Source organism: Streptomyces sp. NPDC003943, assembly GCF_053605265.1.
In genome coordinates, this window is the sequence record NZ_JBSGIW010000054.1 from 1 (window position 1) to 53,351 (window position 53,351).

A 53,351-nucleotide genomic window follows, 5' to 3' on the forward strand; every position below is an offset into this window, starting at 1 on the left:
ACAGCAAGGTCGTAGCTCATGCCCGGAGGTTCTCATACCGCACTGAAAGACCTCCGGGCTGGTGTCAGCACATACAGCCAAAAGAAACGACGTCTTAGACCAACCGTCCGCCCGGCGTGCCACGCGCCGCTCGGCCGGCCTCGCCGCCACTCTGGCGGCCCTCTGCCTCCTGCCCGCCCAGGCCGCCGCCGCCCTGCCGACCGCGCCCGCCGCGCCTCCGGCCCCGAAGGGCCCCGCCGGACCGCCCGCCACACCCGGCGAGGCCCTGGCCTCGGCCCGGCTCGCCGCGATCCGCGACGATCCGGCCGCGCTGCAGCGGTTCTTCGCCGCGCTGCCCAAGGGCGGTGAGCTGCACAACCACCTGTCCGGCGCGGTGTCCACCGAGTACCTCGTCGAGCTCGCCGCCGAGGACGGGCTCTGCATTGACACCACCACGATGACGGCCGTCGCACCGCCGTGCGGACCGGGCACCCGTCCGGCCGCCGACGCCCGCACCGACCGCGCCTTCCGCGACGCGATCGTGCGGGAGTGGTCCATGCAGGACTTCCCGGCCGGCGGCAACGGCCACGACCACTTCTTCGACACCTTCGGCAAGTTCGGCGAGGTGACCTGGCGCAACCGCGGCAAGCTGCTCGCCTCCGTCGCCGAGGACGTGGCCAGGCAGAACCAGTTCTATCTGGAGACCATGGTCAGCCCGGCCTCCGACGGCGCGAAGAAGCTGGCCGCCGAGGTCGGCTGGGACGCCGACCTCGCCAGGCTGCACGACAAGCTCGTCGCCGGCGGCAAGCTCGACAGGCTCGTGGCCGACGCGAGCAAGGAGGCCGACGACGGCGACGCCGAGTTCCGTACCGCCGCGCACTGCGGCTCCGACCGCCCGTCCCCGGCCTGTGGCCTGACCGTGCGCTGGATCTCCCAGGTCTCGCGCGGCAGTTCCAACGAGCGGGTCTTCACGCAGATGGCGCTCGGCATGCGGCTGGCCGAGCGCGACCCGCGCTTCGTCGCCGTCAACCTCGTCCAGCCCGAGGACTGGGACAGCTCCCTGAAGAACTACAGCCTCCAGATGCGGATGCTGCAGTACCTTCGCGGGGTCTACCCCAAGGCGCATGTCACCCTGCACGCGGGCGAGTTGTGGCCCGGCCTGGTCAAGCCCGAGGACCTCACCTTCCACATCGGCGAGGCCGTGAACGTGGCCGGAGCCGAGCGCATCGGACACGGCGTCGACCTCGTCCACGAGCACGGCTGGCAGCAGACCGCCGCCACCATGGCCGACCGCGAGACCGCCGTCGAGGTGCCGTTCACCAGCAACGCCCAGATCCTGGGCGTCAAGGGCGCCGACCACCCCTTCGAGACGTACCGCTCCTACGGCGTCCCGGTCGTCCTCGCCACCGACGACCCCGGCGTCTCGCGGATCGACATCACCCACGAGTACCGGTACGCCTCCGAGACGTACCGCCTCGGCTACCGCGACCTGAAGGACCTGGCCCGGGCCTCCCTGGAGTACTCCTTCCTGCCCGGTACGAGCCTGTGGCAGGGCAACCCGACCCGTGACGGCTACCGCGTCGCCGGCGTCTGCCGCGCCGACCGTCCCGGCACCGGGAACCCCCGGCCCGCCTGCCGCCGTCTGCTCGACGCCAGCCCCAAGGCGCGCGTCCAGTGGCGCCAGGAGGGCGCGTTCGACCGCTTCGAGCAGTCGCTCCGCCGTTGACCCGTTGACCCGTTGAGCCCCGCCGACCCCGCCCCCGGCCGCGCCGGGGGCGGGGTTCGTCGTCACGGCGCCGGGATCACGCGCTGGTGAGCACGACCAGCCGCTGCGTGGCCCGCGTCATCGCCACGTACCGGTCCACCGCACCCTCGATCCCCGTGCCGAACCGCTCCGGGTCGACGAGCACCACCAGGTCGAACTCCAGGCCCTTCGACAGCTCCGGCGTCAGCGACCGGACCCGCGCCCGCTCCCGGAAGTCCGGTGCGCCGATGACACAGGCGACGCCCTCGGCGTGCTCCGCGAGCCAGCCGTCGAGCACCGCGTCCAGGTCGGTGACCGGGCCGTGCGCCACCGGGATGCCGCTGCTGCGTACGGAAGTGGGCACGTTCGCGTCGGGGAGCGCGGCCCGGATGGCCGGCTCGGCCTCCGCCATGACCTCTTCCGGTGTGCGGTAGTTGATGCCGAGCGAGGCCACCTCGATCCGGTCGAAGCCGACCCGGTCGAGCCGCTCCCGCCACGACTCCGTGAAGCCGTGCCGGGCCTGAGCGCGGTCGCCCACGACGGTGAAGCTGCGGGACGGGCAGCGCAGGAGCAGCATCTGCCATTCGGCGTCGGTGAGTTCCTGCGCCTCGTCGACGACGATGTGCGCGAACGGGCCCGCGAGCAGGTCGCGCTCGGCGTCCGGCAGCTCGGAGTCGTCGACCAGGCTGACCTTCGCGTCCTCCCCGCGCAGCATGGTCACCAGGCCCTCGCCGTCGTCACCGTCGGCGCCGGAGGAGGCGACGGCCTGGATCAGGTTGTCGACGACCTTCGCCATCTGCTCGCGCTGCGCGGCGAGGGCCGCCGCGCGCCGGCGCTGCCGCTGCCCCGCCTGCGGGTCGCCGAGCCGCTGCCGCGCCGCGTCCAGGAGCGGCAGGTCCGACACCGTCCAGGCGTGCGGCTGCGCGCGCTGCAGCTTGCGAACGGCGTCGGGGCCGAGCCACGGCGCGCACAGCCGCAGATACGCGGGTACGGACCACAGGTCGCCCACCAGGTCGCGCGGATCGAGGATCGGCCACGCGGCGTGGAGGGTGCCGACCAGCTCGCGGTCGGCGCGCAGCGCCCTGCGGAACAGCGCCTCCGGCACCTCCACGTCGGGCCCGGCGAGGCCGATCTTGTCGAGCAGGATCGTGCCCAGCTCCTCCCAGATCCGCTCGCGCGCCTCGTTGTGCGGGGTGCCCGGCTCCGGCGCCCCGAACGCCTCCGCCCAGTCCTCGGCGGTCACCCGCACGTCGGACCACGGGGTGCTGACCGTGACCGCCTCGGTCGGCGGCTCCTCGTAGAACCGCACGCCCACCTCGATCGCGTGCACCATCCGCGCGTCCGCCTTCAGCCGGGCCAGGTCCGGATCGCTCTCCGGCGCCGCCTCCGCGCCCTCCGGTACGAGGTCGCGCACCGTGCAGGTCCGCACGCCCTCCTCGCCGAGGCTCGGCAGGACGTCGGAGACGTAGTCCAGATAGGGCTGGTGCGGGCCGACGAACAGCACGCCGCCGCGCCGGTGGCCGAGCCGCGGGTCGGAGTAGAGCAGGTACGCCGAGCGGTGCAGCGCGACCACCGTCTTGCCCGTGCCGGGGCCGCCGTCGACGACCAGGGCGCCGCGCGAGCCGGCCCGGATGATCGCGTCCTGGTCGGACTGGATGGTGGCGAGCACGTCCCGCATCTTCGCCGAGCGGTTCCCGCCGAGGCTCGCGATGAAGGCCGACTGGTCGTCGAGGGCGGCATGCCCTTCGAGGCCCTCGGCGGTGAACACCTCGTCCCAGTAGTCGGTGATCCGCCCCCGGGTCCAGCGGTACCGGCGGCGGCTGGCCAGGCCCGACGGCTGGGCGTGGGTCGCGGCGAAGAACGGCTCGGCGGCCGGCGCGCGCCAGTCGAGCAGCAGCCGGCGCCCGGCGCTGTCGGTGAGCCCGAGCCGACCGATGTAGACGGGCTCGCCGCCGTCCGCGCCGACCACGCGCCCGAGGCACAGGTCGAGGCCGAAGCGGCGCAGGGTGCGCAGCCGGGCGGAGACCCGGTGGATCTGCTGGTCCCGCTCCAGCGCCTCCCGGCCGCTGCCGCCCGGCGCCCGGCGCAGGACGTCGAGCTGCTCGGACAGCTCGGCGACGGCCTGCTCCAGGCTGTCCGCGACGGCGGCGAAGTGCTTCTCGTCGGCGGCGATCAGAGCCGGGTCGTTCTTGGCGGAGAGGTCGTCGGACAGGGCGAAAACGCTGGTGAGGGCGGTCATGGTCGTTGATTCTGAGCCACGAGGGGGGCCTTGCGGCAAGGCCCCCCATGCGCTATACGTTGAGAAGGGCGAGGAACGGTGGACCGTTCTCGCCCTTCGTGTTGTCGCGCTCGCACCCGGCTACGGCCGCCGGTCCCCGAACGCCCCCAGGATCCGCTCCGCCGCGAGCGTCGCCGTCAGCTCCCCGTCCCGCACTTGCCGCTCCACCTCCGGCGTGAGCGCCCGTACGGCCGGATCGGCGTGGAGCCGCGCGAGCAGCTCGTCGCGGACCATCTGCCAGGTCCAGTCGACCTGCTGCTCCCGGCGCCGGGCGGCGAGCCGGCCGGTCGCGTCGAGCAGCGTACGGTGCTGCTCCAACCGCGCCCACACCTCGTCGAGCCCGGTCGACTCGCGGGCGCTGCAACTGAGCACCGGCGGCGTCCAGATGGCGTCCCGTCCGTGCATCAGCCGCAGCGCGCCCGCCAGTTCGCGGGCGGCGGCGCGGGCGTCGGGCGCGTGCGCGCCGTCCGCCTTGTTCACGGCGACCACGTCCGCGAGCTCCAGGACGCCCTTCTTGATGCCCTGCAGCTGGTCGCCGGTCCGGGCGAGCGTGAGCAGCAGGAAGGTGTCGACCATGTCGGCCACGGCCGTCTCCGACTGCCCGACGCCGACCGTCTCGACGAGGATCACGTCGTACCCGGCGGCCTCCATCACCACGATGGACTCGCGGGTCGCCTTGGCGACGCCGCCGAGCGTGCCGGCGCTGGGGGAGGGCCGCACGAAGGCGGCCGGATCCACCGCGAGCCGTTCCATCCTGGTCTTGTCGCCGAGGATCGAGCCGCCGGTGCGGGTGGAGGACGGGTCGACGGCGAGGACCGCGACCCGGTGCCCGAGGCCGGTCAGCATGGTGCCGAAGGCGTCGATGAAGGTCGACTTGCCGACGCCGGGCACGCCGCTGATCCCGATCCGCCGGGCCCGGCCGCCGTACGGCAGCAGCCGGGTCAGCAACTCCTGGGCGAGCACCCGGTGCTGGGGCCGGGTGGACTCCACGAGGGTGATGGCGCGCGCCACGAGGGCGCGCTTGCCGTCCCGTACACCCTTCTCGTACGTGTCGATGTCGATGGCCATGGGATCAGGCGTCGTGCCCCAGGTCCGCCGCCAGCCGGCGCACCAGATCCGCGGCCGCGTCCGGGATGACCGTGCCGGGCGGGAAGACCGCGGCGGCGCCCATCTCCAGCAGGACCGGCACGTCCTGGGGCGGGATGACCCCGCCGACCACGATCATGATGTCCTCCCGGCCCTCCGCGGCCAGCTCGTCCCGCAGCGCGGGGACGAGCGTGAGGTGACCGGCCGCGAGGGAGTTGACGCCCACGATGTGGACGTCCGCCTCGACGGCCTGCCGGGCCACCTCGGCCGGCGTCTGGAAGAGCGGGCCGACGTCGACGTCGAAGCCCAGGTCGGCGAAGGCGGTCGAGACCACCTTCTGGCCGCGGTCGTGCCCGTCCTGGCCCATCTTGGCGACCAGGATGCGGGGCCGCCGGCCCTCGGCCTCCGCGAAGGCGTCCACCAGGGCCCGGGTGTCGTCCACGTTCGGGGACGCGCCTGTCTCGTTCCGGTACACGCCGGAGATCGTACGGATCTGCGCCGCGTGCCGCCCGTACACCTTCTCCAGGGCGTCCGAGATCTCGCCCACCGTGGCCTTCGCGCGGGCCGCGCGCACGGCCAGTTCGAGCAGGTTGCCCTCGCCGCCGGCGGCCCGGGTGAGGTCGTCGAGCGCGTCCTGGCAGGCGCGTTCGTCGCGCTCGGCGCGCAGCCGGCGCAGCTTGTCGACCTGCTGGGCGCGCACGGAGGAGTTGTCTACCTTCAGCACCTCGATCTGCTCGTCGCCGTCGACGCGGTACTTGTTCACGCCGATGACCGGCTGCCTCCCCGAGTCGATGCGGGCCTGGGTACGGGCCGCGGCCTCCTCGACGCGCAGCTTCGGGATGCCCGCGTCGATGGCCTGCGCCATCCCGCCGGCCGCCTCGACCTCCTGGATGTGCTGCCAGGCCCGGCGCGCCAGGTCGTACGTGAGCCGCTCCACGTACGCGCTGCCGCCCCACGGGTCGATGGTCCGGGTCGTGCCCGACTCCTGCTGGATGAGCAGCTGGGTGTTGCGGGCGATGCGCGCGGAGAAGTCCGTCGGCAGGGCGAGCGCCTCGTCGAGGGCGTTGGTGTGCAGCGACTGGGTGTGGCCCTGGGTGGCCGCCATCGCCTCCACGCAGGTGCGGGTGACGTTGTTGAAGACGTCCTGGGCGGTGAGCGACCAGCCGGAGGTCTGCGAATGGGTGCGAAGCGAAAGGGACTTGGGGTTCTTCGGGTCGAACTGCTTCACCAGCTTGGCCCAGAGCAGCCGGGCCGCCCGCAGCTTGGCGATCTCCATGAAGAAGTTCATGCCGATCGCCCAGAAGAACGACAGGCGCGGCGCGAACGCGTCGACGTCCAGGCCCGCTTCGCGCCCGGCCCGCAGGTACTCGACACCGTCGGCGAGGGTGTACGCCAGCTCCAGGTCGGCCGTCGCGCCCGCCTCCTGGATGTGGTAGCCGGAGATGGAGATCGAGTTGTAGCGGGGCATGTTCCGCGAGGTGAAGGCGAAGATGTCGGAGATGATCCGCATCGACGGCTTCGGCGGGTAGATGTAGGTGTTGCGGACCATGAACTCCTTGAGGATGTCGTTCTGGATGGTCCCGGCGAGCTTGTCGGCGGAGACGCCCTGCTCCTCCGCCGCCACGATGTAGAGCGCGAGCACGGGCAGCACCGCGCCGTTCATCGTCATCGACACCGACATCCTGTCCAGCGGGATGCCGTCGAAGAGCTGGCGCATGTCGTAGATCGAGTCGATCGCCACGCCCGCCATGCCGACGTCGCCCGTGACGCGCGGGTGGTCGCTGTCGTAACCGCGGTGCGTCGGCAGGTCGAAGGCGACCGACAGGCCCTTCTGGCCCGCCGCCAGGTTGCGCCGGTAGAAGGCGTTGGACTCCTCGGCGGTGGAGAAGCCCGCGTACTGCCGGATCGTCCACGGCTGGTTGACGTACATCGTCGGGTACGGGCCGCGCAGATACGGCGCGACGCCCGGGTACGTCCCGAGGAAGTCCACGTCCTCCAGGTCGCGGCTCGTGTAGAGCGGCTTGACCGCGATGCCCTCGGGCGTCTCCCACAGCAGGTCGTCCCCGCCGGACGCCCGCTTGAGCGCGGCCCGCCACTCCTCGGCGCTGCCCGCCGCGGAGGGAGACCCGAGGCCGATCCCGGTGAAGTCGGGGATTCCCATCACGACACTCCCATGCGGTCGAGGGCGGCGGAGAGGACGGCGACGGCGTCGCACCCCGCGAAGACGTACGAGTCGACACCGGTGTACGAGGCCGGGCGGCCGGCCAGCGACACGTGCCCGGCCCCGGCGGCCCGCAGCGCGGCGGCCTCGGTCTCGGCGCGGTCCTCGTACAGGGCGTCGCTGGAGCACAGGCACGCCTCGGTGGCGCCGCTGTCCGCGAAGGAGCCCTCGGTGACGGGCTCGATGCCGCCCGCCTGGAAGAGGTTGGCGGCGAAGGTGAGCCGGGCGGTGTGCGCGGCGGCGGAGCCGAGCGCGGCGAGGTAGACGCGCGGGCGGGCGCCGGTCGCGGCGAGATGGGCGTCGGAGCGGGCGCGCAGCGCCTCGTACGCCTCGTCGCGGCGGACGCGGGGGAGGCCGCCGGCCGGCGCGGCGGGCGCGGGCTCACGGACCACCGGCTTCTCGCCGAGGTGCGGGAACTCGCTGACACCGGTGACCGGTTCGCGGCGCTTGGCGAGCTGCTTGGTGCGCGCCTCCCAGGTCGCGGCGAGCCGCGCGCCGACCCGGCCCGAGCGCAGCGCGGCCGCCTGGCCGCCCGCCCGCTCGATCTCCTGGAAGAACTCCCAGGCGGACTGGGCGAGTTCGTCGGTCATCCGCTCCACGTACCAGGAGCCGCCGGCCGGGTCGATCACCCGGGCGAGGTGCGACTCGTCGACGAGGATCGTGGAGGTGTTGCGGGCGATCCGGCGCGCGAACGCGTCCGGCAGGCCGAGCGCGTGGTCGAAGGGGTGGACGGTGACCGACTCGGCGCCGCCGACCCCGGCGGCCAGCGTGGCGACCGTGGTCCGCAGCATGTTCACCCACGGGTCCCGGGCCGTCATCATGACGGGCGAGGTCACGGCGTGCTGGAGCTGCGCCCCGGCCGCCGGAGCGCCGCAGGCCTCCGCGACCCGCGCCCACAGCCGGCGCGCGGCGCGCAGCTTGGCGATCGTGAGGAACTGGTCGGCGGTCGCCGCGTACCGGAACTCCAGCTGCCCCAGGGCCCGTTCGACGCTCAGCCCGCCGTCCGTGAGCGCCCGGAGGTACGCCACGCCGGTGGCGAGCGAGCAGCCCAGCTCCTGCGCGGCCGAGCCGCCGGCCTCGTGGTACGGCAGGGCGTCCACGGTCAGGGCGCGCAGCCCCGGGTACGACTCGGCGCTCAGCCGGGCCAGCGCGACGGTGGCGGCGAAGGTGTCGCCGTCGTACGCCGAGCCGGTCCGCGCCTCGGTGCCGAGCGGATCGGCGCCGAGGTTGCCCCGGGCGGCCTCGGGGGCCACCCCGCGCCGCTCGCAGAGGCCGAACAGCTCCTCGGCCGCGGCGGCGGTCTCGGCTCCGGCCTCCAGGACGACCGGCGCCAGGTCCAGGTACACGCCCTGCAGCGCCCGGTCCAGCTCACCGACGGGGATCCCGCCGGAGCCGACGGCCAGCCACAGGGACGTGACGCCGTTCTCCAGGTCCGTGAGCACGGCCTCGCCGTCGGCGACGGCGTGCCGCTGCCGCACGTCCCAGCCGCCGGCGGTGTTGCCCTCGGGCCGCCCAGCCCGTACGAACGGGGCGAATCCGGGCAGCCCGGCGTCCGGCGCCGCGTCCCCGGCCGTGTACAGCGGCCGGGCACTCAGCCCGTCCTCCAGGGCGCTCGCCAGCGCCTCTTCGGCCTCGCTCTCGGGGACGTCCCTGCCCGACCTGCTCAGCACGCCCGCCACGAGGCGCTGCCACTGCGCATGGGTCGCTGCGGGGAAGTCGGCGGCCAGCGAAAGGCCGTCGTCAGGCAGCACAGTCATGTCCGGATGCTAGCCAGATGCACAAAGGAGCAGCACGCCGATCAACTGTGACCTTGACCTCCTTGATTGCGCGCCGCACTCCGTGCATACGGTCAGGCCACGGGGCCGAGGTCCCCGTCGAGGAGCGTCCGGGCGATCCCGGGACGGCCCCAGAGTGCCAGGATCTCGTCGGCGAGGTCCACGACCGGCAGGTGGTCTCGTCCCCGCTCCGCGATGGCGGCGGCCTTCAGACCGCGTGGGACGGCTCCGGCGTCCAGGAGAGCGCGCCACTCTCCCGCGCCGAGCTCCAGGAACTCAAGACCGGTGAGGCCGGCGACCTCAAGGGGGTCGGCCAGCGCGCCGGGCGAGGCGGTCAGCGTGCGCAGGCGGGGCAGCCCGGCGACGGGCGCGAGACGGAACGGCGCGCCGTCACCGTCCGGGGCTGCGACGGTCAGCACCTCCAGGGCGGGATGCGCGGCGGCCTCGACGCTCGCCAGACCTCCGGTGCCGACCCTGGCCACGGCCGGCTGCTGGTCCCGGCGGCTGCCAGGGCCTTCCTCCCGCAGCCGGCCCAGCACGAAGTCGGTGAGGGAGTCGGCGACGAGTTCGGCGCCGAGGCTCTGCTCGTGGTCGACCAGGATGACCTGCCCGAGGTGTCCGCCGGGACCGGGTGTCAGGTCGACCGCGAACGTGTCACCGCCGTTGCTCCCGAAGCCGATCCAGCCGGGTGAGCCGGCCAGCGCCTGTACCGGGGCGTCGGGTCCGGCGCTGACCGCCCGCCTCGCGCAGAAGCCCCAGCGGGAGTGACGGAGCGCTCCATCGATGCTGAACAAGTCGTCCAGGCCTGAGAGTTCGCAGCCGACCGCATCTTCGACGAGGTTCGCCGCGTCGAAGTCGTCGCCCCAGTCCACCCGCGCCACCCGGTAGAGCACCTTGAGCTCCTCGGACAGCGTCACACCCAGGCGTGCCTCGGCGGCGGCGATCTCCTCCTCCGTCACACCGACAGCGCCGGGCAGCCGCTCGCGGAGCGTCCGCTCCAGCAACTCCGGATCCGCCGACGGCGCGGGCACCGCCCCGGGCACCGGATCGGGACGACGGAGCCAGGGCTCGGGAACAGCGCCGTCGACCAGGACGAGTACCCCCAGGTCCGGGTAGCCGACCGCCGGTTCCACCACCGGGCTCGGCCAGACCAGCCCGAGCATCGTCCCGCCGTCCGGCCGGACCTCCGCCCGGAAGGCGACCTCCTCGGCTCCGCCGCGCGCGAGCGCCCGCTGTATCTCCCGCACCGCGGTCCGCGCCGTCGCCGACATGCTTCCCCGATGGGCAAGACTCCATCCGTACCGGCTCACGCGCCCCGCCACCCGGGCCGGCCGGCCGGCACGCCGCTCAGTGTCGTCACCCAGCATGAGCCGCAGCACGGGCTCCCAGGTCGCGAAGGCGTGTAGCGCTGACGAAGCGGGACTCTGATCAACCATGCGCAGACCGTACGCGGAGCCGGTGACAGTGGGACGACCGGCGGGAATGCGCGTGCTCTGGCAACCTCGCGGTCCCTCACCCACTCGGGCGGGTGATCGGCGGCCGCCAGGAGCCCACGGGAGCGCTCCACGCGGGTTCCGCGTACCTAGACTCCGGCCACATGTCCCTCTGGCTGCTCAACCACTTCAGCACCTTCACCCTGGCGGTCTGCACCGTCGGTGCGACCGTCGTCCTCGCCGTCGTCGGCAGCCTGTTGCTCCGGCGGCGGTACCCGTCGCTGGCGCAGGGGGAGCACAACGACATGGTCGGGGTGACGCTGGGGATGTTCGGGGCGATCTACGGGATCATCCTCGCGTTCGTCATCGTCACGCTCTGGACGCAGCTGGACAGCACGCAGACGATCGTCGCCACCGAGGCGACCGACGTCGCTCTCATCGCCCGGGACGGCGCTGCCTTCCCGGCTCCGGTGCGTGACCGGCTGGACGGCGCGCTGAGTGGTTACGTGCACGCGGTGGTGGACCAGCAGTGGCCCAGGATGCGGGACGGGCAGCCGAGTTACGGGGCCACGGAGAGCCATCTGGTGAACGCCTTCGAGGTGCTGCAGGGGTACGACCCGAAGGGGCCGCGGGAGGAGGTGTTCTACGAGCAGGCCGTCGGCCACCTCAACGACGTCGCGGGGCAGCGGCGGGCCCGGCTGAACATGGCCGAGCAGGAACTCCCGCCGCTGCTGCAGATCCTGGCGTTCGGCGGCGCGATCGTGCTGATCCCGCTCACCTTCCTCTACGGCATGCGCAAGCTGCGGATCCAGCTGCTCTTCGTCGCCTCGGTCGCCGGCCTCATCGGCTTCAGCCTGCTCCTGGTCGTGGTCCTCGACCGGCCGTTCGCCGGCGACCTCAGCGTGAGTCCGGCGCCGTACAAGGAGGGAGCGCTGGCCCGCTACTGGGATCCGGCGCAGACGGGCGCGGGGACGGGGACGGTGGCCGGGAAGCCCGCGCACCGGTGATCCGGGGCGCGGCGGCCGTGCTGTCGCCGGGGAGCAACTCGGGCAGGAGCAGACGCTGTTCGGGCCCCGTCGATGCTCCGGACGTGGTCGCCCGCAGGAGCGACTCCACCGCCTGGCGGGCCATCTGACGCTTCGGCAGCACCACGCTCGTCAGCGGTGACCGGGACAGCGGGCCCTCGGGCGTGTCGTCGTAGGCCACCACGGACAGGTCGTGCGGCACGCGCAGCCCCGCCGCGCGGGCGGCCTCCACGGCAGCGGCCGCGAGGACGTCGTGGGTGGCGAAGAGGGCCGTCGTGTCCGGGGCCGCGCGCAGGGCCGCGCGGGCCGCCGCGAGGCCGCCCTGGAAGGTGGGAGCCGCGGCGGTGTGGACGGCGCTGTCGGGCACGGCGACGCCGTCCTCGGCGAACGCCCGCCGGAAGCCCTCCACCCGCACGGTGTGCGCGGGGCTGGCGAGGACCGCCACGCGCTCGTGGCCGAGCCCGCGCAGATGGCGGCCGGCCAGGCGTCCGCCGTGCGTGTAGTCGAAGGTGACGACCGGGAACCCCGCGGGCAGCGCCGCCTCCCACGCGCACAGCACCACCGGGAAACGGGCGCCGGCCAGCAGCGGCAGATGGCCCGTCAGGCCCTGGTCGCCGGCGATCAGGAGGCCGTCGACGGAGCGGCTGGTGAGGCTCGCCAGATGCCGGCGGGCCCGCTCCCCGTCGAGCCGCGTGGTGCACAGGAGCAGGTGGTGGCCGCGCTCCTCCAGGGCGTCCTCGACCTCCTCGACCAACTCCGCGTAGAACGGCGTCGAGACGGTCGGCACGAACAGGCCGACCGTGCGGGTGCTGCCCGTCGCCAGTGAGCGGGCGACGAGGTTCGGTACGTAACCGAGTTCGGCGATCGCGGCGCGGACCCGCGCCTCGGTGGCCGGGCGGACGCCGACGCGCCCGGTCACGACGTTGGACACCGTCTGCTTGGTGACGCCGGCGCGCTCCGCCACGTCCTGCATGGTCACCATGGCGCGCCCCCCGTCCTCCCCCGTCGAACGTCGAACCGCTCGCGTAAGGCTCGCAACGTAGCCCGGCCCGATGCGGCGGTCAAGGTCGTCCCGCCCCTTGTTTTACCGGTCAAAGAACCCCTAGGGTCCGTGCCACCAACGGCGCCGCGTGACCCGCACGACTTCGAACACCCCTCCGACAGGGAGTACTCGTGACAACTCCGCGCAGCACATTCGCGGGCAGACTGACCGGCGCGCTCGCCGCCGCGGCGCTCGCCCTCACGGCCGGCGGCACACTCGCCACGCCGTCGTCCGCCACGGCCGCGTCCCCCGGCGCCGCGAACGCCGCGGCGAACACCGCCACGTACACCGTCACCGTGGGCGCCAAGGGCTCCTGGACCCACCCCGACGACACCCCCGCCGCCCCCTACGTCGACAAGGACGGCACCTTCTACTTCCAGCAGTCCCACGCCCTGTACGGCGCGAACGACTCACGCCAGTGGAACTTCTTCACCGGCGCCACCATCGACACCGCCGCCCGGTCCGGCGCGATCAGCGACGCGGTCGACCCGGCCAACTCGAACGACCGCAACAACGACACCACATGGCGCTGCAACAACAGCCCCACCGGCGTCGAGTCCACCCAGGCGCCCGCCGGCAGCGGCTACGCCCACCGCAACTACTGTGACCTCGCCGGAGTCTGGGTCGACCCGGACACCGGCGACTGGTACGGCCTCGTCCACAACGAGTTCACCCCGCAGCCCTTCGGCGACGGCGTCCACTACGACGGCATCGACTACGCCGTCTCCACCGACCAGGGCCGCACCTGGACCGTCAAGGACCACGTCATCACCTCGCCGTACAGCACCAGGCGCGGCGACACCACCGCCTTCCCGCAGCAGACGTACCACTACGGCACCGGCGACCCGCGGCTCTTCGTCGACACCGCCTCCGGCTACTTCTACGCCTTCTACGGCTCCCGGATCGTGAACAAGGGCGGCGGCTGGGCCGCGTTCTACGGCCATGTCGCCCGCTCCCCGATCTCCTCGAAGATGGCCCGCGGCTCCTGGCAGAAGTGGTACGGCGGCGCCTGGACCCAGCCCGGCGTCGGCGGCCGCGAGAGCACCATGGTGCCGGTCGGCGCGAACAGCACCACGGGGTACGTGCCGACGGCCAAGGAGTACGACCCCGCCAACGCCGGCACGGTCAGCCAGCAGGTCGCCGCCGGCCTGACGCCCCCGACGTCCCCGCTGTTCGTCATGGACATCACGTACAACGCGTACCTCGGGCTCTACATCGGCGAGCCGCAGGCCGTCGACCAGAGCGGCAACGCGCCGCAGGAGCTCTACGCCACCGACGACCTCACCACCCAGAAGTGGTTCAGGCTCGGCGACACCGGCAGCTACCGGACGGCCTCCTGGTACCGCTGGTTCCTCGACAGCGGCAACCGGACCGGGTCCGGGATCACCGGCCGGAACTTCCGCGCGTACTGCTCCTTCGGCTGCTCCGGCGGCTCCAGCAGCGAGTACGTCAACCTGAGCATCGACACCAGCGCGCCCGCCGCGCCCGTCGACACCACCAAGACCTACCGCATCGCCAACGCCGACGGCCGCGTCCTCGCCCAGGCCGCCACCGGCAGCCCGGCCACCACCTCGCTGCCCGCCGCCACCGGCTCGGCCCTCGAGTCCTGGACCTTCACCGCAAAGGGCGACGGCTCCTACCGCATCGCCAACGCCGTCAGCGGGCAGCTGCTCGGCGTCGACGCCTCCGGCACCGGCGGCCGCGCCTGGGGCGCGAAGCCGACGGTCGGCCCGGCGGGCGCGGGCGGCTCCACCGTGGGCCAGGAGTGGTTCGTCGTCCGGGGAGCGTCGCCGGTGGACAACGCCGCCACGGGCACGTACAAGCTCGTCAACCGCTACAGCGGCCTCGTCGTCGGCCTCTCCGCCGACACCGCACGCACCGCCGAGACCACGCCCGTGCGCAACTGGACCAACAGCACCGGCAACCCGGTGGGCGGCAGTCGTACGGCGGGGGAGCAGGCCCTCACGCTGACGGTGACCGGCACGGCCACCACCAACCTGAACGGCGTGCACACCCTCACCACCGGCGGCAAGGCGCTCGACGACCCGAACAGCAGCACGGCCGACGGCACCCAGCTCATCACCTGGAACGCGAACGCCGGCGCGAACCAGAAGTGGACCTTCACCCAGCAGCCCGACGGCACCTACGAGCTCAGGAACGGCGCCTCCGGACTGTGCGCCGACATCGACGGCGGCTCCACCACCGCCGGTGCCCGCGTCATCCAGTGGCCCTGCCACGGCGGCACCAACCAGCGCTGGACCGTCACCCGGCTGTCCTCCGGCGCCTACGCCCTCGCCTCGGTGAAGAGCGGCCTGCTCCTGACCACGGCGTCGACCGCGAACGGGGCCCTGGTCACCCAACAGCCGGACACGGGCAGCGCGTTGCAGCAGTGGACGCTCGGCTGACGGTCAGTTCTCCGGTTCGTCCGTCGTGCCGTCCGCGCAGTGCCCCATGATAGTTCAATAGTTGCGCAAGCTCTGAAATCGCAACGTGGGGTGGATGACATGACGGACCAGGAGAACGCGCTGCTCGTCGGCGGTCCCGCGAGCGGCCTGCGCGTGACGGTGAACGGCCGGCCGCGCATGCTGCTCGTGACCTATCCCTGCGCGGTCGACGAGACCGCCGTCGCCGCGGTACGGGTCGACGCCCTGCACGTCTACCGGCTCGACCCGGACCCGGCGGACGGACCGCCCCGCTACGGCTACGACCCCGCCAGCCCGTGAGGGGCCGCGCGGCGGCGCGCGACGAGCAGTGCCACGGTGTACGGCGCGAGGACGGCGGCGAGCAGCACGTAGGACGGCGACGGCAGCGGTGCCATGGCCAGCAGCGGCCCGAGCGGGGTCAGGGGCAGCACGAGTCCGACCGCCGCGAGGGCGGCCGCCGCGCGGCGGACCGGGCCGGGCGGGGCGCCGTCGCCGCGGGCGCCGCGCAGCAGCACCATGACCAGGGCCTGGGTGAGCAGGTTCTCCGTGAACCAGCCCGCGTGGAAGAGCTCCTGGGCCCGGTCCGACGCCCAGGTGCCGATGACGAGCACCGCGAAGGTGGCCACGTCCGCGACCGCGTTGAGCAGTCCGAAGCCCGTGATGAAACGCAGGAAGCCGCGGTGCCGCAGCCGGACCGGGCGCCGCAGCGCGGCCGGGGCGGGGCGGTCGTAGGCGAAGGCGAGCTGGGCGGCGTCGAAGCACAGGTTCTGCACCAGGACCTGGGCCGGCAGCATCGGCAGGAACGGCAGCAGCAGCGCCGCCGCGAGCATCGCGATGACGTTGCCGAGGTTCGACGACAGGGTGACGCGCAGGTACGTGGCGATGTTCGCGCCGCAGAACCGGCCCGCCGCGACCGCGTGGTCGACCGCCGCCAGGTCCTTCTCGGCGAGGACCACGTCCGCGGTCTCCCGTACGACGTCGACGGCGCCCCTCGGACAGATGCCGACGTCCGCCGCGTGCAGGGCGGGCACGTCGTTGGCGCCGTCGCCGAGGAACCCGGTCACCTGGCCCGCCGCGCGCAGGGCGCCGACGATCCGCGCCTTGTGCTCGGGGGCGCAGCGCGCGAAGACGGTCGTACGGCCGACGGCCTCGGCGAGCTCGGCGTCGTCGAGCCGGTCGATGTCCCCGGCGGTGAGCACCCGGCCCGGATCGAGGCCGAGTTCACGGCAGGTGTGGGCCGCGGTGCCCGGATGGTCGCCGGTCAGGATCCGCACCGCGACGCCCCGCTCGGCGAGACTGCCGAGCGCCGCGGCCGCGGTCGGGGCGAGGGCGTCGCGCAGCACGACGAACCCCAGGAAGGCGAGGCCCCGCTCGTCGGCCGGTGTGTACTCCCGGCGGCGGGCCGGACGGTCGGCGAGCGCCACCGCGAGCAGCCGGGCTCCCGTGTCCGCCTCGCGCGCGGCCACCGCGAGCAGGCGCTCGCGCTCGGCCCCGTCCAGGGCGCACCGGTCGAGCACCTGCTCCACGGCGCCCTTGACCACCAGGGTGTCCGTGCCGAGCCGGCCCGGCCGGCGGACGACGGCGGTCGCCAGGCGCCGTACCGGATCGAAGGGCAGCGCGGCCACGCCGTCGCAGTCGTCGAGCGGGTCGTCCGGCGGCACTTCACCGCCCGCGACGGCATCGGCGGCGTCGAGGACCGCCTCGTCGAGGGCGTCGGGAGCGGGCAGTTCGGCGAGCTGGAGCGTCCACCAGGCGTTGACGCCGGCCCAGCGCAGCACCTCGGGTGCGTCCCGGCCGTGCGCGTCCACCGCCCGCACGACGACCGGCCGGTCCTGGGTGAGGGTGCCGGTCTTGTCCAGGCAGAGCGTGTCGACGGCGCCGAGGTCGTGCAGCGCGGGCAGCCGCTTCACGATCACCTTGTGGCCGCGGGCGAGCCGGGCGGCGCCCCGGGCGAGCACGGTCGTCACCACGACCGGCAGCATCTCCGGCGTCAGCCCGACCGCCACCGCCACCGCGAAGGGCAGCGTCTCCAGGCCGCGTCCGTGCAGCGCGGCGCCGGCCATGAGCACGAGCGGCGGGGTGAGCAGCATGAAGCGGATCAGGGTCCAGGAGATGCCGTGCACCGCCTGCTCGAAGGCACTGTCCCGGCGCCGCCCGGCGGTTCGCTCCTGCCCGTGCCCGTGCCCGTGCGCGGAGGCGAAGCGGGTGCGGGCGCCGGTGGCGACGACCACGGCGGTCGCGCTGCCGTACGCCACGCTGCTGCCGAGGAAACACAGGTGCGGCCGGTCGAAGGGGCTCGGGCCGGCGCCGTCCGGCGCGTCGAGCGGATGCTTGGCGACGGGCGCCGACTCGCCGGTGAGCGCCGCCTCGTGGACGCGCAGGCCGCTCGCGCGCAGGAGCCGCACGTCGGCGGGCACCAGGTCGCCGGGGCCGAGCCGGACGACGTCGCCCGGCACCAGCTCCGTCGCCGGGACCTCCCGGGGCGGCGGCGCCGGCCCGTCGGGCGCCGGGCGGCGCAGCACGGTCGCGGTCGCGGCCACCGACTCGCGCAGCGCGGCCATGGCCCGGTCCGCCCGGTGCTCGCCGGTCGAGCGCAGCAGACAGCTGACCACGACCAGGGCGAGGATCACGCCGCCGGTGCCCCACGCGGCCACGGCCGTCGATATCAGGCCCAGGCAGAGCAGCACCGCGGTGAACGGGTCTCGCAGCGCGCGCAGGAAGCGCCGCGGCCGGGACAAGGGACGTAAGGCGGGCAGCACGTTCTCCCCGTGCCGGGCGAGCCGCCGCTCGGCCTCCTCGTCGGTCAGGCCGCGAGGTCCGCTGTCGAGCCGGCGCAGCAGCTGGAGCGCGGTGAGTGAGGTGAGCGCTTCGGGTGCCGGGGCCGGTGCGGTCGTCTCAGGCACCGGTGCCATGGCGCCGTACCGGTGTGCGGGCGCTGAGCTGGCCCACCATCACCCGTACCACCGCCACCACGTCGGGATCGTCCACGTAGTAGACCTGCCGCCGGCCCTCGCGCCGGGAGCCGACCAGGCCCGCCAGTTTCAGCTTGGTCAGGTGCTGGCTGACGGCCGGCAGCGCGCCGCCCACGCGTTCCGCCAGCCCCGTCACATCGCTCTCGCCCTGCGCCAGCGCCCACACGATGTGCAGCCGCGCGGGCGAGGAGAGCAGTCCGAAGGCGGCCGCGGCCGCCGCGAGCACCTCGGCCGGAGGATCGGCGGCTCCGTCCGCGGCTCCGTCCGCGAACCTGCCCGCGACTGCCGCCACCACTGCGCTCCTCTTCCGGCCCGGATCGAAGACCCAATTCTACGGGGGGACGTTCCGCCTACTGCTCGGCGAGGACGACCACCGCGTCCTGCGGGCCGAGGACCAGCGGGGCGGTCTTCGACGGGTTGAGGAAGATGCCGTACGTGGGCGGCTCCTCGCTGTGCCGGGCGAGGCGGTAGCCGATCGCCGTCTCGCCCTCGCGCCGCGCCGCCTCGACGACCGTGGCGAAGTTGGCCTCGGCCCCCGGCACGACGTAGTCGGACGCCGGCTTGAGGTAGATCTCGGAGCCCTCCGGGTTGAAGAGGTCGGCGAAGACGTCGTACAGGGCGCGGTTCTCGGTCAGTTGGGTGAGCAGCAGGCTGATCACCTTGGTGCTGACGATGAAGTCGTCGGCCTTGGTGACCTGGGCGACCTCGCGGTTGGCGTCGTCGTTCATCTCCGTGACGATCGAGTACGGGTCGCCCAGCGCGTCCTCGATGTCGCGCAGGTGGAGCAGGGTGACGAGCGTCCGGTCGTCGGCGGGGCCGGGCGCGACGGTGTCGTCGGAGAGGACGACGATGTGCCGGTAGCCGCCCAGATCGAGGGCTTCGAGCGAGGACCGGCGGGTCGGCTCGCAGTACTTGTAGCCCACCGTCAGGTTCGTCACCGGCTGGTCGAGCGCGGTCTCCGGCCGGCGCGGCGCCGCTATGTCGAGGGTGGAGCCGGGCTGCACGAAGCTGTCGAGCAGGGTGACGAGCTTGGCCGTGCGGGAGTTCTCGCCGATGAGCAGGGTGCGGTCGAGGGCGGGCGGCTGGGCGGGCGCCGAGGTGATCGCCTCCTCGACGACCCGGGGGCGGGTCCGGGCGGGCCGGATCAGCAGGTCGTCCTCCGCGATCACGAGGAGCTGGTCGCCGGCCTGGACGACGGTGTCCATGGCCGGGTTGACCAGCACCTCCCCGCCGCTCCGGCGCAGCCCGGCCGGCGCTCCGATCTCGAAGGCGTGCAGGGCCTCCCCGTACGTCCTGCCGACGAGGGCCGGTTCGGCGCGGAGGTAGAACTCGTTGCCGACGAAGCTCAGCAGCTCGTTGAAGACGCCGGACAGGCCGGTCTGCCGGTGGGCCTGGGCGATGAGGCGTACGGCGATGTCCTCGGCGTCGATGACGAGCGCGCCCTCGCCCGCGGCGAGCCGGGCCGCCGCGAGGTTCTCCGAGTCGTGCACGGCGGCCACGATGTGCGGGCGGGCGCCCCGCCACGCACGGCTGTGCAGGAGCAGCAGGATCTTGATGACCTCGACGTCCCGGTCGTGGCCCACGGACGGCAGCACCATGACCGACTTCGCGGTGTCCGGGCTGACCAGTTCGAGGTCGGTCCGCACGAGCGGATTGCCGGAGCGGCAGATGACCCGGGTGCTGCCGGTGTCCGGGATCCGCGCCCGGATCGCGTCCTCCATGGCAACCTTGTCGCGGTCGGCGAGGATCACCACGCACGAGCGCCGCTCGCTCTGGTTGGCCTCGACCAGCTCGGCGACCACGGTGAAGACCTGGTCCGACCAGCCGAGCACGATGGTGTGCCCGCGCTCGATCAACTGCGAGCGTCCCTTGCGCAATTGGTCGATCTTCTGGTTGAGGCCGGTGGTCAGCACACCGATGAGCGCGCTGACGATGAAGATGCCGCCGATCGTCACGGCCAGCATCAGTCCGAGGAAGACGGGGCCGCCGGTGTCGCCGCCCATGGTGCCGGCGTCGAGCGTGCGCAGCAGGCTCATCCACGCGACGCCGAGCCAGCCGCCGTTGTCCTCGGCGTCGGTGTCCGTGAACGCCACGACCAGCGTGGACACGAGCGTGATGAGCAGCAGCGAGGCCAGTGCCAGCCAGCTGATCAGCGCGGGTGTGCCGCGGTCCATCGTCCCGTCGAACCAGTACCGAAACCGGGTCCGCAGCCTGTCGCGCACCGCCGATCCTCCCCCGTGAGTGCCGTCATGGATCCCGGCGATCATTCTCCCACCGGGGTCGGACAGGGCATCGGGCCGGGCCGCGTGGCCCGGTTCCGGTCGCGCGGCCGGGGTGCCCGTTCCCACCAGCAGCGCCGCGCCGGAGTCACGAGTGCCATGCCGTACCGGCCACCGCTCTTGACAAATAGTCATGCCCCTGACAGCAGTTGGCTCTGCACGCACGGAGTCGAACTCATCCGCACCACACCCACAGGGGGGGGCGATCAGCGCATGACCAGGCCTGAGAGCACGGGACACGACTACGACGTCGTCATCAGCGGAGCGAGTCTCGCCGGCAGTGCCGCGGCGATCCTGCTCGCGCGCCGCGGTGTCCGCGTCGCACTGCTCGAACGCCGCTCGGACCCCGAGGCGTACAAGGTGCTGTGCACCCACTCCATCACGGCCAACGCCTACCCGGTTCTCGACGAACTCGGCCTCGTGCCGGCGCTCGAGAAGGCGGGCGCGGTCCGCAACGAGGCGCGCTGGTGGACGCGTTGGGGGTGGATCGAGCCGCACGCCGCGAAGGCGGGACCCGAGCTGCCCTACGCGTACAACGTCCGGCGCAGCACCCTCGATCCGCTGATCAGGTCCCTGGCGGCGCGGACACCCGGCGTCGAGCTGCTCCTCGGCCACCGGGTGACCGGTCTGGTCCGGGAGGGCGGACGCGCCGTGGGCCTGCGGGCGGCGGGCCCGGAGGGCGAGCGCGAGATCCGGGCCCGGCTGGTGGTCGGCGCCGACGGCAAGGACTCGGCCGTGGCGAAGTTCGCCGAGGTGCCGACGCGGACGCACGAGAACGCGCGGTTCGGCTATCTCGCGCACTTCCGGGATCTCCCGCTGCCCGGCGGTGTCGGCCAGACCTGGTTCCTCGAACCCGACATGGCGTACGCCTTCCCGAACGACGACGGGGTGACGGTCCTCGCCGTGCTCCCGGACAAGAAGCGGCTGCCGGCCTTCCGGGAGGACCTGGAGGGCAGCTTCCGCGAGTTCGTCCGCGCCCTGCCCGATGCGCCGCCCATCGACTCCGCCGAGCGCGTCTCGAAGATCATCGGCGCGGTCGACTACCCGCTCGTCACCCGCCGGCCGACCGCGCCCGGCCTCGCACTGATCGGCGACGCGGCCCTGACCGGCGATCCCCTGTGGGGAGTGGGCTGCGGTTGGGCGCTGCAGTCCGCGCAGTGGCTGGCGCAGGCGGTCGCCGCGGCCGCGACCGGCCGCGGCGACCTCGACCGGTCCCTCGCCGCGTACGCCCGCACCCACCGGCGCCGGCTGCGCGGCCACCAGTCCGTGGCCGTCGAATTCGCCGCGAAGGCCCGCCCGTTCAACCCGGGCGAGCGGCTGATGTTCTCGGCGGCGGCACGCGACGAGGCGATGGCGCGGCACATGTACCTGTTCGCGTCCCGCCTGATCGGTCCGATGCGTTTCCTGAACCCGGTCGCGCTGGCCAGGGCCGTGGCCGTCAACACGAGGCATCGCGGGGCGGCCGCGTCACCGGCGCGGCCGTGAACCTCCTCGACCGCCTCGCGAGGTCCCGGTGCCGCGGTCCGCTCCCGCATGCGGCGAACGTCGAAGATCCCGCGTCAGGCGTGGACCACCGCGCAGTAGACGATTCCGGCCCTGACCGGCGGGACCTCTCCCGTGGCCACCGCCACGATCGTCGTACGTGCTGTCCCGCCGCGCCCCGGGCATCCGCGCCGCCGCGCCGCGCCGGGCGTGTGGGCTTACGCGTCACGCCCAGGCGGTGCGGAGCCTCTCGCGGTGTGCGGCCAGCCAGGTCGCGAAGTTCTGGAGGGCCGGGTTGAGGTCGCGTACGGCGGTGAGGTCCCGGGCCGCCGTGAAACGGTGCTCGCAGTCGGCGTAGTACTGGAACATGTTTCCCGTCTCGTCGGCGCCGGGGAATCCCCGCGCCCGCCATTCGTCGGGGGTGAGCGGCCGGTAGCTCACGGGTTCGCCGACCGACTCGGTGAGCGCCGCGGCCATGTCCGCCACCTTGAGGTGCTCGCCGGCGATGCTGACGGTGGCGGCTATGAGGTCGGTACCGCGCTTGAGGACGGCGAGGGCGGTCCGGCCGATGTCCTCGACCGCGATGCCGGAGAGCCGCCGGTCGCCCATCGGATAGGCGAGCCGGAGCACGCCGTCCTCGCCGCGCTCCGGGGCGAAGGAGCCGAACAGGTTCTCCCAGTAGAAGGTCGTACGCAGGAACGTCGTCGGCACGCCCTCCTCGGTGAAGTAGTGGTCCGCCTCCGCCTTGCCGTCGAAGTGGGGCACCTTGTAGTGGTCCTGGAGGGTCGGCATCCGCTCGTCGTCGAGGGGAACGCACTCTCGGGTGTCCTCAAGCGTGGACCAGATCGCGTGCTGCACCCTCGCGTGCGAGGCGGCCCGGGCCACGGCCCGCGCCTGGGTCTTCTCGCGTTCGGCGGACATGTGCTCCCAGAAGTTCGTCACCACGAACGCGCCGTACGCGTGCTCGAAGGCCGGCGCCAGACCGGCCTCCTCGTCCATGTCCGCCTGGACGACCTCCACGCCCAGCCGCTTCAGCTCCTGCGCCGGGTCGGAGTCCGGGTGCCGTGTGACGGCACGGACCGCGAAGTCCCCGTCCCGATCGGCCAGGACCGCCCTGACGAGACCACCGCCCTGACGCCCGGTGGCACCGATCACCGTGATGATCCTCTTGTCGGTCATGATTCGCTCGCCTCGCACGTCGGCGCGCAGCCGGTCCCGCTGGTTCCGCGGCCTTTCCAGTGCGCCTTCCCCGCTTGTGCACGGGCATGCGCCAGGGTAGGCAGAAGGCCTTTCTGGACAGCTTGCGGCCGTATGCCCGGCAGCGACTCTCGCGGCCTCCCCGGCCGGAAACACGATGCGTTGCGGCGAAGTGCACACGCGCCGGCACGGCCGCTCCCCGGATGATTCCGCCTGATACGTGGCGAGACGCCGCCCGCGCCGTGCGTGACCGCTCCCTAAAGCCAGTCCCGCCGCTTGAAGATCACGTACAGACCGGTGCAGACGATCCCCATCAGACCGATCGCGAACGGGTAGCCGCCCGTCCAGTGCAGCTCCGGCATGTTGTCGAAGTTCATTCCGTAGATCGTGCCCACCAGAGTGGGGGCGAAGAGGATGGCCGCCCAGGCCGAGATCTTCTTGATCTCCTCGTTCTGTTCGAACCCCGCCTCCGCCAACGCCCGCATCTCGGCGTTCTGTTGCTGGGTGACCAGGGTGGCGTTGACCGTGAGGATCTCCGTCAGGGCCTGGCGGAAGCCGTCGACGCGTTCGCTGGTGTGCGTGACGTGGTCGGCGACGTCGCGGAGGTAGCGCTGGAGTTCCTCGTCGGTGCCGTATTTGGCGAAGCCGGCCATGAGGCCGTGGAGCATGCCGACCAGGGGGCGGGTGGCGCGCTGGAACTCGACCATTTCGCGGGAGAGTTCGTAGATGCGGCGGGAGACCGCGGGGTCGCCGCCGAAGACCTCGGTCTCGATCTCGTCGATGTCGTTCTGGACGCCGGCGACGACCGGGGCGTAGCCGTCGACGACCGCGTCGAGGATGGCGTAGAGGACGGCCTCGGGGCCGAGGGCGAGGAGTTCGGGGGTCTGTTCCATGCGGCGGCGGACGGCGGAGAGGTCCGGGGCGGCGCCGTGGCGGACGGTGATGAGGAAGTCGGGGCCGACGAAGACGTGCAGTTCGCCGAAGTCCACCTCCTCCGGGGCGTCGAGGTAGCGGGCGGCGCGCAGGACGACGAAGAGGGTGTCGCCGTAGCGTTCGAGCTTGGGGCGCTGGTGGGCCTCCATCGCGTCCTCGACGGCGAGCTCATGGAGGTCGAACTCGGCGGCCAGGGAATGCAGTTCGGCGGCCGTCGGGCGGTGCAGCCCGATCCAGGCCATGCCGTCGGGGTGCTCGCGCAGCTGGCGGAAGGTCTCCGCGAGGGTGGTGGGCGAGGAGACTCGACGGCCGTCGCGGTACAGGGTCGCCTGGACCACGCTCGGCCGGTCGGGTCCCGGATCCGTGGGCGGCTCCGCGGCGTGGTGCCGGGCCGTGCTCGGGCGGCGGTCGGTCATCGCTCGGCCTCCTGGAAAGTCAGGGGAAGTCCCGGGTTCGCAGGATATACGGGTGGAAATCGGGCCATCGCGGCGACATTCCTGCCGTGGAACCGTCCGCCCAAGCGGACAGGAACTGACCTCGATCGGCGCTAGCGTGCCGTTCATGGCCCTCAAGACGACGCCTCCGCTCCTCTCCACCCGCGCCCTCAACCGCGCCACCCTCGACCGCCAGCTCCTGCTGCGCCCCGCCCCGCTCGGCGCCGAGGAGGCCGTCCACCACCTCGTCGGCCTCCAGGCGCAGAACACCAAGCCCCCGTACTACGCGCTCGCCGCCCGCCTCGACGGCTTCCGGCCCGAGGACCTTTCCGCGCTGATGGAGTCCCGCCGGGTCGCCCGGATCGTCTCGCTCCGCTCCACCGTGCACACCCACACCGCCGCCGACGCCGTCCCCCTCCGCCGGCTCGTCCAGGACGGAGCCGTCGACCGCGAGCTGAGGATGTTCCGCAAGGGGCTCACCGGTGTCGACCTCGACCGGCTCACCGAGCTGACCGCCGCCTACGTCGACGAGCGGCCCCGTACCCCCAGGGAACTGCGCGAGCACCTCCTGGCGGAGTGGCCCGACGCCGACCCGCAGGCCCTCGGCATCGCCGCCCGCTGCCTGCTGCCCATGGTCCAGGTCACGCCCCGCGGGCTCTGGGGGAGGAGCGGGCAGGTGGCGCTCACGAGCGCCGCCCGCTGGTGCAACGAAGGTGAGGAGCCCGGCGCGGCCGACCTCGACCACACCGTCCTCCGCTATCTCCGCGCCTTCGGGCCCGCCTCCGTCAAGGACATGCAGACCTGGTGCGGTCTCACCCGCCTCCGCCCCGCCTTCGAGCGGCTGCGGCCCGGTCTCCTCGTCTTCCGGGACGAGCACGGCAGCGAGCTCTTCGACCTCCCCGACGCCCCGCGCCCCGACGCCGCCACCCCCGCGCCGCCCCGCTTCCTGCCCGAGTACGACAACCTCCTGCTCTCCCACGCCGACCGCACCCGCGTCGTGCCCGCCGACCACCGTCACCGCACCTGGACCGGCAACCAGGCCCACCGCGTCTTCCTCCTCGACGGCTTCCTCGCCGGGATCTGGCACCTGGAGGAGGGCGGGGAACGGACCGTCATGACCGTCGAGGCCTTCGCCCGGCCCACCAGGGCCCAGCGCGCGGCGCTCAACGCCGAGGCCGAGCGGACCCTGCGCCTGCTCGCGCCCGCGGACATCCCGTACGAGATCCGGTACGCGGCCGCTTGACCGGACGCGGTAGGCGTCGGGCGGCCCGGCCCGGCCCGGTTCGGCCCCGGCCCGGCCCGGGAGAGGCGGGTTGGCAGCCCCATTCAGCCCCCGGGAGGGCTTCACCTCGGCGAACGATGGACACGGGCGCCCGCGGTCCTCGACGATGAGCGGATGCCAAGCACTCTTGTCGCCTTTCTCGGTGCGTGCACCCTGATAGCCGCCTCGCCCGGCCCCAGCACCATGCTGATCATCCGGCAGTCCCTCCACAGCAGGCGAGCCGGTTTCTTCACCGTGCTGGGAAACGAGACCGGCGTGTTCGTCTGGGGCGTGGTCGCCGCTTTCGGGCTGACCGCGCTGCTGGCGGCCTCGCGTCTCGCGTACGACGTCATGCGGATCGGCGGGGCGGTGATGCTGATCGTCATGGGCGTCAAGACGCTGCTGGACGCCCGGCGCGGAGCCGCGTCGGACAGCGGCGAACGGACGGTTTCGGTGCGCTCGCCCTGGCTCTCCTACCGCTCGGGTCTGCTGCTGAACCTTGCCAACCCCAAGGCCGCGGTCTTCGCGATGTCCTTTCTCCCGCAGTTCGTTCCCGCGGGGGCTCCTCACCTGCTCACCATGCTCGTCCTCGCGGCTGTCTGGGCCGTGTTCGAGGTCGGCTACTACGGCCTCTACGTGTGGTTCGTCGGCCGGATGAAAAAGATCATCTCCCGCGCCAGGGTCCGACGGCGCCTCGAACAGATCTCCGGCAGTGTGCTTCTTCTCCTCGGCGTCCGGATGGCCATCGAGGGCTGAGAAGGCGGAGACGGCGGAGAAGGCTGATCAGCGCGCGGTGCGGACCTTTGACTCCCGACCCGCTGGGCCGAGATCAGAGCGCGCCGGGGCGCCGCCGCGCCGCCCCGGCCTACGGCAGCGCCCTTGCCCGCCGCGCCGCCACCACCGCCTCCAGGCGCGTGTGCGCCCCCAGTTTGCGCATCGCCGAGCGCAGATAGCCCTTCACCGTCTCCGGGCGCAGCCCGAGCCGCTCGGCCACCACCGCGTTCGTCGCCCCCGACGCCACCGCCGACAGGACGTCCGTCTCGCGCGGGGTGAGCAGCACCCCCGAGGACGGGGACGGCCGGTCGCCGGCGCCGGAGGCGTTCTCCAGACGCCCGCACACCGCCCACAGCCGCTCCCGCAGCTCCGGGTCGGTGACCTTCGGCGCGAGCTCGCGCAGCTCCCCGTACGCCTGCCGCATCTCCTCGCGCTCGGCCATCAGCCGCCGCACCTCGTCCCGTACGGCGAGTGCCTGCTCCACGTCCCGCGCCGCCGCGACCGCCGCGTCGAAGACGCGCTCGCCGATGGGCAGGGCGTCGCGCAGCGCCCCGTACAGGACACCCCGTACCTTGCGGCGTACGACGACGGGCACCGCGATCACGGAGCGCAGCCCCTCCGCGGAGACCGGGCCGTCGTACTCGTGCGTGATGTGCCGGGCCGAGGCGTAGTCGGTGACCGCGCACGGCCGGGACAGGGCCAGGCACTTCCCGCCGAGACCGGAACCGGTCGAGATGGCCAGGCCGCGCAGGGCCGGCGTCACGGCGCCGTTCAGCTCCGCGATCCGCATGGAGCCGTCGTGGAGCAGCCCGCCGAACGCCACCTGGAGCCCCGTGGCCCGGCGCAGCCGCAGCAGGGCGTCACGCAGCTCCGCCGAGTCGGCGTGCTCCGAGACGTGCTCAGGGGCCTGCTCCGGCACGTTGTTCTCCTTCGTCGCGGCCTTCACCCCCGAACGGGGGTAGTGAGACCTGGGTCACTGATTACACGATGTCCGAGGCCGGTCCCGCAACGATCGGTTTCGCCACGAGGAGGACGTATGACGACGACGAGCGCGACGGAGGCGACGGAGAGGTTCCGGGCCGCCCGCGACTTCCTGCTCCAGCACCGGGAGGACTACGAGACGGCGTACGCCGGTTTCGCCTGGCCCCGCCCCGACCGGTTCAACTGGGCGCTCGAATGGTTCGACGTCATCGCCGAGGGCAACGACCGCACCGCGCTGCACATCGTCGAGGAGGACGGGCAGGAGACGAAGCTGAGCTTCGCCGAGATGTCCGCCCGGTCCAACCGGGTCGCGAACTGGCTGCGCGCCCAGGGCGTGCGGGCCGGCGACCGGATGATCGTCATGCTCGGCAACCAGGTCGAGCTGTGGGAGACCATGCTCGCCGCGATGAAGCTGCGCGCCGTCGTCATCCCCGCCACCCCGCTGCTCGGCCCCGCCGACCTGCGTGACCGCGTGGACCGCGGCCGGGCCCGGCACGTGCTGGTGCGGGCCGAGGACACCGCCAAGTTCGACGACGTGCCAGGCGACTACACCCGGATCGCGGTCGGGGGCGAGAGCGGCGCGGCCGTCGGCGCCGGCACGGGCGCCGGCGCTGACAGCGGCACCGGAAACGGCTGGCTCGGCTACGAGCACGCGTACGCCGAGTCCCCCGCCTTCGAGCCCGACGGCGTCACCTCGGCCGACGACACCCTGATGCTCTACTTCACCTCCGGCACCACCGCCCGCCCCAAGCTCGTCGAGCACACCCACACCTCGTACCCGGTCGGCCACCTCGCCACCATGTTCTGGATCGGCCTCAAGCCCGGCGACGTCCACCTCAACATCTCCTCGCCCGGCTGGGCCAAGCACGCCTGGTCCAACCTCTTCGCCCCGTGGAACGCCGAGGCGACCGTCTTCATCCACAACTACAGCCGCTTCGACCCGGCCCGCCTGATGGCCGAGATGGACCGGCACGGCGTCACCAGCTTCTGCGCCCCGCCCACCGTCTGGCGCATGCTGATCCAGGCCGACCTGGGCCAGCTCGCCACCCCGCCGCGCGAGGTCGTCGCGGCCGGCGAGCCGCTCAACCCCGAGGTCATCGAGAGCGTCCGGCGCGCCTGGGGCGTCACCATCCGCGACGGCTTCGGCCAGACCGAGACCGCCGTGCAGGTCTCCAACAGCCCCGGCCAGCGGCTCAAGGAGGGTTCGATGGGCCGGCCCAGCCCCGGCTTCCGGGTCACCCTCGTCGATCCCGTCAGCGGCACGCCCGACGTCGCGGAGGGCGAGATCTGCCTGGACCTCGCCGCGAACCCGGTGGGCCTGATGACCGGCTACCACGGCGACCCGGAGCGCACGGCCGAGGCCATGGCCGGCGGCTACTACCGCACCGGCGACATCGGCGCGCGCGACGAGGACGGCTACATCACCTACATCGGCCGCGCTGACGACGTCTTCAAGGCCAGTGACTACAAGATCTCGCCCTTCGAGCTGGAGAGCGCCCTCCTCGAACACGAGGCCGTCGCCGAGGCCGCCGTCGTCCCCGCCCCCGACCCGCTGCGGCTCGCCGTCCCCAAGGCGTACGTGGTCCTCGCGGCCGGCTGGGAGCCGGGCCCCGACACCGCCAAGGCGCTCTTCGCGCACTCGCGCGAGGTCCTCGCCCCGTACAAGCGGATCCGCCGCATCGAGTTCGCCGACCTGCCGAAGACGGTCTCCGGCAAGATCCGCCGCGTCGAGCTGCGCAAGCTCACGGCGGACGGACAGACCGGCACCGAGTACGTGGAAGGGGACCTGGCATGACGACCGAGACCGGGTACGCGGAAAGGGGACCTCGCATGACGAGCGGGACCGCGGGCCTGTCGGAACTCTCGTACGCGCACGGGGTGTCCGACACGCCCCTCCTCGGCGACACCATCGGCGCCAACCTCGACCGCGCCGTCGCCGCCTGGCCCGAGCGCGAGGCCCTGGTCGACGTCCCGACCGGGCGGCGCTGGACGTACGCGCAGTTCGGCGCCGACGTCGACCGGCTGGCCGACGCGCTGCTCGGCAGCGGGGTGCGCAAGGGCGACCGGGTCGGCATCTGGGCGGTCAACTGCGCCGAGTGGGTGCTCGTCCAGTACGCGACCGCCCGCATCGGCGCCGTCATGGTCAACATCAACCCGGCCTACCGCGCCCACGAGCTGGAGTACGTGCTCCGGCAGGCCGGCATCACGCTGCTCTTCGCGTCGCTCACCCACAAGACCAGCGACTACCGGTCGATGGTCGAGCAAGTGCGCGGCAGCTGCCCGGAGTTGCGGGAGGCCGTCTACTTCGGTGACCCCAGCTGGGACGAACTCCTCGGCCGCACCGCGCCGGAGGGCGTGGTGCCGGCCGGGCTCTCCTGCGACGAGCCGGTCAACATCCAGTACACCTCGGGCACCACCGGCTTCCCCAAGGGCGCCACCCTCTCCCACCACAACATCCTCAACAACGGCTATTTCGTGGGCGAGATGATCGCCTACACGGAGCAGGACCGGATTTGCATCCCGGTGCCCTTCTACCACTGCTTCGGCATGGTGATGGGCAACCTCGCCGCCACCTCGCACGGCGCCTGCATGGTGATCCCGGCCGCGTCCTTCGACCCGGCCGCCACGCTGCGCGCGGTGCAGGAGGAGCGCTGCACCTCGCTCTACGGGGTACCGACGATGTTCATCGCCGAGCTCAACCTGCCCGACTTCGCCTCGTACGACCTCTCCACGCTCCGCACCGGCATCATGGCGGGCTCGCCGTGCCCGGTGGAGGTGATGAAGCGGGTGGTCGCCGAGATGAACATGGCCGAGGTGTCCATCTGTTACGGCATGACGGAGACCTCCCCGGTCTCCACCCAGACGCGCCGGGACGACGACCTGGAGCGGCGCACGGGCACCGTCGGCCGCGTCATGCCGCACGTCGAGGTGAAGATCACCGACCCGGCGACCGGTCTCACCGTCCCGCGCGGCACGGCCGGCGAGCTGTGCACCCGCGGCTACAGCGTGATGCTCGGCTACTGGGACGAGCCCGCGAAGACGGCGGAGGCGATCGACGCCGGCCGCTGGATGCACACCGGCGACCTGGCCGTGATGCGCGAGGACGGCTACGTCCAGATCGTCGGCCGCATCAAGGACATGATCATCCGCGGTGGTGAGAACGTGTACCCGCGCGAGATCGAGGAGTTCCTCTACGGCTACGCCAAGATCGCCGACGTGCAGGTCGTCGGCGTCCCCGACGAGCGGTACGGCGAGGAGATCCTGGCCTGCGTGATCCCCCGCGACCCGGCCGACCCGCCGACCCTGGAGGAGATCACGGCCTTCTGCCGGGACCGCCTCGCGCACTACAAGATCCCGCGCCGGGTGGAGATCCTGGCCGAGTTCCCGATGACGGTCAGCGGGAAGGTACGGAAGGTGGAGCTCCGGGAACGGTACGGGGCGGCCGAGCGCTAACGGCTGACGCCGTCACCTCGCGGCGCATGCAGACCCGGGGCCAGGCGGCCAGACCGTGGGCCGCCTCGGCCAGGCTGATCTCGCGCAGACCCTCGGTGAGCGCGGGATCGCCCTCGTCGAGGCGGCGGAAGCCGAGCCGGGTGTAGTACGGGGCGTTCCACGGGACGTCGGCGAAGGTCGTCAGGGTCAGCGCGGTCAGGCCCTGCTCCCGGGCGGCGGCCGCGAGATGCTCGATGAGCGCCCGGCCGACGCCCCGCCGGGCCGCGTCGGGGTGCACCGAGACCTGCTCGATGTGCGCGGCGCCGTCCACGGTGTCCGTCAGCAGATACGCGACGGGCCGCCCGCCCGCCCCCCCGCCGCCGTCCCCGTCCCCGTCCGTCTCGTCCACCGCCACCCATGCCCGGCCCGCGCTGCGGTAGCCCTCCAGGACGTCCAGCGGCAGGGGTTCGTCGTCGGCGATCTCCCCCATGCCGAGAGGGCGGAACGCCTCGCCCGCGGCGCGTTCGATGTCCTGGAGCAGGGGGAGTTCGGCCGCTTCGGCCACTCGGATGCGCATACGCCAGTATGGCGCGGCGGGGGTGGGCCGGTCCCGGGAGACGGTGTAAAGGGCCGGGCAGGCCGCCCGGCCGGGGACGCGTGACGAGCTCGCTCGCCCCTCAGTCCGGCATGCCGCCCGGGCAGGTCGGGCCGTTGTCCGGGTTCCAGCCGCGGCCCGTCGCGTAGCCGTCGTCCCGGTTGCGGTGGCGGCGTAGCAGGCCGCCGTCGCGGGAGAAGTGGGGCAGGAAGAGGGTGAGGGCCGGGTCGCCGTAGAGGGCCACGTACAGGAGCACGTCCTTCGCGTCCGTGACCTCGCGGCGGTGCGCGGGCAGTGGGTGCCGGGAGCGGAGGTTCGCCAGGAGGCGACGTGCCGCGCGGGTGGTCGGCGGGACGCAGAGGAGGGCCGCGGCGGCCAGCACCGGTACGGCGCCCAGCGCCGGCGCGAGCAGGGAGGGCAGCGCGTCGCCTGTCCTCGGCGCCGTCGCGAAGAGGCCGATGCCGACCGTGACCGGCACGCAGACCAGCAGCACCCGGGCCGCCCGGAGCCGCCCCGGCGGGCGCAGCAGACCGCTCCTGCCGAGTTCCTCACTCAGCGCGTCGAGTGCCTGCCGGGCCTTCGGCCGGCCGGCCAGGACCCGCAGCGCGAGGGCCCGCTGCAGCGAGCGGTGGACGCCGAGCTGGAGCGGGTCGCGGGTGCGGCCGGCCCCGCCGTTGGCGCGAATCGTGCCCCGGCGGCCCGCCGCCACCGCCCCGCGCTGGTGCAGCGCGACGAGCGCGACGATCACGGCGGCGCGCGGCCCGCCGCGCAGCAGCGCGAGCGCCTCCGGAGCCAGCTCCGGGCGCTCCTGGCTGCGGGTACGCAACAGCAGGCCCGCCAGGACCAGTTGGACCACCGCCACCCCAAGGAACCACCACATCCCCGTTGTCATGGTGTTCACCCCCCGAGGATGTTGTGCCCGGGGTTGGGGCGGTCGTCACGTACGGATGGCCGAAATACTCACGGAGTCATGGGGATTGCGTGGATCACGGGGCTCCGGCCGCGAGGAGTTCACCGGCCGGGCGGTTGACCGGCTGCGGCGTGCCCGTCAGGTCGAGCACGAAGAGCGGGACGCCGAGGCCCTCGGCGCGATCATGGGCCTCGGGCGTATAGCCGGCCAGTGAGAAGTAGACGCTCACCGCCGCGTTGCTGAGCCCGTTGAGCCACAGGCACTCCACCGCCCGCAGCCCGGTCGGCCGGGTGCTCGGATCGACCTGGGCGACGAGCCCGGGTCCACGCAGGTCGACGGCCGACGCCGACCGCTCCTCCGGCTGGACGACGTCCCGGAAGCCCAGCCAGCGCAGATAGCCGGCCGACGCGGCGACCGCGTCCCGCGTGGTCCGGATCGTGACCGGCCGGAACGCCGTGCGCGGCGAGCCGCCGGCGCCGGCCTCGGTGCGCCCCGGGTGCGGGGGCAGTGGTGGCAGCGGCGAGGGATGGCGGCGCGCGAAGGAGGAGGGGGAGCCGGAGGACGGGGAGGAGGGGGAGCCGGGGGAGTTCTGCGCGGGCGCGTCCGCCGGGTCCGCGGCCGGTCCCGCGACCGGTCCCGTCAAGGGCTCCGCGACGGCTTCGGTCCCGTCCGCCCCGCCGCCCAGCCCGATACCCGCCCCGCCGTCCGCCCCGCGGTCCGGCCCGGCCCCCGGCCCGCCGCCCGGCTCCCGTACCGCCCGCGCTCCGTCCCGTACGCCCTCCGCCGCGCCTCGTGCCGCCCCGTCCCGCCCAGCCATGCCCCGCCCGGCCGCGTCCCGTACCGCCACCCGCAGCACCGCCCCGCACGGGCAGCCGACCTCCGGGTGGGGCCAGTCCGAGGTGCGGGCGCAGGCGGTGCAGCGGACCGTGACCCACTCGTCCGACCAGTTGCGGTGCGTGATCGGCTCGGCGGCGGCGCCCGGGATCACCGGCGGCGCGACCGGGGTGCCGCAGGCACAGGGGAAGGCGGGCGCCGCGTAATGGAGCGTGCGGAGGCATTCCGGACAGCGCACCTGAACCGACTCACCCACTGCGAACCCCCTCTGCGTCGTGCGTCCCCATAGTCCACCAATCCGGACCCTCAAGGGAGGCACTTCGGCCATCACGAGCCGCCGTGGCATGCCTCTGGCATGCCACCGGCGTGGACGTCTCTTGACGCCTCTCCACACACCCACCTACATTGCTTCCGTATAGCAGAACAGTACTTCCGCATTATGGAAACAAGCCGTAAAGGCCCCGGAGAGGGAGCACTCCCATGCCTCGTATGACCGCCGCCGCAGCGGCCGTTGAGATCCTCAAGCGCGAAGGCGTCACCAACGCGTTCGGCGTGCCCGGCGCGGCGATCAACCCCTTCTACCGCGAGCTCAAGAACGTCGGCGGCATCAGCCACACGCTGGCCCGCCACGTCGAGGGCGCCTCCCACATGGCCGAGGGCTACACCCGTGCCAAGGCCGGCAACATCGGCGTCTGCATCGGTACGTCCGGCCCCGCCGGCACCGACATGATCACCGGCCTGTACTCGGCCATCGCCGACTCGATCCCGATCCTCTGCATCACCGGCCAGGCGCCGACCTCGAAGCTCCACAAGGAGGACTTCCAGGCCGTCGACATCGCCACCATCGCCAAGCCGGTGACCAAGGCCGCGACGACCGTCCTGGAGGCCGCGCAGGTCCCCGGCGTCTTCCAGCAGGCCTTCCACCTGATGCGCTCCGGCCGTCCCGGCCCGGTCCTCATCGACCTGCCGATCGACGTCCAGCTGACCGAGATCGACTTCGACCCGGAGACGTACGAGCCGCTGCCGGTCTACAAGCCGTCCGCGACGCGCGCCCAGGCCGAGAAGGCGCTGAACTTCCTCCTGGAGTCCGAGCGTCCGCTGATCGTCGCCGGTGGCGGCATCATCAACGCCGACGCCTCCGACCTGCTGGTCGAGTTCGCCGAGCTGATCAACGTTCCGGTCATCTCCACCCTCATGGGCTGGGGCACCATCCCGGACGACCACGAGCTGGCGGCCGGCATGGTCGGCGTCCAGACCGCGCACCGCTACGGCAACGCGACCTTCCTCGAGTCGGACTTCGTCCTCGGCATCGGCAACCGCTGGGCCAACCGCCACACCGGTTACAACATGGAGGCCTACACCAAGGGCCGCAAGTTCGTCCACGTCGACATCGAGCCGACCCAGATCGGCAAGATCTTCGCGCCGGACTACGGCATCGCCTCCGACGCCAAGGTCGCCCTGGAGCTCTTCGTCGAGATCGCCAAGGAGTGGAAGGCCGCCGGCAAGCTGCCGGACTTCTCCGCCTGGGCCGCCTCCGCGCAGGAGCGCAAGGCCACCCTGCAGCGCCGTACGCACTTCGACAACATCCCCATGAAGCCGCAGCGCGTCTACGAGGAGATGAACAAGGCGTTCGGCCCGGAGACGCGCTACGTCACCACCATCGGTCTCTCCCAGATCGCGGCCGCGCAGTTCCTGCACGTCTACAAGCCGCGTCACTGGATCAACTGCGGCCAGGCCGGCCCGCTCGGCTGGACGATCCCGGCCGCGATCGGTGCCGCCACCGCCGACCCGGAGACCCCGGTCGTCGCCCTCTCCGGCGACTACGACTTCCAGTTCATGATCGAGGAGCTGGCGGTCGCCGCCCAGCACAAGGTCCCCTACGTCCACGTCCTCGTGAACAACGCCTACCTGGGTCTGATCCGGCAGGCGCAGGGCGGCCTCGGCATCAACTTCGAGGTCAACCTCGAGTTCGAGAACATCAACACCCCGGAGATCGGCGTCTACGGCGTCGACCACGTCAAGGTCGCCGAGGGTCTCGGCGTCAAGGCGATCCGCGTCGAGGATCCGAGCAAGCTCGGCGAGGCCCTGGAGCAGGCCAAGAAGATGGCCGTCGAGTTCCAGGTCCCGGTCGTCGTCGAGGCGATCCTGGAGCGCATCACCAACATCGCGATGAGCAAGACGGTCGACATGAGCGACGTCACCGAGTTCGAGGACCTGGCCACCGAGCCGGGCCACGCGCCCACCGCGATCAAGGCCCTCAAGGTCTGACCAGGCCCTGATGACCGGAACAGGTCCTGAAGGTCAGGTCTGACCAGGTCCTCAAGGTCTGACGAAGCCCGGTAGGTCCGGCCGGCACCTGATGGTCCGGCCGGGCTGCCCGTGACAAGGTCCTCGCCCCGTTGAGCACCGGGGCGGGGGCCTCACTGCGTCCGCGCCCGTACGAGGACGGCGCCCGCCTCCGTCCAGTCGTAGAGCACCGAGCGCCCCGCCCGCCGCCGCCGGACCAGGCCCGCGTCGAGCAGCACCTTCAGATGCCGGCCCACGGACCCGAGCCCCTGCCCGGTCAGCGCCACCAACTGGCTGGTCGACAACGGGGATTCGAGCCGTACGAGGATCCCGGCGCGGGCCCGGCCGAGCAGCGTCCCGAGCGCCTCGGGCACGGCCGGGCCGCCGCCGTCCGCGAGGGCGCCCGCGCACGCGTACACCACCGCGGACCGGTCCGAGCCCTCCCACGAGACCCAGCCCTTCATCGGCGTCACCGGCACGAAGAGCAGCCGGCCGCCCTCCACCGAACGCGGCGGATAGTCACGGGCGTTGACCTGGAGCCGGCCGTCACCCAGCCAGCGCATCTTCCCCGGGCACAGCTCGTCGAGCGCCGCCGCCCAGCCGTCCCGGCCGAGCCGCGCGGTCCGCGCCGTGATGTCGGCCTCCAGGACCCGGCGCCGACGCGCCCAGTCCGGCAGCACCGTCTGCCGCCACACCCACTCCAGGACCGTCGCGAGCCGGTGCGGCAGGTCCGGCACCGAGCGCAGCGGCTCCGGTACGGGGCCGCCGACCGCGACCTCCAACTGCGGTACGGCGTCGCCGGGTTCGGTCTCCCGGACCGCCACGACCTCCTCCTCGAAGGACCGCTCGCCCTCGCCCAGCGGCGTCGGCGTCAGGAAGTCCGCGCTCCAGGTGGGCCCGATCGCCGCCCGGACGAGCAGCGCGTCCAGCGGCTCGGCGGCGAGCCGGCCGCGGTACGCGGGCAGGTGCGCGGCCAGCCAGGCGCGCTCGCCCGGGTGGGCGCCGGACCCCTCGTGCAGGGTCTTCAGGGCCGCGACCGTCTCGGCGAGCGGCGAGACGACGAACCGGCTGCCGGCGAGCGAGTCCGTACCGATCCGCCACCAACCCACGGCCTGCCTCCCCGTTCCATATTGTTTCGCCCTGGCGCGAAACAATATCGGGGCGGCGCGGACCTGCCCGAGACTCCAGCGCATGCCCCGCAACAGCCCCCGCTACCGGGACGTCTTCCGCACGCCCGAGTTCACTCCGCTCTTCCTCGTGAGCTCTGCCCAGGTCGCCGCCCAGACCCTCTCCGGCCTCGGCCTCGCCACGCTCGTCTTCCGCGCCACCGGCTCACCGCTGCTCTCCGCCCTCGCCATGTTCGGCCCGGCCCTCGCCCAGCTCGTCGGCGCCACCACGCTGCTCTCCGCCGCCGACAGGCTGCCGCCGCGCGCCGCGCTCACCGCCCTCGCGCTCGTCTTCGCGGCCGGCGTCGCCGCCCAGGCGATCCCGGGTCTCCCGGTCGCCGCGGCCTTCGCGATCCTCCTCGTCCAGGGCCTCGTCGGCTCCGTCGGCGGCGGCGTCCGCTACGGCCTTCTCACCGAGATCCTGCCGCGCGAGCGCTACCTCATCGGCCGCTCCGTGATGAACATGGCCGTCGGCGTCTGCCAGATCGCCGGCTTCGCAACCGGCGGTCTGCTGCTCGCGCTGCTCTCGCCGCGCGGCACCCTGCTCGCCGGCGCCGCGCTCCACGTCCTCGGGGCGATCGCCGCCCGCGCCGGCCTGTCCCGTCGCGCCCCGCGCGCCACCGGCCGGGCCTCCGCCGCCGCGACCTGGCGGACCAACGCCCGGCTGTGGGCCTCGCGCCCGCGCCGTCACACGTATCTGGCGCTCTGGGTGCCCAACGGGCTCGTGGTCGGCTGCGAGTCGCTCTTCGTCCCGTACGCCCCCGAGCGCGCCGGCCTGCTCTTCGCCTGCGCCGCTGTCGGGATGCTGGCCGGGGACGCGGTGGTGGGGCGGTTCGTGCCGGCCGCGTGGCGGGGCCGGCTCGCCGCACCCCTCCAGGCCCTGCTCGCGGCCCCGTACCTGCTCTTCGCGCTCCGCCCCGGACCGGCCCTCGCCCTGGCCGCCGTCACGGTTTCCGCCGTCGGCTACAGCGCGAGCCTGCTCTACCAGGAACGCCTCACCGCCCTCGTCCCCGACGAGCTGAGCGGCCACGCGCTCGGCCTGCACGCCTCGGGCATGCTCGCGCTCCAGGGCCTCAGCGCCGCCCTCGCGGGCGCGCTCGCCCAGCTCACCTCGCCCGCCACGGCCATGACCCTGCTCGCGGCCGGCTCGCTCGCCGTCAGCCTGGCGCTCGTCCTCACCGAGCGGCCGCCGGGCGCACCGCGGCGGGACACCCGACCGGCCGACCCCGCTTGCCCGGCCGCCCACGGCGGCCGACGCTGAGGCGAGGACCCCCTCCCATCAGATCGGCGAAGGGCAGGACGTGCTCATGGTGGACAGCTCGCGGACGGCGGCCGAAGACCGCCCGGAACCGGCAGCGGAACGAGCCATGACCCCGGACGCCCCCGTGGACCCGGACACCGCTGTGGGCCCGACCGAGCCCGGCGAGCCCGGGCGTCCGGCGGAGGAGACCTGGCAGACGCCCGGCCACACGAACGTCGAGACCGCGCTCGAAGTGACCGGGTACTCCCAGGCCACCCGCTGACGGCCCCCGGACATGCTGCTCAAGGTGCTCGGCACCGCGGCCGGCGGAGGCGTGCCCCAGTGGAACTGCGCCTGCCGCGGCTGCGCCGGCGCGCGCGCCCGCCCCGAGCGCCGCCGGCGGCACGCCTCGCTCGCCGTCGAGGCGGCCCCGGGACACTGGTACGTGATCAACGCGACCCCCGACATCGCGGACCAGATCGAACAGAGCCCGGCGCTGCGCCCGCGCCCCGGCACCGACCCGCGGCGCACACCGCTCGCCGGAGTGGTCCTGACCGACGCCGAGCTCGACCACACCCTCGGCCTGGCCCGGCTCCGCGAGGCCGACCGGTTCGAGGTGATCGCGACCGACCCGGTGCGCGGCGCGGTACGCGACCGCCAGGGCCTCGGCGAACTCCTCTCCCCGTACGTCGATGTGACGTGGCGTCGGCTTCCGCCGCCCGGCAGTCCGGACGAACCGCTCGGGACGGGCTCCACCGTCCACGTCGGTGCCGTACCCGTCTCCGGCAAACGCCCCCGCTACGCGGCCTCGGCCCCGCAGCCGGCCGGCCTCGCGGACTCCTGGGTGGCGGCCCTGCGCCTCACCGACCGTGCCACCGGGCGGACCCTCGTGTACGCGCCCGCGCTCGGCGCCTGGCCGGACGCCCTCCAGGCCGCCGTCGCCGACGCCGACTGTGTGCTCGTCGACGGCACCTTCTGGGACGACGACGAACCGCGCGCGACGGGCTGTTCGGACCTGACGGCGACGGACCTGGGCCATCTGCCGATCACCGGGCCGAACGGCACCGCCGGGCGGCTCGCCGCCCTGCCGGGCCGCCGCCTCTACACCCATCTGAACAACACCAATCCCCTGGTCGACCCGGACGCGCCGCAGCACAAGGAGCTGATCCGGCTGGGCATCGAAGTGGCCGCCGACGGAACGGAGATCGTGCTGTGACCCTCTCGGAGACCGGAGCCGACGCGGCGGAGCCGTGGGGGAGGGCCGAGTTCGAGGAACGGCTCCGTGACGTCGTCGAGCGGCGCTACCACGACCGGCATCCCTTCAACGTGCGCATGCACGAAGGCGGGTTGAGCCCCGAGGAGGTGCGGCGCTGGATCGCCAACCGCTTCCACTACCAGCGCCACATCCCCGTCAAGGACGCGCTGATCATGGCCAAGCTCGACACCCCGGAGCTGCGTCGCATGTGGGTGCGCCGGGTGGAGGAGCAGGACGGGCGCGCGGAGGGGGGACGCCTGGTGGACGAGGGCGGCATCGAGCGCTGGCTGCGGCTCGGCGAGGCCGCCGGCCTCGACCGGGCCGGGCTGCTCGCCGGCCGGGAGGTCCTGCCCGGGGTGCGGTTCGCCGTCGGCGGGTACGTCGACTTCTGCCGCCACCGCCCGGCCCTGGACGCCGTCGCGGCCTCGCTCACCGAGCTGTCCGCGCCGGACCTCATGCGGCGCCGCACGGCGGCCTTCGAGCGGCACTACCCCTGGGTCCGGAGCAGCGGGCTCGCCTACTTCCGGGACCGCGTCCACCAGGGCCGGCAGGCCGGTGACGAGGCGCTGCGGCTGGTCCTGGACTGGGCCCGCGACCGGGCCGGGCAGGACCGGGCGGTCGCCGCCCTCGCCTTCAAATGCCAGGTCCTGTGGTCGCTGCTCGACGCCGTCGACCACGCGTCATCGTCCGCGTCCGCGTCCGCGTCCGCGCCCTCGCCCTCGCACTCCGGGGAGGCGTGATGAGCTGGCGCCCCGTGCTCGCTCCGGCCGTCGTGCTGCGACCCGATCGCGTGCGCGGCGCCGATCTGCTCGTCAGACCCGAACGCGTGGCCGTGCTGCACGGTGCCGCCGCCGGTGTCCTCGGCCTCTGCGACGGCCGGCGGACGGTGCCCGGGATCCTCGCCGAGCTGACGGCGCGCTTTCCCGGCGCCCCGGTGGCCGACGAGGTCCCGGAGTTCCTGGACCGGCTGCGGGCCGAGGGCTGGCTGCGGTGACGGCGGGCGAGCGGGTGCCACGGCCCTGGGCGTTGCTCGCCGAGCTGACCCACCTGTGCCCGCTGCGCTGCCCGTACTGCTCCAACCCGCTGGAGCTGACCGGCCGTTCGCGCGAGCTCGGCACCGCCCAGTGGCAGGACGTCCTGCGGCAGGCCGCCGACCTCGGTGTCGTACAGACCCATCTGTCCGGTGGGGAGCCGCTGCTGCGCACGGACCTGGCGGAGATCGTCGAGGCCGCCGAGTCGGCGGGCGTCCACACCCAGCTGGTCACCAGCGGTCTCGGCCTGGACGCGGACCGGCTGGCCGGCCTGACGGCGGCCGGGCTGCGCAGCGTACAGCTGTCGGTGCAGCACGCCGACCCGCCGGCCTCCGACCGGATCGCGGGGCGCCGGTCGTACGAGGCGAAGGAGCGGGCCGCGGCGCTGGTGCGGGAGGCGGGCCTGCCGCTCGGCCTCAACGTGGTCCTGCACCGGGACAACCTCGACGCCGTCGACGCCCTGGTGGAACTGGGGCTCGCCTGGGGCGCGGACCGGATCGAGCTGGCCAACGCGCAGTACTACGGCTGGGCGCTGCGCAACCGTGCCGCGCTCCTGCCGGGCCCGGCGCAGCTGGCCCGGGCGGCGGAGCGGGTGCGGTGGTGGCGGTCACGCCTCGCCGGGCGCACCGAACTGGTGTGGGTGGCGTCCGATCACTTCGGGGGAGTGCCGAAACCCTGCATGGGCGGCTGGGGCCGGGTCTCGCTCACCGTCACCCCCGACGGCACCGTCCTGCCGTGTCCGGCGGCGGCGACACTGCCCGGCCTCGACGCCCCCAGTGTGCTGACCCGGCCGCTCGCCTGGATCTGGGAGCACTCGGCGGCCTTCGGCCGGTACCGCGGCACGGACTGGATGCGCGAGCCGTGCCGCACCTGCCCGCGCCGCGCGGAGGACTTCGGCGGCTGCCGCTGCCAGGCGTACGCGCTGACCGGCGACGCGGCCCGCACCGACCCGGCCTGCCGGCTGTCGCCCGACCACGGTCTCGTCGAGGGCCTCGTGCGCGCGGCGGCGGAGGGCGCGGAGGGCCCGGTGCCCGCCTACGCCCACCGGACGTACGCGGACACGTACGCGGAGACGTACGCGGCCGCTGACACGAACGCGGACACGAAAAGGACCAGGGCCTGACCCTCTGTGCATGGGTCAGACCCTGGTCTTCGCACGCCCAGCGCGGGACCGTAAACCGCGCTGCGCGACGTGGTGACCGCCCGACGGCACGAGGCTGGCGCGACAGGACGTTCGCGCCGCCGGGCGGAGTCTGTCCCCCTTCCGTGCGAGAAGGGGGGCGTTGGGACCGCGGTGGCACCGACGGGCGCTGCGGCCGGGTCCCCTTCCTTCAGGTCAAGAAGGGGAGCCGCAGGTCCTTACCACCGCACTGGCTCGGCGCCACCGCGGTCCTCACGCTGTCCGGCTCGACGACCACCCCTCATCCGGGCCGGCGAGCCGGACCGCGCACGGCACTGACCTCCCGTCAGGTGCCGTACGCAGCCTCGGAGTCGAGGGCTCAGTCCTCGCGCAGGGCGCGGACGGCCTCCTCGACGCGCCGGCCGTACTCGGCGTCGGCGGCGGCGAAGTGGGCGAGGTTCTTCTCGATGATGTCCTCGCGGGCGACCTGGGAGAGGCTGCCGGCGATGTTGGACACCAGACGGGACTTCTCGTCCTCGGACATCAGGCGGTAGAGCTCACCGGCCTGGAAGAAGTCGTCGTCCTTGACGTGCTCCGGGGCCGCGTGGGTGCCGGTCCAGCCGTGGATGGCGAGCGGAGCGGAGAGCGCGTTGTCGGTCTGCGCCGGGCCCGAGTACGAGTTGGGCTCGTAGTTCTTGTCGTGGCGCGAGCCGTTGCGGGTGGCCATGAAGCCGTCGCGGCCGTAGTTGTCGGCCGTGGTCGCCTTGGGGGCGTTGACCGGCAGCTGGGTGTGGTTGACGCCGAGGCGGTAGCGGTGGGCGTCCGCGTAGGCGAAGAGGCGGCCCTGGAGCATCTTGTCCGGCGAGGGGCCGATGCCCGGGACGAAGTTGTTCGGGGAGAAGGCGGCCTGCTCGACCTCGGCGAAGACGTTGTCCGGGTTGCGGTCGAGGACCAGGCGGCCCACGCGCTGCAGCGGGTAGTCGGCGTGCGGCCACACCTTGGTGAGGTCGAACGGGTTGAAGCGGTAGTCCGCGGCCTCGGCGGCCGGCATGATCTGGACGTAGAGGGTCCAGGACGGGCACACACCGCGCTCGATGGACTGCAGCAGGTCGGTCTGGTGCGAGTTGGCGTCCTTGCCGACCAGCTCGGCGGCCTGCTCGGCGGAGAGCGAGCGGATGCCCTGGTTCGTCTTGAAGTGGTACTTGACGAAGAAGGCCTCGCCCGCCTCGTTGGTCCACTGGTAGGTGTGCGAGCCGTAGCCGTTCATGTGGCGGTACGAGGCCGGGATGCCGCGGTCGCCGAAGAGCCAGGTGATCTGGTGGGTCGCCTCGGGGGCGTGGGCCCAGAAGTCCCAGACGTTGTCCGCCTCCTGCTTGCCCGTGAACGGGTCGCGCTTCTGGGAGTGGATGAAGTCGGGGAACTTGATCGGGTCCTTGATGAAGAACACCGGGGTGTTGTTGCCGACGAGGTCGTAGTTGCCCTCTTCGGTGTAGAACTTCAGCGCGAAGCCGCGCGGGTCACGGACCGCGTCCGCGCCGCCGAGCGAGTCGGCCACGGTGGAGAAGCGCAGGAAGGTCTCGGTCTTCTTGCCGACCTCGGAGAGGAAGGCGGCCTTCGTGTAGGCCGTGACGTCGTCGGTCACCTCGAAGTAGCCGTACGCGCCGGAGCCGCGGGCGTGCACCACGCGCTCCGGGATGCGCTCACGGTTGAAGCGCGCGAGCTTCTCCAGCAGGTGCTGGTCCTGGAGCAGGATGGGGCCACCGACGCCGGCGGTGGCGGAGTTCTGGTTGTCGGCGACGGGGGCGCCGGACTCGGTCGTAAGCACGCGCTTCGACATGGTGGACCTTCCGTGAGCTGCACTGCTACTGGTCAAGTGCTCTGGAGCGTAGGTACGCCCGGCAAACGACGTCAACAGTTTGTTGAAAATGAAGTGTGGTGTTCCGGACGGCGGCGACGCCTGGGCGCGACAGGACAGGTGTCAGCGCCGCCGCCGTCCGGAAATCTGGGTCAGACCTGCTGGCCGGAGAGGCGCTCGACGGCGCGCAGCAGGGCCGAGTGGTCCAGGCCGCCGTCACCCTGCGCACGCAGGGAGGCGACGAGCTGGGCGACCACGGCGCCGACCGGAAGGGCCGCGCCGACGTTGCGGGCGGCGTCGGTGACGATGCCCATGTCCTTGTGGTGCAGGTCGATCCGGAAGCCGGGCTTGAAGTCCCGGTTCAGGAAGTTGTCCTTCTTGCGGGTCAGCACGGTGGAGCCGGCCAGACCGCCGTTGAGGACGTCGAGGGCGGCGTTGAGGTCCACGCCGGACTTCTCCAGGAAGACCACGGCCTCGGCGCACGCCTGGATGTTGACGGCGACGATGAGCTGGTTGGCGGCCTTCACCGTCTGGCCGGAGCCGTGCGGGCCACAGAGCACGATGGTCTTGCCGAGGGCCTGGAGGATCGGCAGGGCCTCGTCGAAGTCGGCCTGCTCGCCACCCACCATGATCGACAGGACGGCCTCGATGGCGCCGGCCTCGCCGCCGGAGACGGGGGCGTCGATGACGCGGATGCCCTTCTCCTTGGCGTTCGCGGCCAGGTCGACGGAGGTCTGCGGGGTGATCGACGACATGTCGATGACCAGGGCGCCCGGCTTGGCGTTCTCCAGGATGCCCTCGGGGCCGTAGGAGATGGCCTCGACCTGCGGGGAGGCGGGCACCATCGTGATGACCACGTCGGCGTCCTTGACGGCCTCGGCGATCGAGCCGGCCGCGGAGCCGCCGGCGGCGGCCAGGCGGTCCAGCTTGTCCTGCTCGAGGGTGAAGCCGGTGACGGAGTAGCCGGCCTTGATCAGGTTCTCGGACATGGGGGAGCCCATGATGCCGAGGCCGATCCACGCGATCTTGGGAAGAGTGCTCATGGTGAGGGTGCCTCTCAAAGCAAGGGTGGTACGGGGAGGGAGCGGGGGTCAGCGCGCCGGGCGGTCCTCGGCGGGCAGCCATTCGAAGGAGGCCGCGGCGTCGGCGGCCTTGTACTCCAGGCCCACCCAGCCGTCGTAGCCGGCCTTCTTCAGCTCGCCGAGCAGGTCCGCGAGCGGGAGCTCGCCGGTGCCCGGGGCGCCGCGGCCCGGCATGTCCGCGATCTGGACGTGGCCGGTCTTGTCGGCGTACCGCGCGATGACCTCGCTGACGTCCTCGCCGTTCATGGCCAGGTGGTAGATGTCGAGCAGGAACTTGGCGTTGCCCAGCCCCGTGGCCGCGTTGACCTTGTCGACGATCTCGATGCCGGCGGGGGCGCTCACCAGCGGGTAGAGCGGCGACTCCGGCTTGTTGAGGGTCTCGATCAGCAGGATCGCGCCGACCCGGTCGGCCGCGCGGGCGGCCAGGACCAGGTTCTCCAGGGCGAGCTCGTCCTGGACGGCCGGGTCCACGCCCTCGACGCGGTTGCCGTAGAGCGCGTTCAGCGCCTTGCAGCCGACCGAGGCGGCGAAGTCCGCGGCGATGTCGATGTTGGCCCGGAAGCGGTCCGACTCCTCGCCGGGCACCGAGACCGCGCCGCGGTCCGGGCCGGGGAGCTGTCCCGCGTAGAAGTTCAGGCCGACCAGCTGGGTGCCGGCGTCCTCGAGGGCCTTCTTGAGGGCGTCGAGCTCGCTCTGCTCGGGGGTGGCGGTGTCGATCCAGGGCCACCACAGCTCGACCGCGGTGAAGCCCGCCGCGGCGGCGGCCGCGGGGCGCTCCAGGAGCGGGAGTTCCGTGAAGAGGATCGACAGGTTCACATCGAAGCGCTGGTCCGTGCCGGCGCCTTCAGAGAAGCGGGCCATGAGGGGCGGCGCTCCTTCCGTATTGCGGAAGTAAGTTTCTGTCTGACGGAATGTTGTAGCGGGAGCGACCGACTTGTCAAGAGGTCCCCGCAGGTCCGGGGCTCCCGCTGGGGCCCGGACGGGCCGTAGCGTGGGGGCATGGAGCGTTTGAGAGTGGAGTTCACGACCGAGCCGTTCGACCTCGACGAGGCGCCGGCGCACGCGGTGGTGGCTCGTGAGGTCATCCAGTCGGCCGAGCTGGACGCGGTGGACGTCGGCCCCTTCGGCAACACGGCGGAAGGCGGCGCGGACGCCGTGCTCACCGCCGTGGACGAGCTGCTGCGCAAGTCCCTGGCGGCGGGCGCCACCCGGGTCTCGCTCCAGGTGAACGTCCTCGACGAGTCGGGGGAGGCGGGCAAGTGACCGAGCACCCCCTGGTCGCGGCGGTGAAGCCGCTGGTGGACGCGATGGGCGCGGAACTGCTCGGCCCCGAGCAGGCCGGGTCCGACGACGTCGTCCTCGCCTGGGAGGGCGAGGACGTGCTCGCCGTGCGGCTGCCGCAGCTGTCCGAGTCCCTCGATCACATCCTCGCGGCCATGGAACGGCGGCACGGGATGCCGCTGGCCGAACTCGACCGCAAGGCGAAGCAGGAGATCGTCCGCATCCTGGAGGCACGCGGTGCCTTCTCGGTGCGCCACGGTGTGGAGACGGTGGCCGGGGCGCTGGGCGTCTCCCGCTTCACCGTCTACAACTACCTGAACCGGGAGACAGCCCTGAACAGGCAAAAACCCCCGAAGAACGGTTAGTTGATCATGTCTTGCCACAAGCCGTCGTCCGCATGTCGGGACGACGGCTTTTGTATGGCCGAGTTTTCAACAAAGTGTTGACGTGGTGTTGCGGAGGGCGTTAGCTATCCGCAGCCCGTCCGACGCACAGCGAAAAACAGCCACGGAGGCTTCCCGTGACTTCAGGTACGACTCCGGGTCTGACCCGGTTCAACACCTCGGCGGACGGCGACGCCGTCGCCGCACTCCACGAGGTGTGCTCCAGTTCGGCGTGGGGGAGCAAGCTCCTCGCCCAGCGCCCGTACGCCACCGCCGAAGCCCTCTTTCTCGCCAGCGACGCCGCCATGGCCGAGCTGACCGCCGAGGACCTCGCCGAGGCGATGGCGGGCCACCCGCCGATCGGTCGTCCGAAGGCCGGGGACCCGACCTCCTCCCGCGAGCAGAGCGGGATGGCCGGCGCCTCCGCGGAGCTCAAGGCCGAGATGCTCGAACTCAACCTGGCCTACCAGGACCGGTTCGGCCACGTCTTCCTCATCTGCGCCACCGGCAAGACCGGCGAGCAGATGCGCGACGCGATCCGCGCACGGATCGAGAACTCGCCCGAGCAGGAGCGGGAGATCGTCCGCACCGAACTGGGCAAGATCAACCGCATCCGCCTGACCCGTCTCGTAGAGACCGAGGAAGAGAACTGATGAGCACCGACACCACCGCCTCGGTGTCCACCCACATCCTGGACACCAGCCTCGGCCGGCCGGCCGAGGGCGTGGCCATCGCGCTCGCGGCCCGCGCCGGCTCCGGCGCGGAGTGGGTCGCCCTGGGCGGCTCCGCCACCGACGCGGACGGGCGCTGCAAGGACCTGCCGGCCCTGCCGGAGGGCACGACCCACGTACGTCTCGACTTCGAGACCGAGGCGTACTTCCTGACACAGCAGAACAAGCAAGCCGAGGCGCAGCAGGACGCCCCCGCGAATCGGGACAGCGGTGCGACCGGTGTGTTCTTCCCGGAGGTGGCGATCACGTTCGCCGTCGTACCGGGCGAGCACTACCACGTACCGCTGCTGCTCAACCCGTTCGGCTACTCCGTTTACCGAGGGAGCTAGCAGACATGCCCACGATTCTCGGCCAGAACCAGTACGGCAAAGCAGAGAACCGCGTCGTCAAGATCACGCGCGACGGCGGCACGCACCACATCAAGGACCTGAACGTCTCCGTCGCCCTCTCCGGTGACCTCGACGACGTCCACCTCACCGGCTCCAACGCCAACTGCCTCCCCACCGACACGACGAAGAACACCGTCTTCGCGTTCGCCAAGGAGTACGGCATCGAGTCCGCCGAGCAGTTCGGCATCCACCTGGCCCGTCACTTCGTGACGAGCCAGGAGCCGATCAAGAAGGCCCGGATCCGGATCGAGGAGTACTCCTGGGAGCGGATCGCCAGCTCGGACGCCAACTCCAAGTTCATCGGCTCCGACGAGGTCAACCACTCCTTCGTCCGCAAGGGCCAGGAGACCCGCACCACCCAGATCACCTTCGACGGCGAGAAGTGGGAGGTCATTTCCGGCCTCAAGGACCTCGTCGTCATGAACTCCACCAACTCGGAGTTCTGGGGCTACATCAAGGACAAGTACACCACCCTCAAGGAGGCGTACGACCGGATCCTTGCCACCCAGGTGTCGGGTCAGTGGCGGTTCAACTGGACCGACGACGAGCAGCGGATGCCGAACTGGGAGCGGTCCTACGAGCAGACCAAGAAGCACATGCTCGAGGCGTTCGCCGAGACCTACTCGTACTCGCTGCAGCAGACCCTCTACCAGATGGCCACGCGGATCATCAACCACCGCGCGGAGATCGACGAGGTCCGCTTCTCGCTCCCGAACAAGCACCACTTCCTCGTCGACCTCGAGCCCTTCGGCCTGAAGAACGACAACGAGGTCTACTACGCCGCCGACCGCATGTACGGCCTGATCGAGGCCACCATCCTCAGGGACGGCGCCACGGCGCAGATCCCGGTCGACATGACCAACCTCTAAGCGGCACTGAGTGAACCGGTCCCCGCCCGTCCGCAGCGGGCGGGGACCGGCACCAGACCGGAGGGAACCTCACATGGCACAGCCCGCAAAGGGGCCGGCTTCCGCCGACGGCCCGTGTTCCACCTCGTCGCCCACCCCGGCAGCCTGCCACCCGGTGGACGAGAAACTCCCCGCCTCGCGGCTCGTCCCCGCCGCGCTCCAGCACATCGCCGCCATGTACGCAGGCGTCGTCACCCCTCCGCTCATCATCGGCCAGGCCGTCGGCCTGGACGCCGCCGGAATGACCCGGCTCATCGCCGCCAGCCTGCTGATCGCCGGCTGCGCCACCATCCTGCAGACACTCGGCCTCGGCCGCTTCGCCGGAAACCGGCTGCCGTTCGTCAACGCGGCCTCCTCCGCCGGCATCGCGCCCATGCTCGCCATCGCCGAGACCAGCGCCAAGGGCCACCAACTCCCCGCCATCTACGGCGCGGTGATGGTCGCCGGCGTCTTCTGCCTCGCCGTCGGCCCCTTCTTCGGCCGCCTCCTGCGCTTCTTCCCGCCCCTCGTCACCGGCGTCGTGATCACCCTCATCGGGGTCACCCTGATGCCCGTCCCGGTGAGCTGGGCCCAGGGCGGCGACAAGAACGCCGCCGACTTCGGCGACATGAAGCACCTGGCACTCGCCGGCTTCACGCTCGTCGTCATCCTGCTCTTCCAGCGCTTCGGCAAGGGCTTCGTCAAGCAGATCGCCCTGCTCCTCGGCCTGTTCATCGGCACGGTCGCCGCGATCCCCTTCGGCCTGGCGGACTTCAGCGCACTGCGTGAGGCGCCGGTCGCCGCGCTGCCCGCCCCCTTCGCCTTCGGTGCCCCCGAGTTCCAGCCCGCCGCGATCCTCTCCCTGTGCATCGTGATGCTGGTCCTGATGACCGAGTCCAGCGCCGGCATGCTCGCCCTCGGCGAGATCTGCGACCGGCGCAGCGACGGTCGGACCATCACCCGCGGCCTGCGCACCGACGGCATCGCCACCCTCCTCGGCCCGGTCTTCGGCGGCTTCCCCACCTCCGCCTTCGCCCAGAACGTCGGCGTCGTCTCGCTGACCCGGGTGCGCAGCCGGTACGTGGTCGCCGTCGCCGGCGGCGCCCTCCTGGTCCTCGGCGCCTTCCCGGTGCTCGGCGCGGTCGTCTCCCTCGTGCCGATGCCGGTCCTCGGCGGCGCGGGCATCGTGCTCTTCGGCTCCATCGCCGTCAGCGGCATCCGCACCCTCTCGGAAGCGGGCCTCGACGACAGCTCCAACATCATCCTGGTGGCCGTCGCGCTCGGCGCGGGCATCATCCCGCTCGCCGCGCCCACCTTCTACGCCGGATTCCCCGCCTGGGCACAGACCGTGCTCGGCTCCGGCATCAGCGCCGGCGCGCTCGTCGCCGTCCTGCTGAACCTCTTCTTCCATCATCTCGGCACCCGGAGCCGCCACGCGGCTGCGGCACTCAAATCCTCCTAGGGTCCTGCCGTGCCCGACCATCCCCCTGTTGATGAAGGAAGCACCGCCATGGCAGCACCTTCGGCAGCACCCCAGCGCATCGTCATCGAGAACGCGGCGATCGCCACCGTCGACGCGGCCGACACCGAGTACGCCACCGGCCATCTCGTCGTCGCCGGGAACAAGATCGAGTCCATCGGCGCCGGCCGCGCGCCGGAGGGCCTCGACAACGTGGTCCGGCGGATCGACGCCACCGGCCACCTGATCACGCCGGGTCTGGTCAACACCCACCACCACTTCTACCAGTGGATCACCCGCGGTCTCGCGACCGACCACAACCTGTTCGACTGGCTGGTCGCGCTCTACCCGACCTGGGCCCGGATCGACGAGCAGATGGTGCGCGTCGCCGCCCAGGGCTCGCTCGCCATGATGGCCCGCGGCGGTGTCACCACCGCCATGGACCACCACTACGTCTTCCCGCGCGGCACCGGCGACCTGTCCGGCGCCATCATCGGCGCCGCCCGGGACATGGGCGTCCGCTTCACCCTCGCCCGCGGCTCCATGGACCGCAGCGAGAAGGACGGCGGACTGCCCCCGGACTTCGCCGTCGAGACCACCGAGGGCGCGCTCGCCGCGACCGAGGAGACGGTGAAGCAGCACCACGACGCCTCCTTCGACGCGATGACCCAGATCGCCGTCGCCCCCTGCTCGCCCTTCTCCGTCTCCACCGAACTGCTCCGCGAGGGCGCGGCCCTCGGCCGCCGGCTCGGCGTGCGGATGCACACCCACGGCTCGGAGACCGTGGAGGAGGAGAAGTTCTGCCACGAGCTGTTCGGCATGGGGCCGACCGACTACTTCGAGTCCACCGGCTTCCTCGGCGAGGACGTGTGGATGGCGCACTGCGTCCACATGAACGACTCCGACATCGAGGCCTTCGCCCGCACGAGGACCGGTGTCGCGCACTGCCCGTCGTCCAACGCGCGGCTCGCGGCCGGCATCGCCCGCGTCCCCGACATGCTCAGGGCGGGCGTGCCGGTCGGCCTCGGCGTCGACGGCACCGCCTCCAACGAGTCGGGCGAACTGCACACCGAGCTGCGCAACGCGCTGCTCATCAACCGCCTCGGCCACCACCGCGAGGCCGCGCTGAACGCCCGCCAGGCCCTGCGCCTCGGCACCTACGGCGGCGCGCAGGTCCTCGGCCGCGCCGACAGCATCGGCTCCCTGGAGCCGGGCAAGCTCGCCGACTTCGTCCTCTGGCGGATCGACGGCCTCGGCCACTCTTCGATCGCCGACCCGGTCACCGCGATCGTCTTCGGCGCGGCGGCCCCCGTCACCGCGTCCTTCGTCAACGGCCGGCAGATCGTCGAGAACAACCGGCTCCTGACCGCCGACGAGGAAGCCATCGCGCGCGACGCGCGCACGGAGGCGCAGCGCCTGGCCCGTATCGCGGCCCGGGGCTGACCCACCCCCAGACGTCCTACGGTGGGGGACGGCCCTCGGTCGGTCGCCGTGGACCCGAGCGGGGCCCACGGCAGCCGGGCCGGGGGGTGTACGTACGCCAAGTCGTACGGCACCCCCCGGAACGGTGAACCCGCGCCCGTCCCCACCGGGCACCCCGTCCCGCGCCGCACCCCCTCCGCCGGCGCACCACCGCAGGACCCCCTGCACCCCCTCGCACCACCCCCGCGCCGAGCCGCACCTCCCGCACCCCGCACCGCATCGCACCACCTCCCTGCATCCCACGTCCCCGCCGACGTGTACCTGACCGGAGGAACCGCCGTGGCCGCCAAGCCCCAGGTTCGCAATGCACCAGACGAAGGCACCGCCCCCGAAGGCGCCGTCCCCGACGCGGACCGGACCAAGCATCCGGTCGACGAGACCCTGCCCCCCGCCAAGATGCTCACCAGCGGTCTGCAGCACGTGGCCGCCATGTACGCGGGCGTCGTCGCCCCGCCCCTGATCGTCGGAGCGGCCGTGGGCCTCTCTCCGACCGAACTGACGTTCCTCACCGGCGCCAGCCTCTTCACCGCCGGACTCGCCACCTTCCTCCAGACCCTCGGCGTCTGGAAGATCGGCGCCAAGCTGCCCTTCGTGAACGGCGTCACCTTCGCCGGTGTCGCCCCGATGCTGGCCATCGTCAACACGACGAAGGACAAGGCCGACGCGCTCCCGGTGATCTTCGGCGCGATCATCGTCGCCGGACTCCTCGGCTTCATAGCCGCCCCGTTCTTCTCCCGCCTCGTGCGCTTCTTCCCGCCGGTCGTCACCGGGTCCGTCATCACGCTCATCGGCGTCTCCCTGCTGCCGGTCGCCTTCGGCTGGGCGCAGGGTCCCAACCCGAGAGCCGACGACTACGGCTCGACGACCTATCTGTCGCTCGCCGGCATCACCCTCGTGATCGTGCTGCTGCTGCGCCGCTTCACCACCGGCTTCCTCAAGCAGGTCGCGGTCCTGGTCGGCCTGGTCCTCGGCACGCTCATCGCGATCCCGTTCGGCGTCACCGACTTCTCCCCGGTGCGGCAGGCCGACGTCGTCGGCTTCCCGACGCCCTTCCACTTCGGCGCCCCGCAGTTCGCCACCGCCGCGATCATCTCCATGTGCGTGGTCATGCTGGTCTCCATGACCGAGTCGACCGCCGACATGCTGGCGCTCGGCGAGATCGTCGAGCGGCCGGCCGACGAGAAGACCATCGCGGCCGGACTGCGCGCCGACACCCTCGGCTCCGCGCTCAGCCCGCTCTTCAACGGCTTCATGTGCAGCGCCTTCGCCCAGAACATCGGCCTGGTCGCCATGACCCGGATCCGCAGCCGCTTCGTCGTGGCCTGCGGTGGCGGCTTCCTGGTCCTGATGGGCCTGTCGCCGATGGCCGCCTCGCTGATCTCGGTCGTGCCCCGGCCGGTGCTCGGCGGCGCGGGCGTCGTCCTCTTCGGCTCGGTCGCCGCCAGCGGCATCCAGACCCTGGTCAAGGCCGGCCTGGAGAAGGACAACAACGTGCTGATCGTGGCGGTCTCGCTGGCCGTCGGCATCATCCCGATCACGAAGCCGGAGTTCTACCACGCCTTCCCCGAGACGGCGAAGATCATCCTGGACTCCGGCATCTCCACCGGCTGTGTCGCCGCCGTCCTGCTCAACTTCGTCTTCAACCACCTCGGCAGGCACCGGAACGACGACACGGTGACGGCGCCGATGGAACCGGGCGAGGAGATCTCGGAGACGGCGTCGGCGAAGGCGGCGCACGCCCACTGAACCCGTGAGCCGCCCACTGCCACCGCCGCCGCCCGCCCCGGATCCCGCGCACCCCGCGGGGCCCGGGGCGCCGGCCGTGGTCCTGATCAACCCCAACACCGCCACGACGACCCCCCGCATGATGACGGCCATCGCGCGCCGCGCGCTCGCCGCCTCGGGCCTGCGCGTGCGCGGCGTGACCGTCGCCCAGGGCCCCGCGATGCTCACCGACCCCGCCGCCCTCCGGGAAGCCGCCCCGCAGGTCCTCGCCGCCGCGCGCGAGGCCCTGGCGTCCGGCGACTGCGCGGCCCTGATCGTCGGCGCGTTCGGCGACCCGGGAGTCGCGGAGCTGCGAACCCGGCTCGCCGCGGCGAGCGGCGACGCCCGCCTCGGCACGGAACCGGCCGCCCCCGCCCCCGTCCCAGTGGTCGGCATCGGCGAGGCCGCGCTCGCGGAAGCGGCCGAGGACGGACGGCGCTTCGGCATCGCCACCACCACACCGCGTCTCGCCGCCGCGATCGACGCCCACGTCGCCCGCCTCGGCCTCGCCGCCGCGTACACCGGCGCCCGTTTCACCTCCGGCACTCCCGAACAGCTCGCCGCCCGCCCCGAGTCGCTGCTCGCCGCCCTGACGGAGGCCGCGCGCGCCTGCGTCGTACGCGACGGAGCCGAGGTCGTCGTCATCGGCGGCGGCCCACTCGGCGACGCGGCCGAGACGCTCCGGACCCGCCTCCCCGTCCCGGTCGTGGCCCCCGTCCCGGCGGCCTGCCGCCGGGTGGCGCGACTGCTGGGCGCAACCCCGGACCGGGCGTAGGGCAGGACCCGAGACGGCACCCGGGGCAGGTCCCAGGGCACGGCCCGGGACAGGATCCGGGGCAGGTCCCAGGGC

44 protein-coding genes are annotated in these 53,351 nt (G+C 72.6%); 25 read left to right on the plus strand and 19 right to left on the minus strand.

Translation table 11 applies throughout. The features are described 5' to 3' along the window. Positions 1 to 151 precede the first annotated feature (151 nt). Entirely contained in the window at positions 152 to 1,705 is a 1,554-nt protein-coding gene (locus tag ACWEV0_RS21890; protein ID WP_453151091.1) for an adenosine deaminase family protein, read from the plus strand. Positions 1,706 to 1,781: 76 nt separating this feature from the next. Here ACWEV0_RS21890 and helR read toward each other — a convergent pair whose 3' ends face one another. From helR to ACWEV0_RS21915, 5 genes are all read right to left on the minus strand, one after another. Continuing rightward, positions 1,782 to 3,962, minus strand: coding sequence for an RNA polymerase recycling motor ATPase HelR (helR, locus tag ACWEV0_RS21895; protein ID WP_453151047.1), 2,181 nt, complete (start codon positions 3,960 to 3,962; stop codon positions 1,782 to 1,784). A gap of 120 nt (positions 3,963 to 4,082) precedes the next feature. Next, complete coding sequence (meaB, locus tag ACWEV0_RS21900; protein ID WP_453151048.1) at positions 4,083 to 5,069, minus strand: methylmalonyl Co-A mutase-associated GTPase MeaB; 987 nt, start codon at positions 5,067 to 5,069, stop codon at positions 4,083 to 4,085. Positions 5,070 to 5,073: 4 nt separating this feature from the next. Further along, on the minus strand, positions 5,074 to 7,248 hold the full coding sequence (gene scpA, locus ACWEV0_RS21905) for a methylmalonyl-CoA mutase (protein WP_453151050.1): 2,175 nt from the start codon (positions 7,246 to 7,248) through the stop codon (positions 5,074 to 5,076). Further along, complete coding sequence (locus ACWEV0_RS21910; RefSeq protein ID WP_453151051.1) at positions 7,248 to 9,065, minus strand: methylmalonyl-CoA mutase family protein; 1,818 nt, start codon at positions 9,063 to 9,065, stop codon at positions 7,248 to 7,250. Before ACWEV0_RS21910 ends, scpA begins: the two co-directional genes overlap by 1 nt. A 92-nt stretch (positions 9,066 to 9,157) precedes the next feature. Next, complete coding sequence (locus ACWEV0_RS21915) at positions 9,158 to 10,519, minus strand: SMI1/KNR4 family protein (RefSeq protein WP_453151052.1); 1,362 nt, start codon at positions 10,517 to 10,519, stop codon at positions 9,158 to 9,160. A gap of 161 nt (positions 10,520 to 10,680) precedes the next feature. Here ACWEV0_RS21915 and ACWEV0_RS21920 point away from each other — a divergent pair, with 161 nt between their 5' ends. Continuing rightward, positions 10,681 to 11,523 carry a bestrophin-like domain gene (locus tag ACWEV0_RS21920; RefSeq protein WP_453151053.1) on the plus strand — a complete coding sequence of 281 codons (843 nt, stop codon included), beginning with the start codon at positions 10,681 to 10,683 and terminating at the stop codon, positions 11,521 to 11,523. On the opposite strand, the gene ACWEV0_RS21925 is transcribed toward ACWEV0_RS21920, so the two are convergent. Next, positions 11,414 to 12,523: a LacI family DNA-binding transcriptional regulator gene (locus ACWEV0_RS21925; RefSeq protein ID WP_453151054.1), complete on the minus strand. Its 1,110-nt coding sequence runs from the start codon at positions 12,521 to 12,523 to the stop codon at positions 11,414 to 11,416. The genes ACWEV0_RS21920 and ACWEV0_RS21925 overlap by 110 nt on opposite strands. Before the next feature lie 191 nt (positions 12,524 to 12,714). Here ACWEV0_RS21925 and ACWEV0_RS21930 point away from each other — a divergent pair, with 191 nt between their 5' ends. Next, positions 12,715 to 14,988 carry an RICIN domain-containing protein gene (locus ACWEV0_RS21930; protein WP_453151055.1) on the plus strand — a complete coding sequence of 758 codons (2,274 nt, stop codon included), beginning with the start codon at positions 12,715 to 12,717 and terminating at the stop codon, positions 14,986 to 14,988. A 99-nt stretch (positions 14,989 to 15,087) separates the two neighbouring features. Continuing rightward, positions 15,088 to 15,306, plus strand: coding sequence for a hypothetical protein (locus ACWEV0_RS21935; protein ID WP_453151056.1), 219 nt, complete (start codon positions 15,088 to 15,090; stop codon positions 15,304 to 15,306). On the opposite strand, the gene mgtA is transcribed toward ACWEV0_RS21935, so the two are convergent. From mgtA to ACWEV0_RS21950, 3 genes are read right to left on the minus strand one after another with little or no spacing between them, the layout of a single operon-like run. Beyond that, positions 15,285 to 17,918 carry a magnesium-translocating P-type ATPase gene (gene mgtA / locus ACWEV0_RS21940; protein ID WP_453151057.1) on the minus strand — a complete coding sequence of 878 codons (2,634 nt, stop codon included), beginning with the start codon at positions 17,916 to 17,918 and terminating at the stop codon, positions 15,285 to 15,287. The two genes, ACWEV0_RS21935 and mgtA, sit on opposite strands and share 22 nt — an antisense overlap. Then, entirely contained in the window at positions 17,902 to 18,270 is a 369-nt protein-coding gene (locus ACWEV0_RS21945) for an ArsR/SmtB family transcription factor (protein ID WP_453151058.1), read from the minus strand. Before ACWEV0_RS21945 ends, mgtA begins: the two co-directional genes overlap by 17 nt. A 58-nt stretch (positions 18,271 to 18,328) precedes the next feature. Next, a complete protein-coding gene (locus ACWEV0_RS21950; protein WP_453151060.1) occupies positions 18,329 to 20,200 on the minus strand; it encodes a CASTOR/POLLUX-related putative ion channel in 1,872 nt (623 codons plus the stop codon). A 270-nt stretch (positions 20,201 to 20,470) separates the two neighbouring features. Between ACWEV0_RS21950 and ACWEV0_RS21955 the strand changes: the two genes are divergently transcribed. Next, the gene (locus ACWEV0_RS21955) at positions 20,471 to 21,742 is read left to right on the plus strand and encodes an NAD(P)/FAD-dependent oxidoreductase (protein WP_453151061.1); all 1,272 of its coding nucleotides are present in this window, start codon (positions 20,471 to 20,473) and stop codon (positions 21,740 to 21,742) included. Between the two features lie 222 nt (positions 21,743 to 21,964). On the opposite strand, the gene ACWEV0_RS21960 is transcribed toward ACWEV0_RS21955, so the two are convergent. After that, complete coding sequence (locus ACWEV0_RS21960) at positions 21,965 to 22,918, minus strand: NmrA/HSCARG family protein (RefSeq protein ID WP_453151062.1); 954 nt, start codon at positions 22,916 to 22,918, stop codon at positions 21,965 to 21,967. Between the two features lie 275 nt (positions 22,919 to 23,193). Beyond that, positions 23,194 to 24,285 (minus strand): magnesium and cobalt transport protein CorA, encoded by a 1,092-nt coding sequence (locus ACWEV0_RS21965; RefSeq protein WP_453151063.1) that lies wholly within the window; start codon positions 24,283 to 24,285, stop codon positions 23,194 to 23,196. Between the two features lie 145 nt (positions 24,286 to 24,430). Between ACWEV0_RS21965 and ACWEV0_RS21970 the strand changes: the two genes are divergently transcribed. Beyond that, a complete protein-coding gene (locus ACWEV0_RS21970; RefSeq protein ID WP_453151064.1) occupies positions 24,431 to 25,546 on the plus strand; it encodes a winged helix DNA-binding domain-containing protein in 1,116 nt (371 codons plus the stop codon). A gap of 153 nt (positions 25,547 to 25,699) precedes the next feature. Then, a complete protein-coding gene (locus ACWEV0_RS21975) occupies positions 25,700 to 26,320 on the plus strand; it encodes a LysE family translocator (protein WP_453151065.1) in 621 nt (206 codons plus the stop codon). Between the two features lie 109 nt (positions 26,321 to 26,429). Here ACWEV0_RS21975 and ACWEV0_RS21980 read toward each other — a convergent pair whose 3' ends face one another. Then, entirely contained in the window at positions 26,430 to 27,257 is an 828-nt protein-coding gene (locus tag ACWEV0_RS21980) for a response regulator transcription factor (RefSeq protein ID WP_453151066.1), read from the minus strand. Positions 27,258 to 27,374: 117 nt separating this feature from the next. Here ACWEV0_RS21980 and ACWEV0_RS21985 point away from each other — a divergent pair, with 117 nt between their 5' ends. Continuing rightward, positions 27,375 to 29,114 carry an AMP-binding protein gene (locus ACWEV0_RS21985; RefSeq protein WP_453151067.1) on the plus strand — a complete coding sequence of 580 codons (1,740 nt, stop codon included), beginning with the start codon at positions 27,375 to 27,377 and terminating at the stop codon, positions 29,112 to 29,114. A 35-nt stretch (positions 29,115 to 29,149) separates the two neighbouring features. Then, positions 29,150 to 30,772, plus strand: a complete 1,623-nt coding sequence (locus ACWEV0_RS21990; protein WP_453151068.1) for an AMP-binding protein — start codon at positions 29,150 to 29,152, stop codon at positions 30,770 to 30,772. Here ACWEV0_RS21990 and ACWEV0_RS21995 read toward each other — a convergent pair. The 3 genes from ACWEV0_RS21995 to ACWEV0_RS22005 all read right to left on the minus strand — a co-directional run bounded on the left by ACWEV0_RS21995 (position 30,714) and on the right by ACWEV0_RS22005 (position 33,346). Continuing rightward, positions 30,714 to 31,328, minus strand: a complete 615-nt coding sequence (locus ACWEV0_RS21995; RefSeq protein WP_453151069.1) for a GNAT family N-acetyltransferase — start codon at positions 31,326 to 31,328, stop codon at positions 30,714 to 30,716. The two genes, ACWEV0_RS21990 and ACWEV0_RS21995, sit on opposite strands and share 59 nt — an antisense overlap. 100 nt (positions 31,329 to 31,428) lie before the next feature. Then, positions 31,429 to 32,238, minus strand: a complete 810-nt coding sequence (locus ACWEV0_RS22000) for a TIGR04222 domain-containing membrane protein (protein WP_453151092.1) — start codon at positions 32,236 to 32,238, stop codon at positions 31,429 to 31,431. Positions 32,239 to 32,332: 94 nt separating this feature from the next. After that, the gene (locus ACWEV0_RS22005; RefSeq protein ID WP_453151070.1) at positions 32,333 to 33,346 is read right to left on the minus strand and encodes a hypothetical protein; all 1,014 of its coding nucleotides are present in this window, start codon (positions 33,344 to 33,346) and stop codon (positions 32,333 to 32,335) included. A gap of 224 nt (positions 33,347 to 33,570) precedes the next feature. Between ACWEV0_RS22005 and gcl the strand changes: the two genes are divergently transcribed. Next, positions 33,571 to 35,358: a glyoxylate carboligase gene (gene gcl, locus ACWEV0_RS22010; protein ID WP_453151071.1), complete on the plus strand. Its 1,788-nt coding sequence runs from the start codon at positions 33,571 to 33,573 to the stop codon at positions 35,356 to 35,358. A gap of 152 nt (positions 35,359 to 35,510) precedes the next feature. On the opposite strand, the gene ACWEV0_RS22015 is transcribed toward gcl, so the two are convergent. Next, a complete protein-coding gene (locus ACWEV0_RS22015; RefSeq protein WP_453151072.1) occupies positions 35,511 to 36,485 on the minus strand; it encodes an ArsR family transcriptional regulator in 975 nt (324 codons plus the stop codon). Positions 36,486 to 36,567: 82 nt separating this feature from the next. Between ACWEV0_RS22015 and ACWEV0_RS22020 the strand changes: the two genes are divergently transcribed. The 6 genes from ACWEV0_RS22020 to pqqE all read left to right on the plus strand — a co-directional run bounded on the left by ACWEV0_RS22020 (position 36,568) and on the right by pqqE (position 41,191). Beyond that, positions 36,568 to 37,803: an MFS transporter gene (locus tag ACWEV0_RS22020; RefSeq protein WP_453151073.1), complete on the plus strand. Its 1,236-nt coding sequence runs from the start codon at positions 36,568 to 36,570 to the stop codon at positions 37,801 to 37,803. Between the two features lie 106 nt (positions 37,804 to 37,909). Beyond that, positions 37,910 to 38,065 carry a hypothetical protein gene (locus ACWEV0_RS22025; protein WP_453151074.1) on the plus strand — a complete coding sequence of 52 codons (156 nt, stop codon included), beginning with the start codon at positions 37,910 to 37,912 and terminating at the stop codon, positions 38,063 to 38,065. Positions 38,066 to 38,077: 12 nt separating this feature from the next. After that, positions 38,078 to 38,998, plus strand: a complete 921-nt coding sequence (gene pqqB, locus ACWEV0_RS22030) for a pyrroloquinoline quinone biosynthesis protein PqqB (RefSeq protein ID WP_453151075.1) — start codon at positions 38,078 to 38,080, stop codon at positions 38,996 to 38,998. Continuing rightward, the gene (pqqC, locus tag ACWEV0_RS22035; protein WP_453151076.1) at positions 38,995 to 39,777 is read left to right on the plus strand and encodes a pyrroloquinoline-quinone synthase PqqC; all 783 of its coding nucleotides are present in this window, start codon (positions 38,995 to 38,997) and stop codon (positions 39,775 to 39,777) included. Before pqqB ends, pqqC begins: the two co-directional genes overlap by 4 nt. Beyond that, the gene (pqqD, locus tag ACWEV0_RS22040; RefSeq protein WP_453151077.1) at positions 39,777 to 40,031 is read left to right on the plus strand and encodes a pyrroloquinoline quinone biosynthesis peptide chaperone PqqD; all 255 of its coding nucleotides are present in this window, start codon (positions 39,777 to 39,779) and stop codon (positions 40,029 to 40,031) included. The genes pqqC and pqqD overlap by 1 nt, the downstream gene beginning before the upstream one ends. After that, on the plus strand, positions 40,028 to 41,191 hold the full coding sequence (gene pqqE, locus ACWEV0_RS22045) for a pyrroloquinoline quinone biosynthesis protein PqqE (RefSeq protein ID WP_453151078.1): 1,164 nt from the start codon (positions 40,028 to 40,030) through the stop codon (positions 41,189 to 41,191). Before pqqD ends, pqqE begins: the two co-directional genes overlap by 4 nt. A 376-nt stretch (positions 41,192 to 41,567) precedes the next feature. On the opposite strand, the gene ACWEV0_RS22050 is transcribed toward pqqE, so the two are convergent. The 3 genes from ACWEV0_RS22050 to ACWEV0_RS22060 form a co-directional block, all read right to left on the minus strand. Next, entirely contained in the window at positions 41,568 to 43,025 is a 1,458-nt protein-coding gene (locus ACWEV0_RS22050) for a catalase (RefSeq protein WP_453151080.1), read from the minus strand. Between the two features lie 170 nt (positions 43,026 to 43,195). Next, positions 43,196 to 44,086: a 2-hydroxy-3-oxopropionate reductase gene (locus ACWEV0_RS22055; RefSeq protein WP_453151082.1), complete on the minus strand. Its 891-nt coding sequence runs from the start codon at positions 44,084 to 44,086 to the stop codon at positions 43,196 to 43,198. A gap of 48 nt (positions 44,087 to 44,134) precedes the next feature. After that, positions 44,135 to 44,986, minus strand: coding sequence for a TIM barrel protein (locus tag ACWEV0_RS22060; protein ID WP_453151083.1), 852 nt, complete (start codon positions 44,984 to 44,986; stop codon positions 44,135 to 44,137). Between the two features lie 138 nt (positions 44,987 to 45,124). On the opposite strand from ACWEV0_RS22060, the gene ACWEV0_RS22065 reads away from it, so the two are divergent. The 9 genes from ACWEV0_RS22065 to ACWEV0_RS22105 all read left to right on the plus strand — a co-directional run bounded on the left by ACWEV0_RS22065 (position 45,125) and on the right by ACWEV0_RS22105 (position 53,276). Next, the gene (locus tag ACWEV0_RS22065; RefSeq protein ID WP_453151084.1) at positions 45,125 to 45,388 is read left to right on the plus strand and encodes a thiamine-binding protein; all 264 of its coding nucleotides are present in this window, start codon (positions 45,125 to 45,127) and stop codon (positions 45,386 to 45,388) included. A gap of 44 nt (positions 45,389 to 45,432) precedes the next feature. After that, positions 45,433 to 45,771: a helix-turn-helix domain-containing protein gene (locus tag ACWEV0_RS22070; protein WP_403790187.1), complete on the plus strand. Its 339-nt coding sequence runs from the start codon at positions 45,433 to 45,435 to the stop codon at positions 45,769 to 45,771. Between the two features lie 155 nt (positions 45,772 to 45,926). Next, positions 45,927 to 46,442: a 2-oxo-4-hydroxy-4-carboxy-5-ureidoimidazoline decarboxylase gene (uraD, locus tag ACWEV0_RS22075; RefSeq protein ID WP_453151085.1), complete on the plus strand. Its 516-nt coding sequence runs from the start codon at positions 45,927 to 45,929 to the stop codon at positions 46,440 to 46,442. Beyond that, the gene (gene uraH / locus ACWEV0_RS22080) at positions 46,442 to 46,849 is read left to right on the plus strand and encodes a hydroxyisourate hydrolase (protein ID WP_403789512.1); all 408 of its coding nucleotides are present in this window, start codon (positions 46,442 to 46,444) and stop codon (positions 46,847 to 46,849) included. The genes uraD and uraH overlap by 1 nt, the downstream gene beginning before the upstream one ends. A gap of 5 nt (positions 46,850 to 46,854) precedes the next feature. Beyond that, entirely contained in the window at positions 46,855 to 47,778 is a 924-nt protein-coding gene (pucL, locus tag ACWEV0_RS22085; RefSeq protein ID WP_453151086.1) for a factor-independent urate hydroxylase, read from the plus strand. Between the two features lie 73 nt (positions 47,779 to 47,851). After that, positions 47,852 to 49,258 (plus strand): nucleobase:cation symporter-2 family protein, encoded by a 1,407-nt coding sequence (locus ACWEV0_RS22090; protein ID WP_453151087.1) that lies wholly within the window; start codon positions 47,852 to 47,854, stop codon positions 49,256 to 49,258. 48 nt (positions 49,259 to 49,306) lie between these two features. Then, the gene (locus ACWEV0_RS22095) at positions 49,307 to 50,698 is read left to right on the plus strand and encodes an 8-oxoguanine deaminase (RefSeq protein ID WP_453151088.1); all 1,392 of its coding nucleotides are present in this window, start codon (positions 49,307 to 49,309) and stop codon (positions 50,696 to 50,698) included. A gap of 318 nt (positions 50,699 to 51,016) precedes the next feature. Continuing rightward, positions 51,017 to 52,483: a nucleobase:cation symporter-2 family protein gene (locus ACWEV0_RS22100; RefSeq protein WP_453151089.1), complete on the plus strand. Its 1,467-nt coding sequence runs from the start codon at positions 51,017 to 51,019 to the stop codon at positions 52,481 to 52,483. A gap of 4 nt (positions 52,484 to 52,487) precedes the next feature. Next, positions 52,488 to 53,276 carry an aspartate/glutamate racemase family protein gene (locus tag ACWEV0_RS22105; protein WP_453151090.1) on the plus strand — a complete coding sequence of 263 codons (789 nt, stop codon included), beginning with the start codon at positions 52,488 to 52,490 and terminating at the stop codon, positions 53,274 to 53,276. The last annotated feature ends 75 nt before the right edge of the window (positions 53,277 to 53,351 follow it).

Excerpts from the sequence above, each read along its gene's own strand:
- helR (WP_453151047.1), bottom strand. The coding sequence starts at position 3,962 with ATGACCGCCCTCACCAGCGTTTTCGCCCTGTCCGACGACCTCTCCGCC.
- meaB (WP_453151048.1), bottom strand. The coding sequence starts at position 5,069 with ATGGCCATCGACATCGACACGTACGAGAAGGGTGTACGGGACGGCAAG.
- scpA (WP_453151050.1), bottom strand. The coding sequence starts at position 7,248 with ATGGGAATCCCCGACTTCACCGGGATCGGCCTCGGGTCTCCCTCCGCG.
- ACWEV0_RS21910 (WP_453151051.1), bottom strand. The coding sequence starts at position 9,065 with ATGACTGTGCTGCCTGACGACGGCCTTTCGCTGGCCGCCGACTTCCCC.
- ACWEV0_RS21915 (WP_453151052.1), bottom strand. The coding sequence starts at position 10,519 with ATGGTTGATCAGAGTCCCGCTTCGTCAGCGCTACACGCCTTCGCGACC.
- ACWEV0_RS21920 (WP_453151053.1), top strand. The coding sequence starts at position 10,681 with ATGTCCCTCTGGCTGCTCAACCACTTCAGCACCTTCACCCTGGCGGTC.
- ACWEV0_RS21925 (WP_453151054.1), bottom strand. The coding sequence starts at position 12,523 with ATGGTGACCATGCAGGACGTGGCGGAGCGCGCCGGCGTCACCAAGCAG.
- ACWEV0_RS21935 (WP_453151056.1), top strand. The coding sequence starts at position 15,088 with ATGACGGACCAGGAGAACGCGCTGCTCGTCGGCGGTCCCGCGAGCGGC.
- mgtA (WP_453151057.1), bottom strand. The coding sequence starts at position 17,918 with ATGGCACCGGTGCCTGAGACGACCGCACCGGCCCCGGCACCCGAAGCG.
- ACWEV0_RS21955 (WP_453151061.1), top strand. The coding sequence starts at position 20,471 with ATGACCAGGCCTGAGAGCACGGGACACGACTACGACGTCGTCATCAGC.
- ACWEV0_RS21960 (WP_453151062.1), bottom strand. The coding sequence starts at position 22,918 with ATGACCGACAAGAGGATCATCACGGTGATCGGTGCCACCGGGCGTCAG.
- ACWEV0_RS21965 (WP_453151063.1), bottom strand. The coding sequence starts at position 24,285 with ATGACCGACCGCCGCCCGAGCACGGCCCGGCACCACGCCGCGGAGCCG.
- ACWEV0_RS21970 (WP_453151064.1), top strand. The coding sequence starts at position 24,431 with ATGGCCCTCAAGACGACGCCTCCGCTCCTCTCCACCCGCGCCCTCAAC.
- ACWEV0_RS21975 (WP_453151065.1), top strand. The coding sequence starts at position 25,700 with ATGCCAAGCACTCTTGTCGCCTTTCTCGGTGCGTGCACCCTGATAGCC.
- ACWEV0_RS21985 (WP_453151067.1), top strand. The coding sequence starts at position 27,375 with ATGACGACGACGAGCGCGACGGAGGCGACGGAGAGGTTCCGGGCCGCC.
- ACWEV0_RS21990 (WP_453151068.1), top strand. The coding sequence starts at position 29,150 with ATGACGAGCGGGACCGCGGGCCTGTCGGAACTCTCGTACGCGCACGGG.
- ACWEV0_RS21995 (WP_453151069.1), bottom strand. The coding sequence starts at position 31,328 with ATGCGCATCCGAGTGGCCGAAGCGGCCGAACTCCCCCTGCTCCAGGAC.
- ACWEV0_RS22000 (WP_453151092.1), bottom strand. The coding sequence starts at position 32,238 with ATGACAACGGGGATGTGGTGGTTCCTTGGGGTGGCGGTGGTCCAACTG.
- gcl (WP_453151071.1), top strand. The coding sequence starts at position 33,571 with ATGCCTCGTATGACCGCCGCCGCAGCGGCCGTTGAGATCCTCAAGCGC.
- ACWEV0_RS22020 (WP_453151073.1), top strand. The coding sequence starts at position 36,568 with ATGCCCCGCAACAGCCCCCGCTACCGGGACGTCTTCCGCACGCCCGAG.
- ACWEV0_RS22025 (WP_453151074.1), top strand. The coding sequence starts at position 37,910 with ATGACCCCGGACGCCCCCGTGGACCCGGACACCGCTGTGGGCCCGACC.
- pqqB (WP_453151075.1), top strand. The coding sequence starts at position 38,078 with ATGCTGCTCAAGGTGCTCGGCACCGCGGCCGGCGGAGGCGTGCCCCAG.
- pqqD (WP_453151077.1), top strand. The coding sequence starts at position 39,777 with ATGAGCTGGCGCCCCGTGCTCGCTCCGGCCGTCGTGCTGCGACCCGAT.
- ACWEV0_RS22050 (WP_453151080.1), bottom strand. The coding sequence starts at position 43,025 with ATGTCGAAGCGCGTGCTTACGACCGAGTCCGGCGCCCCCGTCGCCGAC.
- ACWEV0_RS22055 (WP_453151082.1), bottom strand. The coding sequence starts at position 44,086 with ATGAGCACTCTTCCCAAGATCGCGTGGATCGGCCTCGGCATCATGGGC.
- ACWEV0_RS22060 (WP_453151083.1), bottom strand. The coding sequence starts at position 44,986 with ATGGCCCGCTTCTCTGAAGGCGCCGGCACGGACCAGCGCTTCGATGTG.
- ACWEV0_RS22065 (WP_453151084.1), top strand. The coding sequence starts at position 45,125 with ATGGAGCGTTTGAGAGTGGAGTTCACGACCGAGCCGTTCGACCTCGAC.
- ACWEV0_RS22070 (WP_403790187.1), top strand. The coding sequence starts at position 45,433 with ATGGGCGCGGAACTGCTCGGCCCCGAGCAGGCCGGGTCCGACGACGTC.
- uraH (WP_403789512.1), top strand. The coding sequence starts at position 46,442 with ATGAGCACCGACACCACCGCCTCGGTGTCCACCCACATCCTGGACACC.
- pucL (WP_453151086.1), top strand. The coding sequence starts at position 46,855 with ATGCCCACGATTCTCGGCCAGAACCAGTACGGCAAAGCAGAGAACCGC.
- ACWEV0_RS22090 (WP_453151087.1), top strand. The coding sequence starts at position 47,852 with ATGGCACAGCCCGCAAAGGGGCCGGCTTCCGCCGACGGCCCGTGTTCC.
- ACWEV0_RS22095 (WP_453151088.1), top strand. The coding sequence starts at position 49,307 with ATGGCAGCACCTTCGGCAGCACCCCAGCGCATCGTCATCGAGAACGCG.